General features: G+C 59.8%; 58 protein-coding genes and 3 pseudogenes (1 of these 61 cut by a window edge). 33 read left to right on the top strand and 28 right to left on the bottom strand.

Annotated elements, in window-relative coordinates:
* Positions 1-397 precede the first annotated feature (397 nt).
* The 8 genes and pseudogenes from FJ936_RS31120 (at position 398) to FJ936_RS29670 (ending at position 5,573) form a co-directional block, all read left to right on the top strand.
* A complete protein-coding gene (locus FJ936_RS31120) occupies positions 398-556 on the top strand; it encodes a hypothetical protein (RefSeq protein ID WP_246680604.1) in 159 nt (52 codons plus the stop codon).
* Between the two features lie 153 nt (positions 557-709).
* Positions 710-1,384, top strand: coding sequence for a hypothetical protein (locus tag FJ936_RS31115; protein WP_246680603.1), 675 nt, complete (start codon positions 710-712; stop codon positions 1,382-1,384).
* A gap of 212 nt (positions 1,385-1,596) precedes the next feature.
* A pseudogene (locus FJ936_RS31295) lies at positions 1,597-1,788 on the top strand (aromatic amino acid lyase); the annotation flags it as partial.
* 85 nt (positions 1,789-1,873) lie between these two features.
* Positions 1,874-2,521, top strand: coding sequence for a hypothetical protein (locus FJ936_RS29690; RefSeq protein ID WP_141907437.1), 648 nt, complete (start codon positions 1,874-1,876; stop codon positions 2,519-2,521).
* 80 nt (positions 2,522-2,601) lie between these two features.
* Complete coding sequence (locus tag FJ936_RS29685) at positions 2,602-3,222, top strand: hypothetical protein (RefSeq protein WP_141907436.1); 621 nt, start codon at positions 2,602-2,604, stop codon at positions 3,220-3,222.
* Between the two features lie 37 nt (positions 3,223-3,259).
* Positions 3,260-3,997, top strand: a complete 738-nt coding sequence (locus tag FJ936_RS29680; protein ID WP_141907435.1) for a hypothetical protein — start codon at positions 3,260-3,262, stop codon at positions 3,995-3,997.
* A 233-nt stretch (positions 3,998-4,230) separates the two neighbouring features.
* Positions 4,231-4,473: a hypothetical protein gene (locus FJ936_RS29675; protein WP_141907434.1), complete on the top strand. Its 243-nt coding sequence runs from the start codon at positions 4,231-4,233 to the stop codon at positions 4,471-4,473.
* Positions 4,474-4,538: 65 nt separating this feature from the next.
* The gene (locus FJ936_RS29670) at positions 4,539-5,573 is read left to right on the top strand and encodes a M81 family metallopeptidase (RefSeq protein WP_141907433.1); all 1,035 of its coding nucleotides are present in this window, start codon (positions 4,539-4,541) and stop codon (positions 5,571-5,573) included.
* On the opposite strand, the gene FJ936_RS29665 is transcribed toward FJ936_RS29670, so the two are convergent.
* Positions 5,566-6,006: an Lrp/AsnC family transcriptional regulator gene (locus tag FJ936_RS29665; protein WP_141907443.1), complete on the bottom strand. Its 441-nt coding sequence runs from the start codon at positions 6,004-6,006 to the stop codon at positions 5,566-5,568. The two genes, FJ936_RS29670 and FJ936_RS29665, sit on opposite strands and share 8 nt — an antisense overlap.
* A 134-nt stretch (positions 6,007-6,140) precedes the next feature.
* Here FJ936_RS29665 and rocF point away from each other — a divergent pair, with 134 nt between their 5' ends.
* Together rocF and FJ936_RS29655 are read left to right on the top strand one after the other, a co-directional pair.
* Complete coding sequence (rocF, locus tag FJ936_RS29660; protein WP_141907432.1) at positions 6,141-7,073, top strand: arginase; 933 nt, start codon at positions 6,141-6,143, stop codon at positions 7,071-7,073.
* 2 nt (positions 7,074-7,075) lie between these two features.
* On the top strand, positions 7,076-8,131 hold the full coding sequence (locus tag FJ936_RS29655; RefSeq protein WP_141907431.1) for an ornithine cyclodeaminase: 1,056 nt from the start codon (positions 7,076-7,078) through the stop codon (positions 8,129-8,131).
* A gap of 52 nt (positions 8,132-8,183) precedes the next feature.
* Here FJ936_RS29655 and FJ936_RS29650 read toward each other — a convergent pair whose 3' ends face one another.
* From FJ936_RS29650 to FJ936_RS29635, 4 genes are read right to left on the bottom strand one after another with little or no spacing between them, the layout of a single operon-like run.
* On the bottom strand, positions 8,184-9,116 hold the full coding sequence (locus tag FJ936_RS29650) for a 3-keto-5-aminohexanoate cleavage protein (protein WP_141907430.1): 933 nt from the start codon (positions 9,114-9,116) through the stop codon (positions 8,184-8,186).
* A 42-nt stretch (positions 9,117-9,158) separates the two neighbouring features.
* On the bottom strand, positions 9,159-10,007 hold the full coding sequence (locus tag FJ936_RS29645; RefSeq protein ID WP_141907429.1) for a carbohydrate ABC transporter permease: 849 nt from the start codon (positions 10,005-10,007) through the stop codon (positions 9,159-9,161).
* Positions 10,004-10,939, bottom strand: a complete 936-nt coding sequence (locus FJ936_RS29640) for a sugar ABC transporter permease (protein WP_140793787.1) — start codon at positions 10,937-10,939, stop codon at positions 10,004-10,006. Before FJ936_RS29640 ends, FJ936_RS29645 begins: the two co-directional genes overlap by 4 nt.
* A 1-nt stretch (position 10,940) precedes the next feature.
* On the bottom strand, positions 10,941-12,191 hold the full coding sequence (locus FJ936_RS29635) for an extracellular solute-binding protein (protein WP_141907428.1): 1,251 nt from the start codon (positions 12,189-12,191) through the stop codon (positions 10,941-10,943).
* A 138-nt stretch (positions 12,192-12,329) separates the two neighbouring features.
* Between FJ936_RS29635 and FJ936_RS29630 the strand changes: the two genes are divergently transcribed.
* The 4 genes from FJ936_RS29630 to FJ936_RS30680 all read left to right on the top strand — a co-directional run bounded on the left by FJ936_RS29630 (position 12,330) and on the right by FJ936_RS30680 (position 17,124).
* Entirely contained in the window at positions 12,330-13,265 is a 936-nt protein-coding gene (locus FJ936_RS29630) for a BadF/BadG/BcrA/BcrD ATPase family protein (protein WP_246680602.1), read from the top strand.
* On the top strand, positions 13,262-14,284 hold the full coding sequence (locus FJ936_RS29625) for an SIS domain-containing protein (RefSeq protein WP_141907426.1): 1,023 nt from the start codon (positions 13,262-13,264) through the stop codon (positions 14,282-14,284). Before FJ936_RS29630 ends, FJ936_RS29625 begins: the two co-directional genes overlap by 4 nt.
* Positions 14,285-14,424: 140 nt before the next feature.
* Entirely contained in the window at positions 14,425-15,630 is a 1,206-nt protein-coding gene (locus tag FJ936_RS29620) for an ROK family transcriptional regulator (protein WP_141907425.1), read from the top strand.
* 1,353 nt (positions 15,631-16,983) lie between these two features.
* The gene (locus tag FJ936_RS30680; RefSeq protein ID WP_181763206.1) at positions 16,984-17,124 is read left to right on the top strand and encodes a hypothetical protein; all 141 of its coding nucleotides are present in this window, start codon (positions 16,984-16,986) and stop codon (positions 17,122-17,124) included.
* Positions 17,125-17,129: 5 nt separating this feature from the next.
* Here FJ936_RS30680 and FJ936_RS30675 read toward each other — a convergent pair whose 3' ends face one another.
* Positions 17,130-17,336, bottom strand: a complete 207-nt coding sequence (locus tag FJ936_RS30675; protein WP_181763205.1) for a hypothetical protein — start codon at positions 17,334-17,336, stop codon at positions 17,130-17,132.
* A gap of 400 nt (positions 17,337-17,736) precedes the next feature.
* Here FJ936_RS30675 and FJ936_RS29605 point away from each other — a divergent pair, with 400 nt between their 5' ends.
* Together FJ936_RS29605 and FJ936_RS29600 are read left to right on the top strand one after the other, a co-directional pair.
* Positions 17,737-20,421, top strand: coding sequence for a PAS domain S-box protein (locus FJ936_RS29605; RefSeq protein WP_141907424.1), 2,685 nt, complete (start codon positions 17,737-17,739; stop codon positions 20,419-20,421).
* Positions 20,411-20,908 (top strand): response regulator, encoded by a 498-nt coding sequence (locus FJ936_RS29600; RefSeq protein WP_224528408.1) that lies wholly within the window; start codon positions 20,411-20,413, stop codon positions 20,906-20,908. Before FJ936_RS29605 ends, FJ936_RS29600 begins: the two co-directional genes overlap by 11 nt.
* A gap of 467 nt (positions 20,909-21,375) precedes the next feature.
* Here FJ936_RS29600 and FJ936_RS29595 read toward each other — a convergent pair whose 3' ends face one another.
* Positions 21,376-22,110: a Crp/Fnr family transcriptional regulator gene (locus FJ936_RS29595; RefSeq protein WP_140793774.1), complete on the bottom strand. Its 735-nt coding sequence runs from the start codon at positions 22,108-22,110 to the stop codon at positions 21,376-21,378.
* Positions 22,111-22,319: 209 nt separating this feature from the next.
* Here FJ936_RS29595 and FJ936_RS29590 point away from each other — a divergent pair, with 209 nt between their 5' ends.
* Together FJ936_RS29590 and FJ936_RS29585 are read left to right on the top strand one after the other, a co-directional pair.
* Positions 22,320-22,424: a putative RiPP precursor gene (locus tag FJ936_RS29590; RefSeq protein WP_140793772.1), complete on the top strand. Its 105-nt coding sequence runs from the start codon at positions 22,320-22,322 to the stop codon at positions 22,422-22,424.
* A 313-nt stretch (positions 22,425-22,737) separates the two neighbouring features.
* Positions 22,738-23,061: a metalloregulator ArsR/SmtB family transcription factor gene (locus FJ936_RS29585; protein ID WP_140793770.1), complete on the top strand. Its 324-nt coding sequence runs from the start codon at positions 22,738-22,740 to the stop codon at positions 23,059-23,061.
* Positions 23,062-25,118: 2,057 nt separating this feature from the next.
* Here the strand turns inward: FJ936_RS29585 and FJ936_RS29575 are convergent.
* The 3 genes and pseudogenes from FJ936_RS29575 to FJ936_RS29565 form a co-directional block, all read right to left on the bottom strand.
* Positions 25,119-25,838: pseudogene (locus FJ936_RS29575) on the bottom strand (NADH dehydrogenase ubiquinone Fe-S protein 4); the annotation flags it as partial.
* Between the two features lie 74 nt (positions 25,839-25,912).
* Complete coding sequence (locus tag FJ936_RS29570) at positions 25,913-26,422, bottom strand: Hsp20/alpha crystallin family protein (protein ID WP_141907422.1); 510 nt, start codon at positions 26,420-26,422, stop codon at positions 25,913-25,915.
* 87 nt (positions 26,423-26,509) lie between these two features.
* Positions 26,510-26,986, bottom strand: coding sequence for an Hsp20 family protein (locus FJ936_RS29565; protein ID WP_141907421.1), 477 nt, complete (start codon positions 26,984-26,986; stop codon positions 26,510-26,512).
* Between the two features lie 1,066 nt (positions 26,987-28,052).
* On the opposite strand from FJ936_RS29565, the gene FJ936_RS31110 reads away from it, so the two are divergent.
* Positions 28,053-28,262 (top strand): helix-turn-helix domain-containing protein, encoded by a 210-nt coding sequence (locus FJ936_RS31110; protein WP_224528394.1) that lies wholly within the window; start codon positions 28,053-28,055, stop codon positions 28,260-28,262.
* Between the two features lie 301 nt (positions 28,263-28,563).
* On the opposite strand, the gene FJ936_RS29555 is transcribed toward FJ936_RS31110, so the two are convergent.
* The 5 genes from FJ936_RS29555 to FJ936_RS29535 form a co-directional block, all read right to left on the bottom strand.
* Entirely contained in the window at positions 28,564-29,349 is a 786-nt protein-coding gene (locus FJ936_RS29555) for a hypothetical protein (protein ID WP_140792077.1), read from the bottom strand.
* Complete coding sequence (locus FJ936_RS29550; protein WP_140792079.1) at positions 29,336-29,869, bottom strand: sigma-70 family RNA polymerase sigma factor; 534 nt, start codon at positions 29,867-29,869, stop codon at positions 29,336-29,338. Before FJ936_RS29550 ends, FJ936_RS29555 begins: the two co-directional genes overlap by 14 nt.
* 938 nt (positions 29,870-30,807) lie before the next feature.
* Positions 30,808-31,296 (bottom strand): hypothetical protein, encoded by a 489-nt coding sequence (locus tag FJ936_RS29545; RefSeq protein ID WP_141907420.1) that lies wholly within the window; start codon positions 31,294-31,296, stop codon positions 30,808-30,810.
* 258 nt (positions 31,297-31,554) lie between these two features.
* Positions 31,555-32,112, bottom strand: coding sequence for an SH3 domain-containing protein (locus FJ936_RS31220; protein ID WP_140792118.1), 558 nt, complete (start codon positions 32,110-32,112; stop codon positions 31,555-31,557).
* 263 nt (positions 32,113-32,375) lie between these two features.
* Positions 32,376-32,783, bottom strand: coding sequence for a hypothetical protein (locus tag FJ936_RS29535; RefSeq protein ID WP_140792120.1), 408 nt, complete (start codon positions 32,781-32,783; stop codon positions 32,376-32,378).
* 1,051 nt (positions 32,784-33,834) lie between these two features.
* On the opposite strand from FJ936_RS29535, the gene FJ936_RS29530 reads away from it, so the two are divergent.
* Complete coding sequence (locus tag FJ936_RS29530; protein ID WP_246680607.1) at positions 33,835-34,236, top strand: BA14K family protein; 402 nt, start codon at positions 33,835-33,837, stop codon at positions 34,234-34,236.
* A gap of 34 nt (positions 34,237-34,270) precedes the next feature.
* Here FJ936_RS29530 and FJ936_RS29525 read toward each other — a convergent pair whose 3' ends face one another.
* A complete protein-coding gene (locus FJ936_RS29525; protein ID WP_140792124.1) occupies positions 34,271-34,720 on the bottom strand; it encodes a cupin domain-containing protein in 450 nt (149 codons plus the stop codon).
* A 158-nt stretch (positions 34,721-34,878) separates the two neighbouring features.
* On the opposite strand from FJ936_RS29525, the gene FJ936_RS30670 reads away from it, so the two are divergent.
* Both FJ936_RS30670 and FJ936_RS29520 read left to right on the top strand, forming a co-directional pair.
* A complete protein-coding gene (locus FJ936_RS30670; RefSeq protein ID WP_181763204.1) occupies positions 34,879-35,136 on the top strand; it encodes a hypothetical protein in 258 nt (85 codons plus the stop codon).
* Complete coding sequence (locus tag FJ936_RS29520; RefSeq protein WP_141907419.1) at positions 35,109-36,002, top strand: LuxR C-terminal-related transcriptional regulator; 894 nt, start codon at positions 35,109-35,111, stop codon at positions 36,000-36,002. The genes FJ936_RS30670 and FJ936_RS29520 overlap by 28 nt, the downstream gene beginning before the upstream one ends.
* 258 nt (positions 36,003-36,260) lie before the next feature.
* Here FJ936_RS29520 and FJ936_RS29515 read toward each other — a convergent pair whose 3' ends face one another.
* Entirely contained in the window at positions 36,261-36,722 is a 462-nt protein-coding gene (locus FJ936_RS29515; protein ID WP_140792130.1) for a cupin domain-containing protein, read from the bottom strand.
* 105 nt (positions 36,723-36,827) lie between these two features.
* Here FJ936_RS29515 and FJ936_RS29510 point away from each other — a divergent pair, with 105 nt between their 5' ends.
* A complete protein-coding gene (locus tag FJ936_RS29510; RefSeq protein WP_140792132.1) occupies positions 36,828-38,390 on the top strand; it encodes a winged helix-turn-helix domain-containing protein in 1,563 nt (520 codons plus the stop codon).
* A gap of 638 nt (positions 38,391-39,028) precedes the next feature.
* Here the strand turns inward: FJ936_RS29510 and FJ936_RS29505 are convergent.
* On the bottom strand, positions 39,029-39,775 hold the full coding sequence (locus FJ936_RS29505; RefSeq protein WP_140792134.1) for a DUF4239 domain-containing protein: 747 nt from the start codon (positions 39,773-39,775) through the stop codon (positions 39,029-39,031).
* Positions 39,776-40,153: 378 nt separating this feature from the next.
* Here FJ936_RS29505 and FJ936_RS29500 point away from each other — a divergent pair, with 378 nt between their 5' ends.
* The gene (locus FJ936_RS29500) at positions 40,154-40,711 is read left to right on the top strand and encodes a cysteine hydrolase family protein (RefSeq protein WP_141907418.1); all 558 of its coding nucleotides are present in this window, start codon (positions 40,154-40,156) and stop codon (positions 40,709-40,711) included.
* Between the two features lie 125 nt (positions 40,712-40,836).
* On the opposite strand, the gene FJ936_RS31100 is transcribed toward FJ936_RS29500, so the two are convergent.
* On the bottom strand, positions 40,837-41,130 hold the full coding sequence (locus tag FJ936_RS31100; RefSeq protein WP_246680601.1) for a BBE domain-containing protein: 294 nt from the start codon (positions 41,128-41,130) through the stop codon (positions 40,837-40,839).
* A 97-nt stretch (positions 41,131-41,227) separates the two neighbouring features.
* The gene (locus FJ936_RS29495) at positions 41,228-42,226 is read right to left on the bottom strand and encodes an FAD-dependent oxidoreductase (RefSeq protein ID WP_246680600.1); all 999 of its coding nucleotides are present in this window, start codon (positions 42,224-42,226) and stop codon (positions 41,228-41,230) included.
* A gap of 111 nt (positions 42,227-42,337) precedes the next feature.
* On the opposite strand from FJ936_RS29495, the gene FJ936_RS29490 reads away from it, so the two are divergent.
* The gene (locus FJ936_RS29490; protein ID WP_140792140.1) at positions 42,338-43,246 is read left to right on the top strand and encodes a LysR substrate-binding domain-containing protein; all 909 of its coding nucleotides are present in this window, start codon (positions 42,338-42,340) and stop codon (positions 43,244-43,246) included.
* A 402-nt stretch (positions 43,247-43,648) separates the two neighbouring features.
* Here the strand turns inward: FJ936_RS29490 and FJ936_RS31095 are convergent, their stop codons facing one another.
* A complete protein-coding gene (locus tag FJ936_RS31095) occupies positions 43,649-44,452 on the bottom strand; it encodes a hypothetical protein (RefSeq protein WP_246680599.1) in 804 nt (267 codons plus the stop codon).
* Positions 44,453-44,617: 165 nt separating this feature from the next.
* Positions 44,618-45,148 (bottom strand): winged helix-turn-helix domain-containing protein, encoded by a 531-nt coding sequence (locus FJ936_RS31090; RefSeq protein WP_246680598.1) that lies wholly within the window; start codon positions 45,146-45,148, stop codon positions 44,618-44,620.
* A 119-nt stretch (positions 45,149-45,267) separates the two neighbouring features.
* On the opposite strand from FJ936_RS31090, the gene FJ936_RS29480 reads away from it, so the two are divergent.
* Both FJ936_RS29480 and FJ936_RS31085 read left to right on the top strand, forming a co-directional pair.
* Entirely contained in the window at positions 45,268-45,525 is a 258-nt protein-coding gene (locus FJ936_RS29480) for a hypothetical protein (RefSeq protein WP_140792142.1), read from the top strand.
* 268 nt (positions 45,526-45,793) lie between these two features.
* A pseudogene (locus tag FJ936_RS31085) lies at positions 45,794-45,984 on the top strand (hypothetical protein); the annotation flags it as partial.
* Here FJ936_RS31085 and FJ936_RS30665 read toward each other — a convergent pair.
* Positions 45,931-46,074 carry a hypothetical protein gene (locus FJ936_RS30665; protein ID WP_181171421.1) on the bottom strand — a complete coding sequence of 48 codons (144 nt, stop codon included), beginning with the start codon at positions 46,072-46,074 and terminating at the stop codon, positions 45,931-45,933. The pseudogene FJ936_RS31085 and the gene FJ936_RS30665 sit on opposite strands and share 54 nt — an antisense overlap.
* A 252-nt stretch (positions 46,075-46,326) precedes the next feature.
* Here FJ936_RS30665 and FJ936_RS29470 point away from each other — a divergent pair, with 252 nt between their 5' ends.
* Positions 46,327-46,767, top strand: coding sequence for a hypothetical protein (locus FJ936_RS29470; protein ID WP_246680597.1), 441 nt, complete (start codon positions 46,327-46,329; stop codon positions 46,765-46,767).
* Between the two features lie 309 nt (positions 46,768-47,076).
* On the opposite strand, the gene FJ936_RS29465 is transcribed toward FJ936_RS29470, so the two are convergent.
* On the bottom strand, positions 47,077-47,589 hold the full coding sequence (locus tag FJ936_RS29465; protein ID WP_141907417.1) for a DUF892 family protein: 513 nt from the start codon (positions 47,587-47,589) through the stop codon (positions 47,077-47,079).
* 560 nt (positions 47,590-48,149) lie between these two features.
* On the opposite strand from FJ936_RS29465, the gene FJ936_RS29460 reads away from it, so the two are divergent.
* Positions 48,150-48,773, top strand: a complete 624-nt coding sequence (locus FJ936_RS29460; protein WP_141907416.1) for a chemotaxis protein CheB — start codon at positions 48,150-48,152, stop codon at positions 48,771-48,773.
* Positions 48,774-49,050: 277 nt separating this feature from the next.
* On the opposite strand, the gene FJ936_RS29455 is transcribed toward FJ936_RS29460, so the two are convergent.
* Positions 49,051-49,371, bottom strand: coding sequence for a DUF982 domain-containing protein (locus FJ936_RS29455; protein ID WP_181763203.1), 321 nt, complete (start codon positions 49,369-49,371; stop codon positions 49,051-49,053).
* Between the two features lie 247 nt (positions 49,372-49,618).
* Complete coding sequence (locus tag FJ936_RS29450) at positions 49,619-50,158, bottom strand: class I SAM-dependent methyltransferase (RefSeq protein ID WP_140792150.1); 540 nt, start codon at positions 50,156-50,158, stop codon at positions 49,619-49,621.
* Positions 50,159-51,161: 1,003 nt separating this feature from the next.
* Here FJ936_RS29450 and FJ936_RS31080 point away from each other — a divergent pair.
* Entirely contained in the window at positions 51,162-51,650 is a 489-nt protein-coding gene (locus FJ936_RS31080) for an FAD-dependent monooxygenase (protein ID WP_246680596.1), read from the top strand.
* A 195-nt stretch (positions 51,651-51,845) separates the two neighbouring features.
* On the top strand, positions 51,846-52,382 hold the full coding sequence (locus FJ936_RS31075) for a hypothetical protein (protein ID WP_246680595.1): 537 nt from the start codon (positions 51,846-51,848) through the stop codon (positions 52,380-52,382).
* On the opposite strand, the gene FJ936_RS31070 is transcribed toward FJ936_RS31075, so the two are convergent.
* A complete protein-coding gene (locus tag FJ936_RS31070; RefSeq protein WP_246680594.1) occupies positions 52,366-52,734 on the bottom strand; it encodes a hypothetical protein in 369 nt (122 codons plus the stop codon). The genes FJ936_RS31075 and FJ936_RS31070 overlap by 17 nt on opposite strands.
* A 309-nt stretch (positions 52,735-53,043) precedes the next feature.
* Here FJ936_RS31070 and FJ936_RS31065 point away from each other — a divergent pair, with 309 nt between their 5' ends.
* On the top strand, positions 53,044-53,619 hold the full coding sequence (locus FJ936_RS31065) for a hypothetical protein (RefSeq protein ID WP_246680609.1): 576 nt from the start codon (positions 53,044-53,046) through the stop codon (positions 53,617-53,619).
* 60 nt (positions 53,620-53,679) lie between these two features.
* Here the strand turns inward: FJ936_RS31065 and FJ936_RS30660 are convergent, their stop codons facing one another.
* Positions 53,680-53,817: a hypothetical protein gene (locus FJ936_RS30660; RefSeq protein WP_181763202.1), complete on the bottom strand. Its 138-nt coding sequence runs from the start codon at positions 53,815-53,817 to the stop codon at positions 53,680-53,682.
* A 500-nt stretch (positions 53,818-54,317) separates the two neighbouring features.
* Here FJ936_RS30660 and FJ936_RS29420 point away from each other — a divergent pair, with 500 nt between their 5' ends.
* A protein-coding gene (locus tag FJ936_RS29420) for an SDR family NAD(P)-dependent oxidoreductase (RefSeq protein WP_141907413.1) crosses the window boundary here: on the top strand, positions 54,318-54,402 show its start. It continues 761 nt past the right edge of the window; the window shows 85 of its 846 coding nt (coding positions 1-85); it begins with the start codon at positions 54,318-54,320; the stop codon falls past the right edge of the window.

The following is a 54,402-nucleotide window of genomic DNA, read 5'->3' as shown; positions in this document are numbered from 1 at the left end:
CTTTTTAGCAGCCGTAGCGCCGTTTGAGGCCAACTCACCAGGCGCTGGCGTCGCTTGCCGATTACGGGCGGCAATCGGTCTTCGGTCGGTTTTCGCGCCCACCCTCAATAGCACCAAACCTCGCTCTGCCACGCGTCAAGGTCCGGCTGCCCCCTATTGCGCGAGGAACTACGAAAGGAAGCAGATAGCTTCCAGAGCCCCCGTCGATGCTCACCGAGAGTTCTGCTTCAGTTGCAGCCGATCTGCAGCCGCTTGATGATTTGGGCGCTTCCCTGGCACGATCGAGCGCACGTTGTACCTGCTAGATTTGACCTTAGATGGCTGTGGCCGCCTGTCATATCGACACTGCGAAGCCGTGCCAAAAGCAGCCCGGCTGGACAAGTGGAGGTAAGCCGACATGTGGCAAAGAGACATTCTTGTGTTGCCTGACGATCTGATTGCGTTCGCCTGGTCCGCGCCGATGCGGGACTTGGCGGCGAAACTCGAACTGTCCGACGTCGGGCTGAAGAAGCTGCTGACGCGATGCGGAGTAGCCTCGCCGCCGCAAGGCTATTAGAACAAGATCCGTGCCGGAAAGAGGGTGCCAGCAATACCCAAGGCGCCACCGCGGCGCCCTGGTGAATTGGGCCGAGCCAGTGTCGACGCCCGCTTCAAAAGGGTGCTGTCGATTGCAGCCCCTCTTGTATTCAATGGGCCATTTGCATCCGCTATGGTTCCAGAAGACCTCGACGAACTCCGCGCACAAGAGTTGAAGGCGATTGGCAAAGTTTCTGTCCCGCAGACGTTGGACAGGCCCCACAAGGGGCTCGTTCAACTGCTCAAGCAGGAGCAGCGTCGCCACGATAAAAATACAGAACGCGAGTGGACCTTTGACGAACCCAAGTTCGACAATCCACTAGGCAAGCGGCGGCTGAGAATCTTCAATGCGGTGTTTTTGGCGCTCAGCAAGCGCGGCCATTACGGTGGTGCCTACGAGCGCGACGGAGAAATTCATGCGCGAGCAAGCATCGGAGACACCTATCTTGGATTGGATATAGGAATAGTCGGTAGCCACCGCACAGTGCGTCAGTACGGGTATCTGCGGCCGGCGCCAGACCTGCCAGCATCAACCCCACTTGCGCTGCGGATCGATCCGGGGTTCGACCGCAGGAATACGGTTTCTTGGCAGGACGACGGTGACGCCAAGCTTGAGTCAAAGATCGCCGAGATCGCGGCCGCGATCATCGTGGCGGGTGAGAAAAAGTTTCGCCTTAGCCTGCGGGAAGCCGAGGAGCGTGCGGAGCGGGAGCAGGTTGAAAAGGAGAAGCAGCGCCAGGAATGGCTAGTCCAACTCAACCAAAAGCGCCTGCAAAATCTGCGCAACAGCGGCGAACTTCTACGTTAAGCCGAAGACATTCGCGCGCTTGTTGAGCGCGTCCGTCGCGCGATCGATGATGGTTCGGCTGATATCGATGCCTCGGCACTGGAAGCATGGCAACGTTGGGCACTCGCTGAGGCAGACAGGATCGATCCCGTGCGGTCTGGTCAAATTTTAACGCATCTCAACGAGCCGTCGCTATAGTAAGTCGGCCGACGCGGCCCCGAACCGATAAGCCGCCGCATGGCTGTTTTCCAGCCAAGGTCGCGTTCGTCTCGCATGGACTGGAGCCCGTGACGTTGGGCGCCAAGGAAGGTCTGGCGCTGCTCAACGGCACCCAGTTTTCGACGGCTGCGGGCCAACATAGCTGGATGCCATCGACAGGCCTCCGCAACAGGATCGCCCGCTTCGCCATTGTCGGCGGCAGCATTTGCGCGAAGGAGACGCGTGCTTGCCATTGCACGACTTGCCGAAATCGGACTAGTAGAACCAGGATCTCCAAATAAAGGCGCGTAGATGAAAGGCTTTAAGCAATTCTTGAAGGACGCAGACGGTCTTCAAACCGAAATGAAGGAAGTGGACGTCTTCTATCACTTTGCGTCGGATGACCAAACTGCGAAGGATACGATCCTGATGCTACTAACCGAGGCAGTACCCTTTGTAGACCTTGGAAAGGGGCGATCGATAATCCATCATAAGGCGCATGTGCCAAACACCGAAGATCATCTCCATTTTGCGGTGAACGGAAATAAGGTTGCCGCCGTCAATAAGAGTGGAACGGCACACGACCGCAGCCATGGGATCAAACTTCAGAAATGGGCACTTAAAGGAGCGGCGCAGCATTATCCAGATTTCAAGATGCCAAAGGATGGGCTCATCGAAAGCCTGTTCGGTCAGCCTGAGGGTGAGCTCTTGCTCGAATCGCACCGAAGGCCAAAAGTTTTGCTCTCAAGAGCGCGGCGGGCCCTGGCCCAACTGGCGGTAGTTCAGCAACATTGGCCACTTAAGGGTGGGTCCGAGATCACGCCGCAACCGCTGCATGATTTTGTCGGTCCAGAACTATTGGACCGAGCGATCTTCAGTCTGTCCATTCCGGCTGGTGCCTGTTCCGGGGTGAAAATTCATGAAAGTGCAATTTTGCACTGTCAGCCTCTGCGGTTGTGACAACCCACCGCCACCAGTAATTGAAGGACATGATGCCAAAGCCGAGCCCATATCTTCCGTCGATAGACGAAGTTGTCCGAATGGCGCCGGAACTCAATGCGTGGGCAGAGATGGCAGCCCGAGCGTTCGGCCTCTATGAGGGGATAAATGAAGCCATAAAAATGGCTCGGGACAAGGACGGACCTGTCGCGCATTACGCCAGTGAAGTCCGGCAGCAAATGATTTTGATGGCGCTGATCAGGTCATTTCGCCTTGATGACCGGGGCTCCAAGGTGTCGCTACAGTCGGCCTATCAGTTTCTGCGGGTGCCAGATTCTTTGCAGTTGACGGCGCGTCTCTACGCCGAGAGCGAACCGAAAAGCACCTTATGTGGCGCTATGCCCATTTGTCAGAGCGGCATAACGAAATTCCTAGAAACCTATCGGAGTGTGGACTTTGCCGGTTTTCAGAAGATACAGTCCTTCCGGAACTCTGGCATTGCGCATGTGTCCTGGCCCGATGCCGAGAAGGCGAAGGTAACCTTTTCGGATGTCGAAAAACTGGTGCTAGGGTGCTGCGAAATGGCGGGCCAGTTGACATTGATAACGTCAGCTCGAAATGATTGGCCCATAGAGCATTTAGAGGAGACTAGATCGACTTCGTACAAATTTTGGCTGGCCGCCATAACGGCTCAGTCGAATGGAACGCTCGATCTAGCATGACACGCTCGAAATCTCTTGCCGCGAAGAGCAGCCCCCAATGAGAGCAGATTTACTGAACGCTCAAGCGGCTGTCGATTGGGTTGTGTCGAACGTTCCTGCGCTCGAACGAAAGTTGTTTGATTGGGGAAACAGGAACTTCGAAATAGCGGTCGAGAGGCAGTCTGCACCTGCTGAGGTCGATTTAGTGGTCGCTACGGGGAAAGAGCTTTTTCCCCTTAAATTTAATGCTGAGGTCGGCGCCTATGTTAATTCCATTCGCAGTGCGCTCGATACTCTGGCTTTCGCTATATTCGAGCGCGGTTGTTCCTGTCGCGAAAAGGATGTCTGTTTTCCGGTTGCGGAAACCGAAGCCAAATTTCAATCTGGCGACTACACAGGGGCCAAATTCGTAGAGTCCCTTCCGCAAGCTTATCGTCTCCGCATCGAGTCCATCAAACCGTTCGCTAGTGGTAACCCTACGTTGTGGGCACTTCATAAACTTGATATCAGACGGAAGCATCACCGCCTGCTTTCGGTAGTTCCTCAGCCGTCTACATTGACAGTTGGGGTTGGCAGCCCCTTTTCAGAATATCGCTCGGTAGCTATGCCGGGCTATCTTGAGATCGGAGAGCGTGTCGTGGTCGGCCATATACCGGCCGGAGGAATCGAACCACCCATTGCGTTCACTGCATTCGTCGTGATGAATGAGCAAGAATTTGTTCCACGCAAGTCCGCCGCTGCAGTGCTTCGAGAATTCGCTACTCTAGCCACGTCCGTGATCGCAATGTTCGATTAGGGCCTGCAGGTTCGTGCCATCTAGGCTGGCCCTATAGGGCGCTTACTGCCAGAAGTCGATGCCTTCCAAACTATCCAAAAATCGAATCTAGTGTCCGACTTTGTCCATCAGCAACCGCAATTCGGGCTGAGGCGCGACCCAGAAAGTTCGAAAGGCCTCCAGGAACCCCGGCCGCTTAGGCTGTGGAGGGACCGCGATTTCGTCAGGCAGCCGGTCGACACGACTTTAGTCCCTTGTCGTTGCGTAGCCGGATCGGTGATCAGTATCTGAAGCAATTTGCGACGGACGTGATTTCGAGACCCTACAGGTTTGAAAAGGGGGCATTCGATTTCGGTGCTTCCAACATGGTTATCCTGACGAAGGACCATGGCCATGCAGTCGCTGTATTGATGAACATCGACGGGACGGTAAAGACCGACACGTTCAGGAGTTCGGCGATTGAAGATCTGCTCGTCGGCGCGGACCTCGCAACGTGAATTGGCCCAGAAGGAGACTTACTCCCGAATACTACCGGAGTTTGAGCTTCTAAGAGGAAGAGCAAATGGCGCCTTGTGTTTTGACGGCCGAATTCACTCACGAAACGAACACTTTCAACGTGATCAAGGCGGACTATGAAGCTTTTCGGAGCAGCCGCATCCTGGAAGGCGATGACGCCATTTCGGCTCGCGGCGATGCCAATACCGAACTGGCCGGATTTCTGGATGTTGCGCGCAAATACCAGTGGGATCTGGTGCATGCAATCAGTGCCGATGCCGAACCTGCTGGTCCGGTAACGCGTGACGCGTTTGACCGCATCACCCATGAGATACTGGCTAAAGCGGCGGCTTTGGGCGACAAGCTTGATGGCATTTTGCTTGGCTTGCATGGCGCTATGGTGACCGATTTTTCTTCAGATGGCGAAGGTGAAGTGCTTGAGCGTTTACGTCGAGTGCTGAAGCGCCGCATACCGATCGCCGTCACGCTGGACCCGCATGCCAACGTCACGGCCACCATGTGTGAAAACGCGGACGTCCTGATTCCTTTCAAAACTTATCCACATGTCGATATTCGCGAAACCGCTCGCCATGCCGCCGAGTTGCTGCACAAGGCAATTCAGGTTCCATCAGACCCAAGACTCTTTTGGTGCGCAAGGGAGCATGAAAGGAAGATGGACCCGCGCTTTGGCGGACCACCATCGCAGGTTGAGGCTAAGCTTTTGCGTCTAAGCGACGGAAAGCTTGTAGGCACCGGGCCGCAGTTGGGCGGGCTCCTATTCAGTTTTGGTCTCACGGCCGTCATCTCAGTCGGTGGAGTGAAGGTGCTCGTCGTCACTGAGCGCTCGCAGTTGCTGGATCAGGAGCAGTTCCGAGCCTTTGGCATAGAGCCGACGGCACACGACGTAATCGTTGTGAAATCCCAACAGCATTTCCGCGCGGACTTTGAATCGATCGCTGGAGAGATCATTGTCTGCGCTTGCGGGGCCCTGTCGACGATGGACTACGCCAAACTGCCGTTCAGGAACGTGCCGCGGCCGATTTACCCGCTCGACAAATGTAGTGCGAGAACAAGGACGATCCCGAGCGCCGGTACTATGTGAGGCGTGCTCGCGTCGTGCGCGGCGTAGCTAGCAGAAGGCTGGTTTCGCTCCCGGTTATGCCGCCAATCAGGCGGATGCGGCGCAGTACCGCATCGAAATCAGTCAGCGAGGCGGTTCCAAGTTCGACAACCAAATCCCAGCGGCCGTTAGTGGTATGGATAGTCGACACTTCGGGAAACCCACCCAGTGCCCTGACGACGCGGTCGGCGGCATGACCCTTAATTTCAATGAGCATGATGCCCCGAATGCGTTGATCGACGGCGTCCGCGCGCAGCACCACCGTGTAGCCGATGATGTCGCCGGATCGTTCCAGCCGCTCCATGCGCGCCCTGACCGTGGCGCGCGAGACGCCGAGATCGACCGCAAGATCAGACACGCTGCGCCTGGCGTCATGCCGAAGCAGGGTCACAAGGCGTTCGTCGAGCGCGTCCATTGAGGTGCCATTTTGATCAATTTCGCTGCCATTGTGATAAGCCATACTTTCCGGATTGCCAATTCACCTGCTTCATATCGCCGGCTCACCGTGATCTCATCCCGGCCATTCGAAACTTGGTCGTCGGGAAAACAATGCGTTGCAAAATCGTCGGGGCGCCAGTGCAAGATGGCGCTGGCAGGATGGGATGCGAGATGGGGCCGAGCGCGCTCAGGACCGCCGGGCTGGCCGAGGTGCTGGCCGGCCTTGGCCATATCGTCGAGGACCTGAGCGCCGTCCAGCCGCTTCCGGCAAGGCGCGTCGTGCATGGCAATCTGGCGCTGAAGGCCCTGCCCGAAATATCGGCCTGGACATCTGCCATCGCCGAAGCCGCCTATGCCGCAAGCGAGGACGCCATGCCGATCTTTCTGGGTGGCGATCATTCGATCTCGGCCGGGACCATCGCGGGCCTCGCGCGCCGCGCCGCCGAAACCGGACGTCCGCTGTTCGTATTGTGGCTCGACGCGCATCCAGACTTCCACACGCTCGACACCACCGCCAGCGGCAATCTGCATGGTGTTCCGCTTGCTTACGCCAGTGGTCAGCCCGGCTTTGGGGGCTATTTTCCGGAGCTGCCGGCAGCGGTCGATCCCAAGCGTATCTGCACCATGGGCCTGCGCAGTGTCGACCCGGCTGAGCGAACGGCGCTCAATGAGGCCGGAGTAACCGTGCACGACATGCGCGCCATCGACGAGCATGGCATCGCTCCGCTGCTGCGCGCTTTCCTGGCGCGCGTGTCGGCGGAAGACGGCCTGCTGCATGTCAGCCTTGATGTCGACTTCCTCGACCCGTCGATCGCTCCGGCAGTCGGCACCACCGTTCCTGGCGGCGCGACTTTCCGCGAGGCACATCTGATAATGGAGATGCTGTCCGATAGCGGCCTCGTCTCAAGCCTGGACCTTGTCGAGCTCAATCCCTTTCTGGACGAGCGTGGCCGCACCGCGACGCTGCTGGTCGACCTGACGGCCAGCCTGATGGGCCGCCGCATCATGGACCGCCCCACCCGCAGCCATTCCGGGAGCTTTTAATCATGAACACGATGAAGCTGAACGTCGTCCCCTTCGTCAGTGTCGACCGCATGATGAAGCTGGTGATCGCCATCGGTGTCGAGCGCTTCCTGACCGAGCTCGCCAGCTATATCGAGGAAGATTTCCGTCGCTGGGAACTGTTCGACAAGACGCCTCGCATCGCCTCGCATAGCCATGACGGCGTCATCGAGCTGATGCCGACAAGCGATGGGCGCCTCTACGGCTTCAAATATGTCAACGGCCATCCGAAGAACATGCGCCAGGGCCTGCAGACGGTGACGGCCTTCGGCGTGCTCGCCGATGTCGGCAACGGCTACCCGATGCTGCTCACCGAGATGACCATCCTGACCGCGCTTCGCACCGCTGCCACGTCCGCGGTCGCCGCGAAGTATCTGGCGCCGAGCGGCGCGCGCACCATGGCCATCATCGGCAATGGGGCCCAATCTGAATTCCAGGCGATCGCCTTTAAGGCGCTGACCGGCATCGATCGGCTCAGGCTCTATGACCTCGACCGGTCCGCCTCGCTGAAATGTGCGAAGAACCTGGCCGGGATGGGCTTCGACCTCACCATCTGTGGGAGTGCACAGGAGGCGGTTGAAGGTGCCGGGACTATCACGACCGTTACCGCCGACAAGCAGAACGCCACCATTCTCACAGATAACATGGTCGGGGCCGGCGTCCACATCAATGCCGTGGGTGGCGATTGCCCCGGCAAGACTGAACTGCACAAGGACATCCTGCTGCGCTCTGACATTTTCGTCGAGTTTCCGCCACAAACCCGCATCGAGGGCGAAATCCAGCAACTGGATTCCACCCATCCCGTCACCGAACTCTGGCAAGTGATCGCTGCCAAGGCGCAAGGTCGGCGAGACGCCAAGCAGATCACGCTCTTCGATTCCGTCGGCTTTGCGATCGAGGATTTCTCGGCACTGCGATATGTTCGCGATCAACTGCAGGCGACCGGCCTCTATGAGGAGCTCGATCTGCTGGCCGACCCCGACGAGCCGCGCGACCTCTTTGGCATGCTGCTGAGGGCGGCCCTGCAGCCGGCAGCTTAATGAATCGGCCGAGCTAACGGAGATCGGTGACCGCGCTCATTGGTGTTTTACCTTAGAAAGAGACCTTGTCGCCGCCTTTGAGCTGCAGGATCCGCCGCGCCTCGTCGGGGGTGGCGATGGAGGCGCCGAGCCCCTCGATGATCTGGCGCACCTTGTTCACTTGCTCGGCGTTGGATTTTGCCAGCTGGCCCTTGCCGATCCACAGCGAGTCCTCCAGCCCAACGCGCACATTACCACCCAGCGCTATGGCCTGCGTGGCGATCGGCAACTGGCTGCGGCCGGCGCCCAGCACGGACCAATGATAGTCATTGCCGAACAGGCGGTCGGCGGTGCGCTTCATATGCGCGACGTCCTCCGGATGGCTGCCGATGCCGCCCAGTATGCCGAACACGCTCTGGACGAAGAACGGTGCCTTGACCAGGCCGCGCTCGACGAAGTGGGCAAGCGTATAGAGATGGCCGATGTCGTAACACTCGATTTCAAAACGAGTGCCGCTTTCCGCGCAGGTGCGCAGGATGTGTTCGATGTCACCAAAGGTGTTGCGGAAGATGCGGTCGCGAGAGCCTTCGAGATAAGGGCGCTCCCAATCATGCTCGAAGGTCTTGAAGCGCTCCAGCATCGGATAGAGACCAAAATTCATGGAGCCCATATTCAGCGAGGCGACTTCCGGCGCGAAGGTCGCGGCCGGCTTGACCCGCTCCTCGACGCTCATCGTCGCGGCGCCGCCGGTGGTGATGTTGATGACGCAATTGGAGCGCTGCTTGATCACCTTCAAGAAAGGCGCAAAGGCCTCGGTCGACTGGTCGGGCCGGCCGTCGGCGGGATTGCGCGCATGCAGGTGTACGATGGCTGCACCAGCCTCGGCCGCCCCGATCGCGGCGTCGGCGATCTCTTGCGCGCTCACCGGCAGATGCGGCGACATTGACGTGGTATGGATCGAGCCGGTGACCGCGCAGGTGATGATGATCTTGTTCTGGTTCGCCATTTGAAGGTATCCTGGTCCTTTGAGCGCTTCGTTCACCGCGCCTTATTTCACCGCACCTTGCGTGATGCCTGAGATGAACTGCTTCGACAGCACGACATAGAGCAAGGTGATCGGTAGGGCCGCCAGCGTCAGCCCGGTGAACAGCACGCCCCAGTCGGTGGTGAATTCGCCGACGAAGACCGTGAGGCCCTGCGGCAGCGTCTTGAGATCGTCGGACGTGATCAGCACCAGCGGAAAGAAGAAATCGTTCCAGATCGGCACCGCATTCTGGATCGCAACGATAACCAGGGCCGGGCGCGCCAGCGGCAGCATGATCGAACGCATGATGCGAAATTCGCTGGCACCGTCCATACGCGCCGACTCCTCCAGTTCGCGAGGCAAGGTCCTGAGAAAGCCGGTCATGATGAACACCGCGGAGGGAATGCCCATGGCAACATAGACCAGCACCAGGCCGGCATAGCTGTCGACCAGGCCAAGCGAATCCAACTGGATGAACAATGGAATGATGGCCAGTTTCAGCGGCACGGTCATGCCGCTCAGGAAGAACATCAGCACCAGCGCGCTCAGCCTGAACTGGTAGCGGGCGATGGCATAGGCGGCCATGGTGCTGAACAGAAGGATCAAGGCCACGGCGGCCATGGTGATGCCGAGGGAATTGGCGAGGTAGCGGACGAAATTGGTTTCGCTCCACACACGCTGGGCATTGGCCAGCGAAAAGTGCGCCGGCAGGGCAAAGGGCGACGAGAAGATCTCGGCATTGGTCTTGAAGGATGACATCACCATTACGAACAGCGGATAGATCATGATCAGGGCATTGATCGCCAGCATCAGCTGGATGGCCCCGTTCTTCAACAGCTCGCCGGGTTCCCTGGTGCCGACCGCTGCGCTCACAGTTCGATCTCGCGACGGCGCAGATAGCGAAGCGCGATTGCGGTAACGCCGGCAACGATGACGAACATCATCACCGCCAGCGCGCTGCCCTGGCCGAAATCTTGAATGCCTGTCGTCGTCGAGCCGAAGGCGGTGCGGTAGAAATAGAGGCCGAGCACATCCGTCGCGCCGCCGGGGGACCCGGTTAGGCCGGCCATGACATAGGGGATTTCGAACCAGTTGAAGCTGCCGATGAAGGTCAGGATGGTGACGATGGTGACGCTCGGCGCAATCAGCGGCCAGATGATGCGCGTCATCAGCACATAGTCGCCGGCGCCATCGAGACGGGCAGCCTCGATCACCTCCTTGCCGATGCGCTGCATGCCGGCGAGCAACACCAGCGTCGGGAAGCCGAGCCAGTGCCAGACATTGGCGAACAGGATGCTGCCCAACGCGGTGTTTTCATTGCCGAGCCACGGGATGGCACCGATGCCGACAAGCGCCAGCGTCTGGTTCACAAGACCAAACAGCGGATGCAGGAACAGTTTCCACAGGAAGCCGACGATGACGGCCGACAAGACGACAGGCAGAAAGACGATGACTTGGTGGATGCGATGGCCGGGCAGCGCCTTCAGCAATGCGTAGGCAAGCAGGAAGGCGGTGCCGTTCTCGAACACCATCAGGGCCACGAAGGCGATGATGTTGTGTTTCAGGGCGTTGTAGGTCCAGCCGCTATAAGGCTGTTCGAACAGCACCTTGCGGAAGTTTTCGAAGCCGATGAATCCGGTCGGCTGCAGGCCGTTGAACTCATAGAAGGCAAGCCGGAAGGCCGAGAGCAGCGGCCACAGCACGAACAGCACCATGACCACCAAGGCTGGTGTCAGCAGTGACGCGATCCAGAGTGACCGGCGCCACGGAAAAGCTTTTGTGGTGTGGCTCCGGCCGCTGCTCATCTCACTTGCCCTGGAAAGGCTTGTACCATTTGGCGAGGCCGTCGTTCAGGTCGGCGGCCAGTTGGTCCGGGGTGATCGAACCCGACATCATCTTGGTGATGTCGCCCTGCAGCAGCTCCGATCCCGTCGGCTTCTGGAAACGAAAGTAGACGACATTGATATGCGGCATGGCGGTCTCGTTCAACTTGGCGACGTGGGCGAGCAGCTCGTCCTTAATGACCACGCCCTTGATCGGCGAGATGTTGCCGAGCAACGCCGAGAACTTGTCACCGAACTCCTTGGTGCCCATCCAGTTGACCAGCTTGAGCGCGGCCTCCTTGTTGGCCGACTTGGCGTTAACGGCGTAACCGCCGTCAAAGAACTTGGTCACCTGCGGCACACCGCCGGCCTTGGCCATTGGCGGGGCGACGAAGTCCATGTTGATGGCGGGGTTCTGGGTCCGGTAGCTGGCGATGTCGAAGCTGCCGCCGGCCAGCATCGCCGCCTTGCCGCTGATGAACAGCTGGCCAGCGGTGTCGTAGTCGATGCCTTCAAAACCGGGAGGCATGTAGTTGCGCAATTCGAGCAGCTTGCCGAGTGCCGCGATGTAGCGTGGGTCCTTAAAGGTGGTCTTGCCCGACGTCAGATCTGTGACAAAGTCCTGGCCGAGGAACGGGTTGGTGAAGATGGCGACGAACATCTCGTTGAACCAGCTTGTTCCCATGCCGTTGGCCAGGGGATAGATACCCTTGTCCTTCAGAGCCTTGCTGACGGTTATGAATTCGGCCCATGTGGTCGGCGGGGTCAGTCCGGCCTTGGCGAAGACGTCCTTGTTGATGAACAGACCGAGCGTCTGCGAGGCGAAGGGCAGGGAATAGACCTTCTTGTCGGCGCGATAGGTGCCGGCCACCAGCGCATCGGCGGGCTGGTTGGCGAGTGAAGGAACCGTGGTCAGATCCTGCGGCTCGAAATAGCCTGCTTTCACGAACTGCTCAAGCCAGCCATAGGCGTGAGTATGAATGACGTCACCGCCCTTGCCGGCGGCCAGCGCCGTGGAGACGATGGTCGGATAATTCTCGTCCGGGAACGACTCGAACTTCACATGGATGTCCGGATTCTCCTTGGTGAAATCGGTGAAAAGCTCGTTGTAGGCGGCCTTGTCTTCCTGACGCCAGGTCCAGAACGAGATGTCGGTAGCGTGAGCCACGCTTGCCGTGAGTCCCCATGCGAAAGACGCGGCCGCGAGGGCCAGACCAATCCTTCTCCTGCTCATGTTGCAATCTCCCAATCGCGCTTGATGCGCTTTTTACGACGATCACCAAATCATAGTTGTTGCCGTCTGGGAAGATAGTTTGTAAAGTTTCCTAACTAAGTGATCGGACGCGGCAACCCGCTTTGTCCGGCATGCGCGGTGGATGTCTTGACCCAGAAAATCATTGCAGGCGTGGATATAGGCGGCACCAAGACGCGCATCATGGCATGCCTGGGCGAGCGCACGATCGCCGACGAGGTGCTGGTCACGGAGAGTTGGCGTATTCGGCAGATGGAAACCGATGCCACGAGGCTCGCCGACATCGTCGCCGGGTTGTGCGGTGGCGTGGCGCCCGTTGCGCTGGCAGTCGGCGCGCACGGCTGCGACACGGGTGAACAATGCCTGCGCTTCCAGGCGCTGCTGGCGAGCAGGACCGGCGGCGCGGTGCAGGTGGTCAATGACGCCGAACTGATGGTGCCCGCCGCCGGCCATAGCGATGGCATCGGCGTCGTCGCCGGCACAGGTTCCATCGCGGTGGCGCGCACGGCCCAAGGCAAGATGCTGGCGGCCGGCGGCTGGGGCTGGATCCTCGGCGATGAGGGCAGTGCGCCGGCTTTGGTCCGCGAAGCCGCCAAGGCGGTCCGCCACAGCCTCGACAGGGGCGAGGATGGCGACCCGCTGATTGCCGCACTGATGCACGAACTCGTTACTGACGACCAGACCAAGCTCGGCATCCTGCTCAACGAAACGCGCGGTGCCGCGGTCTGGGGGCGCTATGCCAATGCCGTGTTCGACGCGGCCATCGCAGGATCGGCTCTGGCCATCCGCGTTATCAGGGAAGGCGGGGCAGGACTTGCCGCGCTTGTCGAACTGTTGATCCAACGCGGCGCCAATCCTGCTCTGGTCGTGGCTGGCGGCGGTGTCATCTCGGAGCAGCCGATGCTGATGAAGGCATTCGTCGCGGCCATGGCCGAAGTGTCGCCGGCGAGCCAGATCGTGCTGCTGCGCGAGCCGCCGGTGCTCGGCGGCGTCGCCTTGGCCCGGCGGCTGCTCGTCGGCCAGGGCTATCCTCCCACATTGGAGCTGTTTGAATGATGAAGCGTATTGGCTATCGCCCGGCGGTGACGCGCCAGACGGAAAGTCTCGAGATCGGCAGGCGCTCAGTGGCCGCGGCACTCGATGGCCTCGATCTGCGAGCCTTTGCCGGCAAGACGATCGGGCTTGCCGGCATCGGCGCCAGCTACCAGGCGGCGCTGGCCGGCGCGCTTTATCTGCGCGCCTCAGGCATCAGGGCCTTCGCCTATACGCCGACAGAGCTCTATGGCCGCACGGATGCGGCCGCCGATGCCTTTATCGCATTGTCGGCCTCTGGGCAAAGCCGAGAAATTTTCGATGTCATGCGCGAGGCATCCGCGTCGCCACGCGTGGCAGTCTGCCGTGGCAGCCACAATCCGCTGGCTGATTTGACCGACGCTGTTCTTGCCACGGAGTCGGGCGACGACAATGGCGCCAGCTCGACCGGCTACACCGGGACCTTGCTGGCGCTTGGCATGCTGATCGACAGCCTTGCCGGCAACAGCTTCGACTGGACGCGTTTGCCCGGCGCGGTCGCGACCGTCCTCTCCGGCTCGAAACATGCTGCCGGGCAGGCGGCGCGGCTGCTGCAGGGCAGAACATCCATCGACATCGTCGGCGCCGGTGTCAGCTTCGCCAATGCCGGCGAGGCGGCGATGCTGATCCGCGAGGCTGTTCGCGTGCCGGCATCCGGATGGGATACGCTTAACTATCTGCATGGACCAATGGAATCGCAGGATACGGCGACCGGATTGATCGCCATCGGCGATGGTCGTGAGGTGAAGATCGCGCAGGATGTCGCCGGCTTCGGCTGCCCATCGGTGCTGGTCACGCGGCGCATGGACGTCGTTTCGGCCGACAGGCTGGTGGTGATTTCCATCCCAGCCCTTGGCAATACCATCGCCGATGCCATTCTGGAGATCGTCGTCATCCAGCTTGTCGTCGGCGATATGCAGGACGCCGCCGGCCTGACCGACATTGTTTTCCGTTACCGGCAGACCGATACCAAGCTGAAGCCGTGGTCGCCGACGGAAGTCTGACATCCTTGTGCGGACGTCGTGTAAATTGCCAAACCGGCCACCAATGGGGCATTGAGGATGGGATGCGACTTTGAGTCGTGGCGGCGTTTTCGCTGCACCGACCGGAGACAGGATTTCAGGGCAAAGGTCGAACGGCTGAGATGACGGCTGCGGAAATCCCCAAGCTGACCGACAGCGCCCGAGCCGTGCTGCGCGTACTCGCCGCCCATGGGCCGGTCACGCGGCCGAAGCTCGGTGCCATGCTCGACCTGTCGAAGCCGACGATGTCGGCAGCCGTGTCGGAGCTGAGCGCGCTCGGTCTCGTCGCCTCACGCGGCCTGGAACGCGGCGCCATTGGCCGCACCGCGACCATCTACGGCATCGGCTCGGGAGCGGGCTACGCGATTGGCATCGATGTCGGCGCCGCCCAGGTGCGGGCGGTTGCCTATTCGATGGACACACAGAAGCTGGCATCTGCGGAAGAACCGATTCCGGAAGCCAACGCCGGCGATGCCGACGAGGTCGGCGCCATCGTCCTGTCGGTGGCGCATGCCACGATGGCCAAGGTCGGCAAGAGTTTTCGCGCGCTGCGGGCCATCGCCGTGGCGGTGCCGCGCATTGTATCCAATGATCGTTTCGACCGCCCTGGTGGGCCGTCCGCGGTGCTTGACCTGCTGCGCCGTAGCATCGAGGTGCCGATCATCCTGGAAAACAACGTAAACTGCGCGGCTATCGGCGAAATGCATTTTGGCGCCGCGCAGGGCCACCGGACCTTCGCCTTCCTGCAGGTGGGCGTACGGATCGGGCTCGGCTTCATCACCGAAGGACGCTTGTTTCGCGGCGCTGGCGGTGCGGCCGGCGAAATTGGCCGCATGCCGTTTCCGTGGTCAGCCAGCGAAACGCCCTATCGTGAGGGGCTCGAACATTATCTCGGCTCACGGGCGCTGATCGAGCGTTGCCGTGCCGACTGGCCCTCCGGAGAGGGGGCGCCGCCGGATTCGGCCAAGGGCCTGTTCGCGCGCGCGCTTGAAGGGTCACGGCCGGCCATAGTGGCCGTCGAGCGTCATGCCGCCGATGTCGGCAGGCTGGCGGCCGGCTGCATCGGCATGCTTGATCCCGGATTGATCGTGCTTGGCGGCGGGGTCGGCCGAAACCCGCTGATGACGGAAAGTGTTGGAAGGGTGGCGGCGGAACTTGCATGGCCCACACGGATCGCCGTCAGTTCGCTTGAAGATGGCGGCACCGCGCTGGGGGCGGTGAAACTGGCCATGGACTACAGCCTCGGACTGATGCTGCGCGAAGGCCGGCATCCGGCTGTCGTGCTGCCGCCACTGTCCGAGTTGCAGACGGAAGCAAGGAACACTTGATAAGAAGGAAAGGCAGGCCCGGGGCGCGCCTGCCTTCGATGCGGGATGACGCCGTGCCCTACGCGGCCGCAGCGGCTGCGCGTCGGGGCCCACAACGGCAGAAGCTCGATGCCTCGTGCAAAAAGAAGCAGAACTATGCAATCGCGATGAAATCTGACGAGCCCTGGAGTTGTCAGGCATGCGTTTAGGTGCCTGCGTGATGCCCGCAAGGTGATGACGCGCGCGGAGTTCACAGCCTATGTGCGCGAGCACGTTGATCAGCTTGTCGGTCGAGCCTTCGCGCTCGACAGTTGGCGATCTGATGTTGAGGCGGCTGCCGTTGAGTAGACTGCCGCCGATCGGCGCGCCCGAGGCGCCGCGTCGCGCCCTCAACAACTGCCAAAGCAGAGACGCGCTGAAAACCGCACGCGAATGCGCTCCTCCCGGCTCTTGCGGCATTTTCTCGTGCAGAAAACGGGGCACCGCGCGGGTGTTACTTAATGCGGTTCCACAGTGAACCCTGCCGTCTGTTCGAATGACGCCAGTCCACAGCCACAATGCTAGTGTTGTCGAAGCTTGGGCGGTTGTCAGTTAGGCTCGGTGGCGTGGCACCTTGCACCGCGAAACCGCCTCGCCGATGCTTTGGGTAAACAGATGCCGAGGCACCGCCATGAAACGAATCTATGAAACGCCTGTTCTGACCAGGCGTGAATGCTTGTCGGCAGTTGCGGCCGCGATCCCGCCGTCGGTTTTGATACTCACTCCGCCCGGCTAAGGAACCGCCTTGTTATGAAGAGGCCAGCTGGCGGCTGGCGGCGTTTTGACGCTTGGGCCCGTTGGCGATGAGTTCCCTGAAGACTTGACACCAAAAGCGGTAGTCCACATTTCGACCGGCGAAATTCGCCTCCAGTGCGCAACAGGCCGCGGAGATAGCCGCCTCCGGTCCGCAGAGTTCGATTGCTGCTCTGACGGCGCGCCCATCTCCCACCGTGCCATGCGGCCGACAGCGCGACCACCCTCGAATCTCGCGCTGCTGGCTCCGGTCGGCGGGCAAACTCGTGACTCGCCATTCTAGCTATGGCAGCCTACAGAGCCACTGATCCATACGGAGCAGCGGCCTTAGTCAGAGGTATAGCACTGACCGCCGAACGTCCGACATCCTCATCTTGGAGGACGAACCTCTGATCGGGCTTGAAGTCGAGGCTTTTCTGGTCGAAGCGGGCTTCAACGTCGCCATGGCTGCAAGTTGCGCTGAGGCAGAGAAGGTATTGGAGGAACTCCATCCGGACGCTGTCGTACTCGACGGGCGGGCACTGCCGCCGCTGCGCTTCCGTACCTGCCTGCCCGGCGGCTGCATTGTCGACCTGAGTCTTGATGGGACCTTGGCCACCCTGCCGCGACGGCACCAGCCTCAAGGTCAAGGGGGCCGCGGACGGAGGCAAGGAGACGGTGCTTGCCCTGGCGCTGAACGGCTTTCCCAGCGCGATCGACAGGATGGTCGCGCTGTTGAAGTAGACGTTCTATTCCCCGTATCGCTGCTCCAGCGCTTCGGCAATTTGTTCGCAAAGCAACTCCCCGCTGACAATGGTGACGTGGAGACGCATGCGTGCGCCCTGGGGATCGACCATCGTGACCACCGCGCCGCGGTCGGAGTATTCGAACGTGTCCAGAACCTTGTGAATGACGAAGTCAGCTACATTGGGCTCCGCGCCGGCGTGGTCTTCCACGGCCTTCCTCCATCCCGAAATCACTGGGCATCCCTTTGGTCGGAAGTCGTCTGCCAAGGAGGTCTCCTCCGACAGCTGCCCGATGCGGTATTAGCGTCGATAAGAATATCAACCGCTCCGCAGCTAATTTGCGTCATGTTTCTGGAGCGGGCGGCCTCTCGGCAGAAGCCAAGCCGGGAAACCCAAATCTTTGACGGGCTGCTTTATGGATAGGTCTGACAAGCGCCAGGTCGCGGTGATGTGCAAGCCTGCGGCGAATGGCTCGAAATCATCGAGTTACCGGATTTGCTAGCCCAGCACCGGCTCACGCCTTCCCACCATCAACATTTAATTGTGCAGCCCGTTGGAACCTCTTGCGAGATCGGGCGTTGATGTGCGTTTAGGGGAAATTCAGCCTTTCATGGAACAACGAGCTTTGCCCTCCAGCATTTCTGGCGCGAAATCCTTGGGCCGTGGAGAAGTGGAAGGGCACGGTGCGGTCCTGCTCCCCGCCAGCGAGACGGAAGATTTCTTCGAGAATGCAGCCGTTGCTCTCCACCTGGTGGCGCATGATGGCACTATCTTGCGCGCCAATCGAGCCGAACTGAACTTGCTCGGCTACGCCTCGGAGGAATACATCGGCCGCAACATCCGGGAATTTCACGCCGATCCTACCGCAATCGACGATATTTTGAACCGTCTCTCTCGGCATGAGCACTTACAACACTATCGCGCGAGGCTGCGCGCCAGAGACGGCTCCATCCGTTGGGTGGAGATAACATCGAACGTGCGTTCGGATGACGGTCGGTTCCTCAACACGCGCTGCATCACCATCGACGTGACTGAAAAGGTCGAAGCAGAAGAGTTGTTGCGCGAACAGGAGCAGAGACTTGCCCTGACCTATCACAGCGCTGGTGTGGGAATAGTGGAAGCTGACGCTGAAGGTTGGCTGCTGCGTGTGAACGGACATTTGTGCCGCCTTTTGGGCTATCCGCAGGAGGAGCTTGTTGGTCGATCGATTTTCGATCGGACCTTCCCTTCCGACGTCGAGGCGGATCGCGCGAAATATTTCCAACAGGTTGCCGGCGAGATCGAAAGCTACACAATCGAGAAGCGGTTCGTCCGTAAGGACGGATCGCTTTTCTGGGCTGTCGTGACGTCTTCCAGCGTTTACGACGGCAACGGACGGTTTCGTTACGCAGTACGGGTGCAGCACGATATCAGCGAGCGAAAAGCGATTGAGGCGACACTCGCTCAAAGGGCCGAGGAGCAGGCTGCGCTGCATCGATTGACGGAAATGCTGCAGCACGCCCTTACCCGCGAAGACGTCTACGAGGCTGCGCTCGGCGCGATCCAGCGCGGTCTAAGATGTCAGCGCGCTTCTATTCTGCTTTTGGAAGGCGGGATCATGAAGTTTGTCGCGTGGCGCGGCTTGTCGGACGCGTATCGAAGCGCCGTGGAAGGCCATTCGCCCTGGTCCGCAGCAGACCACGACCCGCCGCCCATTTCCATCCGCGATGTGGAACAGGCAGAGCTCCCCAGCACCTTGAGACACGCAATCCGAACAGAAGGCATCGGCGCGGTTTGTTTCATTCCGATAACCGAAGGCGGGCGTCTGTTGGGCAAGTTCATGGCCTATTTCGACGAGGCGCATGATTGCTCTGCTGAAGAGATTGAAGTCGCTCGGACAATCGCGCGTCAGCTCGGGTTCGGCATTGAGCGTGTGAGGACACAGGATGCGGCCCAGCGACTGGCGGCAATCGTGGAGTCGTCCCATGACGCCATCGTGAGCAAAGATCTCAGAGGCGTCGTCTCGAGCTGGAACCGCGGTGCCGAGCGCTTATTCGGTTATACGGCCGCGGAGATGGTAGGCAAGCCCATCACCACTATCATTCCCGAGGATCGGCTGGATGAGGAGCCGCTGATATTGGGTCGCATCCGCAACGGCGAACTCGTGGATCATTTCGAAACGGTTCGCCGCCGCCAGGACGGAACGCTGGTGGATATCTCTCTTACAATATCGCCGGTGCGGGATGCGTCAGGCCGTACCGTCGGAGCTTCCAAAATCGCCCGAGACATAACTGAAAGAAAGGTAGCGGAAACGAAGATACGAGACAGCGAGCGCCACCTTCAAGACCTGCTCGCCGCCATTCCTGCCGCGATCTACACCACTGATCGCGACGGGAAGATCACCTACTTCAATGAAGCGGCGGTGCAACTCGCCGGCCGAACGCCCGTGATTGGCACCGACGAATGGTGTGTGACATGGAAGCTTTACTGGCCGGATGGGACGCCGCTTCCCCACGATCAATGTCCGATGGCTGTCTCACTGCGTGAGGGGCGGCCCATCCGGGGATATGAAGCGGTGGCCGAGCGGCCGGATGGTACCCGGGTTCCCTTCATCCCATATCCGACCCCTATGCGCGATGCGGCTGGAAACATCACCGGCGCCATAAACATGCTGGTCGATGTGAGCGAGCGTAAGCAGGCCGAAAGCCAGCAACGGATCTTGCTCGACGAGCTCAATCATCGCGTCAAGAACAACATGATGATGCTGAAGTCCCTGCTTTCGGTGGCCGCGAGGACGAGCAAGAGTTCGGAGGCTCGGATTGTTCTGGATGAGGCCAGCAAGCGCGTCGCCGCCATGGCTGCCGCTCAGCGGGTCCTCTATGACACGCCCGATGCCATCAACTTCGGTGCTGAGCCTTTCCTGGGAGCTGTTTGCGAGACGGCAAAACAGATGTTCCCTCCAGCCGTTCAATTGGTCTGCCAGGCAGATCCGATCCAACTGCCAAACGACATTGCGATGCCGCTGGCGCTCGCTATCAACGAGCTTTTGATCAATGCCGTGAAGTATGGCTTGCCCGGAAATGGGCATGGAACCATTCGCGTTTCCATCAGGCAAAACGGCCGACGCATTGGCCTGGTGGTCGAGGATGAGGGCCCGGGCTTCGAATTGGATTCTGTGCGCTCCTCTTCGTCAGGCCTGCGACTGGTCGAAGGCTTGGTGCGACAGATCGGCGGGACTTTCGAAGTCAGCCGGCACCCGTCCAGATGCACCGTGACCTTTCGTCAGATGCCCCAGGAGAATGGCCTTGCCAGCTAAAGCAGCAATACATGAGTTGAGCCACGCGGCGGACGTCAATCGATCCTTCAAGCCGCGGGTGGTGTTCTCCCGGGATGATATGAGCGGCGGACAGGCCGAAACCACTCGGAGCCAAGTGATCTTGGTCGTCGAAGACGATTATCTGATCGCGCTGGACATAGAGGCCGGACTGCTGGCCGAAGGCTTCTCGCTGGCAGGCCTCGCGACCAGCGCCGATGAGGCGATAAGCATGGCGCTCTCGACCAAGCCGGTGCTTGCCCTCATGGATATCCGCTTGCTAGGCAAGCGGGACGGCATCGAGGCCGCTCTGGAATTGTACCGCGATCTTGGCATACGATGCATCTTTACGACGGCGCATGGTGATCGCGACGTGAAGCTTCGAGCTGAAGCGGCCAGACCGCTGGGATGGGTGCAGAAGCCTTATTCGATTGCGACGCTAGTCGCAGCCATTCGAAATGCTTTTCAGGAGCTCGAGAAGGAGAGCTGAACGCGGGGGGAAGGTCATTAACAGTTGGACGCGCCGAGCGCGCCACGTCAGTGCTTGGTCCCTGCAATATCCGCCCCTCGGCAGCACGGCTGAGGTCACTGTGCCGAAACAATTCGCCTGCTGTGCGGACCTCCGGATCCTTAGAATGCTCCATTCAAAGTTTCGGAGGCGGAGGTTGGGGCTTGGTGGCAGCCTCTCCAGGCTCGCCGCTGGTTGAGGTCCGGGCCTCAACACCCCGCGTTTCTGCCGAGGGGCGCGACCGACCTTTTTTAGGGCCAAAGATGCCACGCAGGTAGACAAGCTCAGGCACGTACGGATCGACCGCGATCTCGCGTGGTCATCGACGCGGAGCGCAGAGCCGGTGAAGCGAAGACAGCTCGTTTAAGCGCCCATCGGCTGGCGCAGCGTTCCGTCCTGCATGCAAATGTCGAGCGGAAGACATGTATCGTGGGCAGGCTGGCGGCCTATCATGCAACGTCAGGGACAGAACTCTCGCGTGGCTGGGCATGTAATTTACGGAATGGGCGCTGCTCTTCCTCGCCGTAAGCACCGTTTGACACAATGACCAATCCGGCGCGATCGAGGATCTCAACCGCACCACGTTTGGCGCTGATGAGGCCTCGATATTCCAGCATTTGCATTGCCGTGGTCACGCCGGGGCGCCTGGTTCCAAGCATCATAGCCAAGAATTCATGGGTCAGTTCGATCCTATTGGAATCAACGCGGTCATGAGCCATCAGCAGCCAACGCGCCAATCGCTCTTCGATGTTCGAGCGGCTGTTTACGAGCGATGTGCGTGACGACTGAATCATGAAAGCGTGAGCATATCTCAACACGGTATCGCGGAGGCTCGAACTTTCGGCCAGTGCCGTGCGGAGCATTGTTGCTGACAGGCACGATCCGTTGCTGGCGATTTGGATAAAAGTTTGGTCTGGCGACCTGTCTTGGCCGAGCGCCAGTGCAAGACCAGTCATGCCCTCGCGTCCGATGACGCCGACTTCGCTTTGATGTCCGCCGGCCAGCGTGGCGACCACGGAAGCAACACCCGCCTCTGGAAAATAGACAAGTTTGATGGGCTCATTGGCCACCACCAACGGCGTCTTGATGCCGAGAATGACACGGTGCAATGAAGGCCGCACCAGCGCGAAGTCCGCGGGCGTTAGTGCCTTCAAGATATGATTGCGAAAAGTGGATTGCGGCATAGCTCTCTTCCCATTTTGGGCAAGAGCATGGTTCTCTCTCACGGTCGGACGCATCCGGCGAAAACGGCGGCCGATAGGCCACCGTATACCCCCTGTGCTGCGAATGCAAAAACGAGGGTCGACGCAAAACTGGTGATCTCACGACGGGCGATTGACAAATCTCGCTGCCGCAACGCATTTTGACTTCGAGGTAAGCGAGGAGCACCACCATGAAGAAAACCTATGAGAAGCCTGCTCTGACCAAGCGTGAACGTTTGTCCGCTATTACGGCCCTGACTTCTTCGTCGATTACCGTTACAGGCCCGATCGACTAACTGAAACATCTGCCTTTCACCACCCGCCCGCTGGCTCAGGCCGGCGGGCTTTTTTGCTTGCGGCGGGAACCAATTCTATCTGGCCAGGTTCACTCCCCGGCGTCCCTCGACACCCCCCGGACAGGAGCGCCGGAAAGTTGCTCGACAGCTTTCAAACAAAGCCCGCCACCGTCCCCTCAGTGGCGGGCTTTGGTGTGTTTAGCGTGGCGAGGTGGACTTGAGTACCTACGTGAGACAGCGTCTCGCTGAAATCAAAGCTGATCCTTCGCTTCGGAGGCGTTCCCGCGTCAGGCGACGGCTTAGGCTAAAACAGATGTCCCTTGCTTCGGAGCTGTTTGCAGCCTTAGGTTTCCGCAAACGGCTGCTGATCGTCATCTACCTGGTTGAGGGGGAGCGATCCGTTTCCGACCTGGTGGCACTGATTGGTGGGTCACGGACCGCCCTTTCACGGCATTTGAGCGGTATGGCCAAGCTGGGTATCGTCCAAGCCCGCAACCAAGGTAGCCAGCGCTGCTATTCCTGTGTTTCGAACGAGGCGAAGATGCTTGTGCGCGCTCTCAGCGACATCGCTGACAGGGACAAACTTCCGATGGGAAGACGGTCGGGAAAGGGATCATCTTCGTGGCGCCAGGGATAATGCAATGACCAAAGCCTGTTGGCTCCGGCCGGCGAGCTTTTTGTGCGCGGGAACTTGTCCGGTAGCGGAGGTTAAGTGGTCGATTCCTTACAGGATGCATCCACTCCATAAAGAAGCCCGTCGCGGGAGGCCACGCGGCGGCTTTCCGTTTCATAGCGGCACAGTTTCCATTGGCACCGAAATTGCAGCGTCTATCTCAGCTTGGGTCACCAACGCCCAGGCAGTCCCTTTTACTCATCCCCAGGGACGCCCGCCGCTGCCGTGAATGGGGCGGCGGGCAATTTGGGCAAAACACGTCGAAGTGCTATTGTGATCCACAGCTAGACGGAGGCGTCGCATGCGAATCCTCGTGGTTGCAATCGTGGAGCTTGTCTTTATGGCGGGCGGCTTCTGGCTGGCGGCGGACTGGGTGGTTAGCCGTCCTGCGCTTATCATCATTCCCGGCTGACCGGCGGTTGCAGGCGGCTCTCCAGAAGCGATCTGGCGCCGGCAACAATGGGAGTGAAGTCGGCCGACGCAGTGCCTGAGAGCTACCGCGTCGGCCAGGCGACCTACAGGTCCGCCGCGCGCTGACAAGACAGAATGATGGTCACGCCGTCAACTCATTGCTGGGACTTCAGTCGGACTCGCTACAGCGAACATTCGGGGTATTATCCCGCCTTCTTCTGTTTGTCAGCGAGGGGTCCCCGATGGGCAGTTTGAAGCGCATACTTCCGCCTGGATTCACCCCTCAAGAGCTTATACGAGCTGTACGTCCCGACTGTCGCCAAGGGGATGTGATCTCTATCGGGGAAACCATCCAGGAGCTTCGCGCACGCGCGCCTGGTTGCGCCGATACCGACGAGGCCCTTACGGCTGCTATCGTGAAATTCGCAACTGGTAGGGCCATGGCGGTCAGCTTCGATGGGCGAGAGCGTCCAACGTCGCATTGACACTGACCAAGAACCCCCATCCGCCGCCAATGTGTCGTTCTAATACGCATGTCCTGGCACCAGCCTTGCACGGCCATTTCATCTTGGGAGAAGATGAAAATGGCTCTATCCAATCAGCTGCTCGACAAAAACCTGACCTTTCAATGTCCGAGCTGCAAAACCCCACTGGTCAGGAAAGGCTCGTGGGTCAAGTCCGTAACGACGTTCACCTGCAAGCGATGCGGCGAAAGGGTACGGCTCTCGTACAGCGAGAAGCTTGAAATTTTCAGGTTGGGTGCCGCTGCGCGCGACACTGGAACCTGACGTCGCGTTGTCTTCTTTGTTCGTCCGTTTGAATGACCCGGGTCAATGGCCACGATGCTAATTTCAGATAAGCTGGCTACGGTTTTGCCAGTTAGGCTCGGTGGTTTTGCCCTGCGAGATCAAACCACCGAGCCGCCGCCTGGTCAGATGGGCCTTTCCATGCGGGCTGCAACATACCATGCAAAGGTCTAGAGCTAATTAGCTATAACTAATTGAATCGCGGTTGGGTAACAATCGCGGACGTGAGGGTCGGAGTATCGAGTTGAGATTATGGCCGGCGGGTCGTTGTGTCTTCGCAGGTGGTCATGGCCCAGGTGCCATTCAAAGCGGCAGAAGCACACCTCGGCCAGCCGGTCACATTGAGGCATTAGGAAGAAAACTGGCTGCGTGTCACCGAAATAAGAGGCGGGAAGCGAACCTTCGCTTATGTTCCGTCGGGTGAGGGCGGCATGAGCACTCGCCGCGTCAAACTTCTCGACAAGCGGCTGAGCAGCCAGTCCAAACGTGATCTCGGTCTCGGAGGCTATTCAGAAGCTTTTCGCCGACGCCAAGGCGATCGGGATCAGCAGTACCGAGTTCGAGGATGGCTGAAATGGGCGGTCTCCGGACGGTCCGCTATCGGAGGTCGAGGATCAAATAGCGGCCGTTGAAGGGCTCCGATTCAGCGACGGCTTTCGACCTCATTTGCGTCGGCTGAGACGCGGGAGGCGCATTGTCGTGGGAAAGCGGAAGGCGGCATAGGACGGCGTCGCCACGCCGATCAGCCATTTGCCGTCGCACTGAGAGCGAGGCTCTCTTGCCTGAACCATCCCGGTTGGCGGCAACCTCGCGTTCGAGCGCGAGCAGCGCCTGCTCGACCTCATCGAGACGCGACGGCCGACTGTTTTCAGGCATGCCCTCATTGGTCGCCTGGTCGATCAGGTACTCCGTCAAGATCCAGTTCATCAGGATCGAGCGCTTCGCCTCCAGCGGCAGCGTCAGATCGCGGACCAGGTCCATAGGCGATGTCCAGCCATCCGATCCGGAGGGATCGTTGCGATTGGCGGCACTGTCGAGGGCGCGCCCGTAGCTCTCCTGAAGGACGGCAAGTCCGAGCCGCTCAAGCACAGCATCTGAGGAAGCGCGCGTAGAACTCCCGGCCTGTGCAGGCATCTCATCGAGCCGCAGGCAACGGCCCTTGCCGACCAGCGCGGTCGGCGTCTGGACGACATAGGTCAGGCCCTGCCGCTCGGCGTAGCGGATGGCCGATTCCAATGTCGGAAAGCCAAGCTCGACCTGGGCCAGCGTGTCGTCGCCGCTCGTATAGCCCATCAGCGGCTCGATGAACGGCGCTGTGCGTCGCTCGAAAACGAGGCGCCAGCCCTTCGAGCGTGCCTTGCCGAACGTGGTCACCGCGCGCGACGGCTTGTAGATGCGCGCGACCGCATCGTCTGTGAAGAGCGAGCGCCCCATCGAAAGGGGCTTGTGCAGGTTGTCGTTCGACGGCCACCCCTGCGGGTCTGGCATTCTGGTTGATCTGTCGACCTGTCTCGTCATCTCCATTGTTCATCCCTCCCTGTCTGGCGAAGGATGCTGCCGGCGGCGGCAGCTGGCCCGCCGCCGGCGCCTGCCATGCGTTAGCTCTTGATGGCGATGCGCTTGACCTGCGACTGCGCCCTCTCGCTCTTGGGCAAGGTCACGGTCAGCACACCATTGCTGAAGCGCGCGTCGACCTTGTCGTCCTTGACCTCGTAGCCGAGTGGGATGCGCCGCTCGAAGTGGCCATAGAAACGCTCGGAGAACTGCCGGTCCTTGTCCTCCGTCTCGGAGTGTTTTTCACCCTTCAACGTCAGCACACCGTCGTCGAGCAGAACTTCGATGTCCTTCTCTTCGAGGCCAGGTATCTCGGCTGTCACCTTGATCTCCTTCTCACTGTCGGAAATCTCGACGCTCGGCCAACCGCCGCTGAAGGCGGAAGGAGTGTTGAAAGAGGGATGTTTCGAGCCGAAGCCGCGAAAGACGTCGTCGAACAGCCGGTTCACCTCGCGATGCAGGGACAGGAATGGGTCGCGCTCGCTATCGCGGAACACAGTTGGAACCTGGTTGCCGTTGCCGCGGTTCCAGGGGATCAGATCACGGACATTCATTGTTCTTCTCCTTCTGTTTGTTCGTTTGTTCCCGCCAGCGCCGGGGATTGCCCGACGCCGTGCCCAATTGGCGCTGTGGGAGCGGCTTCAGGCGGCCTGCTTATCGGCCTCGATCTGCTTCGTCTCGACCTTGGGCAGCGCCTCGCCGGCCGCAATCTCGATCTTGCGGGGCTTCATTTCCTCGGGAGTCTCGCGCTTGAGATCGATCGCCAGCAGGCCATTGACTAGGCTTGCGCCTATGACCTTCACATGGTCGGCCAACTCGAAGCGGCGCTGGAAAGGACGCTCGGTCATACCGCGATGCAGATACTGGCCGGTGTCCTCGCCAGCCTTTTGACCGGACACCATGAGCATGTTCTGCTCCTGGGTGATGGTCAGATCGTCCTGCGAAAAACCGGCCACCGCCATGGTGATGCGGTAGTCGTGCTCGCCAGTCTTGACGGTGTCATAGGGAGGCCAGTTGTCGATAGTTTCGACGCGGCTTGCAGCCTCCAGCGCGTTCAGCATTCGGTCGAAGCCGATGCTCGACCGGAATAGGGGAGAAAAGTCGAGAGTGGTTCTCATAGCCACATCCTCCTTTGAGCAATATGGATACAAGGTCTTCTGCCACCGGATGCTCTCCGGCCGGCATACCGGCCCCGATGGCGCCGGCGGTCATGATTTAGTTCACTGGATTGGCTGTTCAAGAGGCCGGCGTCTTACTATGCCTTTAACCGGAACTCGACTGGGTGCTGATGTCTTGGCGCGTCTTCACCAGCAAGACTTCAGCGACTGACATAAAGATCGGACCTGCCCCTCGGCGACGCCCGATTGAGATCAGCACTCTGCGATGAGCAGACCAGGGCTCTCCCGCTGCCGTACTCAAGCAGCAGGCCCAGCGCATCGCGTCCCACCTGCTCAAGCTATTTTTGAACGGCCTGATAACCTAGGAGCAACTTCTGGACGCCGAGAGGAACCGGGCCGGACGGCTAGAGCATCCGCTTCCGCCCCAGAACGTTGTGGCCGACAGCCAGCTGCACGTCGGCTAGGAAGTTTGCCCAGCTCCCCGGCCGGGTGCCGCCTGCCTTTTCACAGACGGAAGGGAAGCAATTGAGGAAGCGTGTGTGAAGGCTGGAGCAGGCGCTGAAGCCAGCCAGTTCACAGCCGCTGTCGTGAACGAGACAACTGAGGTTGGTGATGTCGGAGCTCAAGTTCCGCACCCCGTCGAGCGAGAGCCAGGTAGCGCCAAACTCATGGTCTGGATGGACGTCCGCCCGGCCTTCACATTGTTGGCCATTTGGAAGGCGGCGCGGTGGTGCCGCGGTGCCCGGCAAGACCGGCCGTAAGCACAGAGGCTCTCCCTGTGCTATTTGCTTACGATCAAGTCCACCAACCGAGGATCTACGATCGGGGAGCCGGTATATACCCGGACAAGTTCCTCAGCGTATTTTCGCCACTTGCTCTCCGGGATGCCTTCTTCCAAGACCGATTTTTGGAAGGTCGTCCTCAGAATATCCGCATCGAGTGCTGACAGTCCGTGTTTCGCCATGTTTCCTTCGTGCCCCCCGGCCCGGCTGCATCTCGAATGTAAGCCCGTAGGGGACCTGTTTCCCGAAGCTTCAAGCCGCGCGGTCAAGCGGCCTTCCTTTTGATGGACCGCAACCTCCAGGAGAAGGTGTCGGTCACCGAGATGGCGGCCAGATTGAATTGCTCCGGGCGCCAGCTGGAGCGTCTCTTCGGCATAGAGTTGGGCGCAAGCCCCATGGCCGCCTATCTAGCTCTGCGTGTGCACGATGCGAAATCGCTTCTCGACGCCAGCGATCTGCAGATCGGTGAAATCGCGTTCCGATGCGCCATCTAACGTGAGCGGTCCGGCATAAACCCCGCGGAACGCCGGACCGCTAAGGAAGTGCTCGCGCGTTTGCACTTCCTCGATCGAAAAGGCTTAGAGCTGCAACGCCGCAGTAACCGTATTCATTGGCGCCCAACCGATGCGCTGAATTTTGCAAGGCCTCACGTCGACCGCAAGTTTGTGTCCTGCGAAAATCAAGCCGATTCCGCTCGCAAATTCCAGTTTTCAGTCACCTACTGCCGAGCTTCCAAAGCCCTCAATTCCGTGCTCCTGAGCCATCCGTTCGTCCCTGCTACGGCCGATCAGCAGCTTAACCTCTGACCTTGGGGGCGACATTCCTGCGGCTAGCCACTTCGATTTCCTTTGCTTCCTTCTCTAGGCGATCCGGCGTGGCAGAACCCATCAGCGCATATGCCGTGCCACCTGACTGCCAGTACACGGTGGGCACTCGACCGTCAGTGGCCGGAGTTGGGGGGACGGCGTCTTCCCCGTTCATGGGAACTGCCACCAGCGTAATGCGGCCGACGCTTGGGGTATCCGCCGTCACAACCAGGCTCTGCTTCCCGTTCCAGGGTTGAACCTGAACGTCCTTCACCTGCCAAACAGTCGGAAGAGCGGGCATGCTTATGTTTACCGCTCCGATCAGCCGTTCGATCTTATCCTGCTTCGGCTCGCTGCCCTTCTCAGGGCCGGCATTGAGCTGGGCGACCCGTAAGGCGTCCCGCGCGGCGAGAATGAAAGTTTCATCCGCCTTTTGACCGCCTTGGCGAAGCGGCTCGGTCAACGAATTGGCTGACCAGCCCAAGAAGACCAGCGCCGCCGCAGCCAGCTGCAATTTGAACACGGCAAATACTTTCCTTCGTCGGAAGGCGTTCTCCAACTCCCGGGCCCTGTCCAGGCTTGCTCGAGGGGGAAACAGGCGCTGGGGCTGTAGATTGCGCAACGCTTCCATGCGCTGTGCTTGTGCGAATACCTCCGCCGCTGCTTCGGGCTCGCGGGCAAGACGCGCCTGGAGTTCAGACCTCCGGGACGGCAACAGCTCGCCGTCAAGAAACCGGTTTATCTCCTCTTCGGAAATTCGGTCACTTGGCCACATCACGGCCTCCCACTATCTTCAATTGAGCACGTGCGGCGTCGTTCGTCTTTTCCATATTGAGTTTCAGGGCAATCCGGCCGCGGCTCAGACGAGACATCACTGTTCCCACGGGAACCCCAAGCACCGCGGCAGCATCCGAATAGGTGAAGCCTAAGACGGCGACCAAATGAAGCACTTCGGCTTGGTCAGACGGTACTCCCTCTAGCGCCCGTTGAACGTTGGAGAGCTCCGCGCAGTGTTCTTGTGATGGCATCAGCAACGGGTCGCATTGTTGGGCATAAGCGGCCAAGCGACGGCGCTCAGCATCAGCTCGGACAGCGCTGGTGAAAAATGTGTTCCGCACGATCGTGATCAACCACGGCATAAGCGGGCGCGACGCGTCGTAGGTGCGCGACAACCCGAGTGCCCGAACAAGCGCCTCCTGCACCAGGTCATCCGCGTCGGTGTCATTTTTTGTGAGCACCCTGCTGTAGCGCCACAGGTCCTCCAAGTGTGGAGTGACGTCGAAGTTCACCTTCATGGCCCTATATACTGACTGGGAGCCGAAACTATTCCAACCCACTCGACTACAATTTGCTTGGCTGCCGGTCTGATCCTGCCGATGGGATCAAATCGTCGCCTGGGACTGGATCCATCAACCGTGTTTCCAGCCACTCGCTCTCTCAATGAGATAATCGCGACTGACATTCATCTGGCTCGCCAGAGTTGCCAGCCCATCTACAGTTTTTGGCGCCAGTGGCACACCTAGCGGATTCCGCAACATAAAGGCTGCGCAAGGTCCGAGCGCTGCAATCCGCTACTTCGTGGCCGGCCGTGTCATTCCTGGCGCCAGACAGTGGATGATCCTTTCGACGAGGGAGGCCCAGCAGTGAAAGGACAACCAAGGAGGGCCTGCTGGGCCTGACAGGCGAGGGGCGACTAGCTTGCCTGTCTTGGAATATACCGGACAGCACCGGAAACTATTCCAGGGCCGCCGGATTTTTGCCCGCCCATGCCGAGACGGATCACAGCTGTATCTCCTTCTCGGGGGACGAAGAGATCGGCGCGGGCGTTAAAGAGATTAACGCCCCGACACCTTCAAGCGTCGTGCTTGGCATCGGGAGTGAATGGGTGCCGCCAAGCTGGATGATCACCAGCTCAGGCCGCTCTATCTGAGGCTGCGGGCAAACCAAGGCCGATGTCTGCAAGAGGCAAGCGAGAATGACCGGAACTAACAATCGGATCGGACGGACCGGTGCGAAAACCTCTTGCTGCCAGCAAAAGCAGGACAACTGCGAGCGCGACCAACGTGATCACGATAGCAGTTTTGAAAATCTCTCTCATGCCTTCCCGTTCAAGATGGTGAGAGTGAGCCTGCTGACATGAGCGGTGGCTCCCAGTCGATGTCGAGGCCATGAAGGCCTCTCACCAACCCGGTCTTTGACGAGGTCAGCAGCACAAGCAGGGCCATTGGAATTTCTATTTGCACGCGCTACTCGCCTGCAATGCGGCGCTCAATCCCATCAGGGAATATGCGTACTGGGTTTGGGTGCCCCTCCAAGACGTGGCGAAAAGCTTCATGTTGCTCCCGGCCCGCATGGCACTGACCATTGACCGATCCTCATTGGCGTTCTGAAGCCAGGCATTGTTGTCCTGCGTGAACATCGAGAAGCGCTGGTCTGCGATCACCACATGGATGTCTGACCCTGGCTTGAGCCGATACCCCATGATTGCGTCGGGCTGTTCCTCGACCGGTGTGCGCGAGACCGTTGTGAAATTTTCGCCATGATCGATACCGGCCGGCAGTTTGGAAACGGGGACACTCAAGACATAGCACCTTGTCTTGTCAGCGCGATAAGAATAGACGCCCCAAGCGCCGTGCTGCGAGAGGAGTCTTGGGGCAGCCTGCACCCAAGTGATGGAAACTAATAAACATGCGACGCCCGCTCCAACTGATTTGATGCCCATTATTCCTTCAGCTTAGCAGCGCCATAGAGTCCCCGAAGGGTTTTCGCCTGGCAAAATCGGCTTTCGGCTCCACTTGGTGATTGGAGGCTCGTGACCCCGTCAGCTTGCCATCACCACGATTCACGAAATGGTGAGTGGAAGGCTCCGGCCCGGAACAGACAGCACGTTGTCCACAAGATAGGGGGTCGCTCAACAATCCGTCCTCTGGAATGCTTGCCTGTGATCGTCTGCAAAGCCACTCGACCCGCGTGGGCCACTTCAAAGCACCTCGCCGGGATAGACGCCCCACATACTCGTCTGCCTGATGAAGCCGGATTTGGGCCCTAGTCCAACAGCACACCATTGTCCGTCGCATCGGGTCAGTTCTACCCGCACGCAAGGCTGCAGCCAGGCAACAACCGAACTTCCAGTGGACGGTTTGTCGCGCAGGGCAACGTTGTCCTTGGCCCAGGGCGCGACAACGCCCGCCCTGCGGCCTGACAGAAGCGCTCCATAAATCCATCCGCTGGTTCCGTCCCAGTCTCTGACCCGTCGCCAATTGTCATACTGTTGATAGACTTCCAGCGGCATTCCCGGGCGCATAAGGACCCATTCAACTTGGTACCCCATGCCAGGTCCGACACAAAGGTTGGCTGATGAGGCTCTAAGCGTGGCAAAGCGAGGCAGAACAAGAAGATTAGCCTTGGGGTGGAGTCCAGTCGCCGTTGCGGATCCTGCGAGCGATGCAGCTATCAGAATGAACCGGGCAAGAGAGATAGACCAGTGATGCCCGGCTTTGCTGAGGACCTTCGGGCCGAGATTCGCCGTCGCTTTCATGCAATCTGCCACGGAATGTGGAAAGGCAATCTCGCATAGCCACAAACGAGAGCGTTGATTGCCGGACGCCGTCCTATGCTCTTGTAGAAGCCCGACTGAGCTTTGAGGCGAGGTGGATTCCAATGCCGCGAGAAGATGCACAATTCGTCGTTCAGGTAGCGTCTGGCTCGGGCCACCGCACTTCAAGTCACCACGGGTCTCAGGTCAGGGCTTACGGGTTGCGACATACGCCTGTTGAGGTTCTCGCCAGCAGACGTATGGCATCAGCCCTTCGTCTGATCCTCAGACACAGTGCTCGTCGGAATCGCGTCCAACGCGACCAGTTTTTCCGCGCACAGATCGGCGGCGCCCGGTGCATCCTTTTTTATTCCGGCGAATTTGACCCACCCACCGTCAGTAATGAAACCATCCCTCTGGTAGGAAGACGTTTCCTTCAGCTTGGCCAGATTTTGGCTCGCGTCGGATGCCGTGATAAACTTTTGGACACACAGATTGGCGGCCAGTTCTGCCCTGGCTTTTATGGCGGAGGTCTTGGCGATTTCCGCCGCCGTTCCTGCCAAGGTCCAGCCGCCGGCAGTGAATCCGATGATCATGGTGAGGACCACGGCGCCTACCAGTGACCAGAACCAGAGCGTCTTGGAAGGCCGATATTCTTCGAAGGGTTGCGACATTTCCTGGTTCTCCGTTTTGTTTGTTCTCTGTGGACTGGGCCAACCCCGGGTCCTCATAAGCTTACTGCTGGCTGTCCAGCAGGTGGAGGGGTGGGGCATTTCACCGGCAGAGCTTCCGATTTGTCTGATGCACAATATACTTAGCAATCGCGGAATTTATTCCACGCCGGGCACATGTTTCCGAAGGCAAGCGCTACAGCCCTTGCCCTCAAGACGCGGATGGGCCTAGTGATCTGATAATAAGAACCTTTGCAAATCCCCGGCCTGGCGCGTCTGGCGGTCAGCAGGGAGATACCGATTCGCTCGAACTCCCAACTATCCGTGGCCGGCCGCAGTGGATTGACGAGACCCTGACTTGCGCTTCGGCGCGCAATGTTCAAGCTGCCCGAACAAACTGCTTCAGCTCCCTTCAAAACGCGAGCAAGGAAAGTGCCCGCCGCGGCACATTCCCGAACAGCCTTTCAGGATGGAATAGTTTCCCGGCATGCTCAGTAGATGGGGTGCGAGTAAGTTTCGATGTGCCTCGAGGCCATCGGCGGCCGCAAGGAGTGGTAGCGCGGGCTAAGTCTTGGGTAGCCAGCGCTTTGCGCTTAGGGAGGAGCGCCTTCCTATCAGCCCAGCGGCTGTTCCCTGGCCGCTGGGCCGGTCCGCATTTGTGAACAGATCGGCAGTCTTGACCATGGATACATTGCTTGAAAGCAGAAGATATTACCCGTCTATTTGCCCAGTCTGCGCGGGAACGGCACTCGAAGCCGATCTCCTGACGCAGCTGTGCGAATTTCAGTGCGGCTTTTGCGGGGCCTACGAAATCACTGGCGCCGCGCGCTCCGTAATGAAAGGCATCTCCCAGGAGTACAGGGAGTTGTGGCTGTCTCAGGCCCGAGACCGGGCTGTGGGTTCGCGGCACATCCCTCTCCTGGCTTGTATCAACGAAGAACCGGAGACGGCAGGCCGTCGTTGACACAGGGGAATGCTGCCGAGAAGTCCAACGCGCGAGCTCACGGCGGTTGCAATCCATCAACCAATGGAGACTTCAATGAAAAGATATTCGATGATGCGTAGCATGCTAGCAATTGTAGTTGCCTTGGGAACCGTCGTTCCGGCCAGTGCTGTGCCGGCGTTTGTTCCAAAGGTCCAGTCCGCTTCCTCGGACGTGGTCCCTGTTCGGTACGATCGAAATCGCCTGATGTTTAGAAGAAATCACGGGTACTGGCGTGGTCATCGGGGCTACAGACATCACCGTCCCGGATATCGGCGACATAACGGCTGGTGGTTTCCTCCGGCAGCATTTGCGTTGGGCGCCATTATTGGAGGCGCCATGAGTCAGCCGCACGTGGTCGGCAATCGACACATCCGCTGGTGCTATGATCACTATCGCTCATACAGGGCATCCGACAATACATTCCAGCCATATCACGGTCCGCGCCGGCAATGCCGATCGCCCTACGACTAAGCCGTCCATAGGCTTCGCCAGTTGCCCAGTTTGGCTATGGCTCAGCGATCGTAAAGGGTGGCCCGGTAATCTCCATATCGAACTGGGCCGCAATCTCCTTGATAGCCGCTAGGTCGCGGGGAATCTCCAGTCCCTGCACGGCAACCGCCGGGAAAAAACTTTCGAGACCACCCGGGGACAGAATGGCGATCCATCGCGCAGGCTCGATGACGACGAACGTGTGTTCAACGCCAGCGGGGATGTAGAATATTTCTCCGTCGGTACGTTCGGAAATTTCCCCCGAGCACCAGAAGCGCAGCCGCCCTTGGAGAATGACGAAGAGTTCGCCGGACTGGAGATGGCGGTGGCGCGGCGGTCCGTCCCCCGGGCCAGCAGCGGATGCAAATGCCCCGAGCTTGCCGCCGGTCTCGCGTATCGTCAGAAGCGTTTCGTAATGCGTACCGTTCCAATCGGTTCGAGTACCAGGTGCTGCCCACGTTTGCATCGTCGCCACATGCGGTTGGAGTGAAGCTTGACGGCGTCACGAAAGCTACATTCAGACCCTAGGCCGTCGCCTCGTATGAACATATGAGATGCGGCGAGGAGTGCTTGTCAGCAAAGCCGCCTTCCGGCAAACTGTAAACCCCTTCAGGCGAGGGAGCGGTGAATCCGGCACGCATGCACGACTTCGACGGCATGGTTGGGCAGATCTACGATGCGGCGGTCGAACCTGGCCGCTGGCGGCAAGTTCTCGAGACGCTGTCGGATTTCCTCGAGGGCGCCGCCACCAAGCTGACGTTTCAGAACGCAAGGACGTTGCACAGTGAGGCGAACTCGGTTCGCATGCCGCCGGAGGCGGACCTCAGCTTGCGCAGTACTACTACAAGACCAATGTGTTCCTGCCGCGCATCGCCAGGCTGAGCGCCGGCACGCTGATCCCGATTTGGGACCTCCTGCCGCGCGAGGTGTACCAGCGCTCGGAATTCTATAACGACTTCTGCCGGCCCGGCGACATGTGCCACTCGATCGGAGTGGTGTTGGCCAACGAGCCGGACGTGCGCGTCGTGTTCACCTGCGGACGGGCCGACGCGACAGGAGAGTTCGGCCCCGAGCACCTTGATCGGCTGCGCCGTATCGGGCCGCATCTGGTCCGGGCGGCGGGCGTGGGACTGCGGCTCTCGCGTGCTGAGATCGTCAGGAGTGCCAATGTCGAGGCGCTCCACCGCATCGCCCAGGGCGTGCTGATCGTGGCGGCGAACTGCGAGATCCTGTTCGCCAACCGGGCCGCCGAAGCGTTACTCACCCAGGCTGACGGGATCAGGATCGAGAAATCGTCGCTGCACGCGACCAGCCCTGCGCATGCCGTGCAGCTTCGCCGGTTGATTGCCACGGCCGCAGACCGGTCGGAGGCAGCGGGCGGCGATATAGCGCTCACGCGCCCGGCGCCGCGCCGGCCCCTGAGCGTGCTGGTGGCGCCGCTCAAGATCGAATTGACGTGGTTCGTGCCCGGCCGCCCAGCCGCGATCGTGTTCGTGGCCGATCCGGACAGCGCGCCGCGCACCCTGCAGGGCCAGTTGCGCGATCTCTACCGGCTAACCCCGGCCGAGGCGGCCGTGGCCACTGCGGTCGCCCGTGGTGAAGGGCTGCAGGCCGTTGCAGACGAAGTCGGCATCAGCCTGACCACGGTGCGCACCCACCTGCAGCACGTCTTCGAAAAGACTGAGACGCGGCGACAGGCAGAACTGGTGCGCCTCATCGCCGCCAGTGGGTTCTACGAGCGACACTAGCTGCACCGAAGCGAGGCTTGGCCCAAGCTGGTAGCAGAGCCTTCTGCAACTCGACGATTAGCACTAACGCCGATCCAAGGTTCTGATCCTCACTGTCCCTCTGCAGACCGGCCGGTCTGCTTTCGGGCTCCAATCAGCCGAAGCGTATCCTCACCATGGAGAGAGGGGCCGACCCTATCAGAAGGACTCGTTTGGGGTAGTTTCCCGCCGCACGCTCTGGCCGCGGGTTATGTCTGGACGGCTTTTCGCCAAGCGTGCTTACGCGCGCGTTGTCAAAGTTGAGAGCTGATTGGTGTCGTAGCGGTTTCGCAATTCGGCAAGCGCTTTTGGATTTGGCGCACCCTGTGCCGTCAGTTTGGCGAGTTCCTCGAAATAATGCTCATGTCCGGGCGGCGAGACGGTCATCAGGACACGAGCCGGACTTTCACTGATATTGGTGATGTTGTGCGGCACCCCCGGCGGGATGAACAGATAAGTTCCGGGCATTGCGCGAATCGTCCTATCGCCGACATGCCACTCACACTCGCCCTCAAGCAGGTAAAAAGTCTCTTCCTGCACTCGGTGAACGTGCAGCCCAGTGGCGAAACCCGCCGGAATCGTCCAATCGAACATGCTCGTGTGTTTGGAATTTTCGGCGGTGACGAGGAAAACCATAGGGTGCCCACGTAGCATGACGCCCTTCTTCTCATCAGGCATGCGAACAACGGTTTCGGCGCTCATTTGATCCTCCACCTAAGTGCTTACCATTGCAAGCACCTGTCCAAGATCTGCGGTTCGCGCCGGAAAGTGGTGAATTTCTTACCAAATATCTGCTAAAATCGTCGAATGACAGTGGGGAGCGACTTCTACCAGTTTGGCCCGTTCCGCCTCGATGCGCAGGTGGGCCTTCTATACCACGGGACCGAGCCGACGATGCTTGGGCAGCGTGCCGTGGCGTTGCTGTGCCGGCTGCTTGATCACGCCGGCGTACCGGTGTCCAAGGATGCGCTGGTCGAGGCCGCCTGGGGCGGATTGGCGGTCGCCGATAACAATCTAACGGTGCAAATCGCATCCCTGCGCCGGGTGCTGGCGGAGACAGGAGATGCCAAGCCCTGGATCGAAACGCTTCCGCGCCGCGGCTATAGGTATGTCGGACCGGCCGTTGCCACAAATGCTCCTGACGCTTCAGCGGCCGCCCGGGCCATATCCGCACCGATATTACCTGACAAACCGTCCATCGCCGTTCTGCCATTCTCGAACCTGAGCCACGATCCGGAGCAGGAGTACTTCTCCGATGGGATGGTCGACGACATCATTACTGGTCTCGCGCGCATCAACTGGCTTTTCGTCATAGCGCGGAATTCCACCTTTACTTACAAGGGACGCGCCGTGGATGTGAAGCAGGTGGGCGGCGAGCTTGGCGTGCGCTATGTACTCGAAGGCAGCGTGCGGAAGGCCAGCGATAGGGTGCGCGTGATCGGCCAGATGATTGACGCTTCGACCGGCATGCACGTTTGGGCAGAGCGCTACGACCGAAGTTCCCGCGATGTTTTTGCGCTCCAAGACGAGATCGCGCTGTCCATAGTGGGCGCGATTGCGCCGAGCTTGCGGAAAGCGGAAATCGAACGTGTCAGGCGGAAGCGCCCTGATAGTCTCGACGCCTATGATCTCGTTCTGCAAGCCCAGCCCGACGTCGATTCAGGTATGCCGGAGCAGGTAGCCAGAGCTTTGATGCTTCTTGAGCGCGCGGTTGCGCTCGAACCCACCTATGCGCTTGCACATGGCAATGCTGCGATGTGCCACCACTGCTTGTTCCTTCGCGCCGGCCTGCAGGAGGCCAACCGTGCTGCTTCGATCCGCCACGCCCGATCGGCCATTGTCCATGGACAGGACGATGCACTTGCCCTTACGTGGGCCGGCTTTTCGATAGGCATGGATGCGCACGATCGCGCCGCTGCGTTCACGGCATTGGAAGCTGCCCTCGGCATCAGCCCGTCATCGGCGCTGACCTACATACTTGGCAGCGTCGTTCTCGGATGGGCAGGCGAAGCCGAACGCGCCTTAGAATGGAGTGAGCAGGGTATGCGGCTCAGCCCCTTCGATTCCTGGGCCTGGGCCGCATTCGATGCGCAAGCAATGAGTCACCTGCTGCGCGGCCATTACGAAGAAGCTTGTCACGCAGCCTATAAATCGGTTCAAGCCAATTCGGCACATAGCATCACTTATGTGCAATTGGCCGCTGCGCTAGCCAAACTTGGCCGGCTGGACGAAGCGAGGGCCGCCGCCGCGCGTGTCCGTGAACTGCATCCAATGTTTCGCTACAGTCGACAGTTCGCCGCGGTTAACTGTGCCCCGGCGCTCGCGGACTGCCTTGGTCACGCGCTAAATATTGCCGGCCTGCCGGAATAGCGTGCATGGATTCTGCACGTCTTCATATTCACCGACTCGCGCCATCATTCATCATCTTGGAGGGCTGCGGCTCAGGCGGCGATGTCGGGCCCGGACAAATCGGTCTGCTTCTGAAAATTTATCCCCAGGAACTGGAAGGTCTATGCTCGTCCCCACTCAAGTCCGACAATTAACCCCGGAACGAACGGTAAGTTTCGGGCAGTGACAGCATAGCGCCAAACGGCGAGGAAGAGGCGACTGAGAACGGTAGCCTACCGCGGAGCGTTCCACATAGACGCACCGTCCGGACACGGCGCCGAAGCGGACTTCCGCTGCAATGCCAGCATTGCGCCTAAATCGGGACAACGAGCAGAGCACGGCGCATCAGAGGAGCGCATTTGGCCGCGTCGCGGCAACCGCAATGGGAACCAGCGGCTCCTGGAAATTTTGCGTCAGCTGGACTTCGAGCATAAAGCGCCGGCGCAGAGCGAAGTTGGCCAACGCCGCCTCAAGCTGTCGGATGTTTCGCTAACCAGACGAACCGCTGGCGCGCCTGAACGCGGCAACGGGAGGCTGGTTTACTGAACTTTGGCCGACTAATAAGCCGAGCCTTGATCAGAAACCGGCCGCATCGCTGTTTACGATCGATGGAGAATTTCCTAACCGGTCCGAGCCAGCATCGCCTGCAAAGCGCTCCGCATGCTCCCGCTGGATATGCTGAAAAATCCCCCGTAGGGCTGACTAAGGTCTGCGATAACGAACATAACGCTGCTGAGTGAGATCGCGCTTAGAAGCATAAGGGTCAATGTCAGTTTCGTTCGTGGAGCGATGAGACCGTGGCAGGCGAAAATGATCATCAGCCAGACGATCAGAATTCCGTAGAAGGGCTGCAGCAATTCACTGCGCGCGGCTTCGATCACGCTGAGACGGGCCGTAGAGACTTTATCATATCGGGCACGGCACATCGCTGCGATAGCCGTGTGTTGCGGATCGGCTGGCATGAGTTCGTTCACCTGGAGACCGATCTTGTTCATCAGCTCTTCAAGTTCCGGTGTGGCGCCCACAACAGGCATACGCGACGGATCAGGGTAGGAAACACCGGTAGGCTGAGCCTCGTTCGGCCAAGTGCTCGCAATAACGGCAGCGATGTAACCTGCTAGGTCGACGCGAATGCGGGCGGCGTCAGTTCCGTAGTCATGTAGGCACGCATCCATGAGGTCAAGCTGCAGGGCATATTGCTGCCGGTCGAGGGCCGAATTGTCGTAGGCCTGCTTCACCGACGCGGTGAGAAGACCGAGAACAACCGCCGCAAAGGTCGCAAGCAAACCTACGGTTAACTGCATCAGCAGCGTGGCTTCCGGAGTCTGGTGCTGCGCGGGAAGCCAACCCCGGATAAGGATGCCCAAGCCTGCTCCAACGCATAGCAGCAGAAAGACCACTATTGCTGAAAACACCTCTATCACATTGCGCCTCCATCGACTGTCCAATCCGCCCGCGATCACCGTACCTTCGTCTTTGTCGCGCGTAACCTCTCATCCTGCCACAGGACCCAAGGTGATATAGCCGGTCCCGCCCGCTGCCGTTCCACTCCGGTACGTGAGGGTAAAGTCGTCGAGCGTATGCCGGCCGGCGCCATGCTGAACCGTTGCGGGCATCGGCCATTCTCGAAGACGCGTTTCGAAAATTCGATGTCGGTCTCATGCCGCCGTGGGCGGGCCATCCTTTTAGTTGGCTTTACCTCGGTGGAGTACTCTCTTCTCACATGGCTTTCGGGAGAATGTTTAATGACTACAGCACTCATGATCATCGATGTGCAACACGGGATCCTCGCGAATCTGGTCGATGGCGGTCGGCAGGTCGTTATCCACCGCGAACTCGAAGCCGTTGCGGCCCGGCTTGGCCGCTTGAAACTCGCTGCGGAGGCGGCTGGCGTACCGGTCGTCGTCGTTCAGCACGACGGGGACGCAGGGCACCGCCTCGAAGTTGGGTCGCCGGGCTGGCAGCTGCGCGAGGAGGTGTCCGCGATCCAGGACACCATCCTCATTCGCAAGCGGAGCTGCGATGCCTTCCACAACACCGATTTAGCCTACCGGCTTCGAGAGCTCGAGGTTGACCGCCTGGTTATCGGTGGCTGCATGACTCAATTCTGTGTTGACACGACCACGCGCCGCGCCGTCTCGGAGGGATTTGATGTGACGCTCGTCCGAGATGGGCACACTACGGCGGATTTCGGTTCCCTCTTGGCCGAGCAGATCGTCGATCACCATAATCGGGTGCTTTCGGGGTTCGACGCAGGTCTGAAGAAAGTAGGCCTTCTGCATGCAGATGAGATACGCTTTTGACGATTTGGCGCTGATGTGTGGCGCCGACGCTCTGGAATTGAAACTCCATTGCGGTGCGGGCGGCAAACAGGACAGCAAGGATCACCCAGCGACTGCGCGCGGCTTCCCCAACAAATATTCGGAATTTATGCAGGCCTAATATTCTGGTTCAACCGGAAGAAGTTGGTCGGGTCGTACTGCTTCTTGATGGCGGCGAGACGCGCATAATTTCCGCCGTACGCTTCGCGTACGCGCTCGTCACCCTCATCACCAAGATTGTTGGCATAGACACCGCCGGTAGAGAATGGCCTGACGGCATTCCACAAATCGCGCGCCCAACGCATATTTGCCTCGTCATCGGCCGGATCGTCCCAGATGGCGACGGGAAAACAGTCAAGCGCCGCATCGCGATTGCCGTAGGGTGAGTGCGATGCACGCACGCGAGCGATCGCGCCGCCGACCTGCTGGAAAACCAGCAGGGAGTAGCGATTGGGAGCTCTTGCGTAAGTGTGCAGCAGCGCGTCAATCGCACCATCACTAATCTCCCGCAGGAACTGCGCTTTCCAGTAATAGCGTCGTCCGCGTGGAAAGAGGCTGTCGCCGGCCGATTGAATCTGAAGATAAGGAAACGGCTTGAAGTCGGCTTTCGATGGGAGATCCGAACTTCATCAGCGGTGCGATGACGGGTTCGCCCGCTTCGGGTGATCCGATATAGCAAGCCGAGATGCTGAACGCGAAGTCGCCCGAGGGCAGCGTGACAAGTGCTGCGTCGACGCTCGCCTCGTCCGGAGCGTCACGGGAGAATTCGTGGTAAAACCGCATGGCCTCCCGCGCTTGATCGTAGGCGTACAGCACCGACCCCACCAGAAGAGCCGGGCCAAGCGCGTGTAGCCGGTATTCGAACGCCGTAACTATGCCGAAATTGCCGCCGCCGCCACGCAAGGCCCAGAACAGCTCGGGATGCTCGCCGGCGCTGGTTTGCAACAGTCGTCCGTCGGCCGTGACGATCTCAGCCGCGATCAAATTGTCGCAGCTCAGACCGTGCTTTCGTCCGAGCTTGCCGAAGCCTCCGCCAAGCGTGAGACCGGCAATACCGGTGTCGCTGTTGACACCCATGGTCGTCGCAAGACCGAAGGCTTGTGTGGCTGCGTCGAACTCGCCGAGGTTCACACCGGCTTCGGCTCTGGCGATGCGGCGCTCAGGATCGACGACAATCTTCTTCATGCGGGAAAGATCGATCACCATCCCATAGTCGCAGACGGACAACCCGGCGACGTTATGGCCGCCGCTGCGAATTGCGACGAGAAAGCCATGTGACCTGGCAAATGCCACGGCATGCACGACATCTTCAGGAGTAGCGCAATAGACGATTGCCGCAGGGCGTTTGTCGATGGCTCCGTTCCAAACCGCGCGCGCTTGGTCGTAGCCGGGGTCTCCCGGCAAGATCACATCGCCCAGTAGGCCCTTCCGTAGCTGTTCCATCGCCGTACTCGAAAGATGGGATGGTTCCAACGGCACATCGGTCTGTCGTGGCATCTCCGTTCCGCCGCCCTCGTTCCAAGAGGATTAGGGTCGCACAGGGTCCACCCTTCTGCAAAAGCGAAATTCTTAGCTGCTAGATGAGGGGAATTCATCTAGACTGACGGCATGACAAACGGCCCGCCTCTACGCGCTTTACACGCCTTCGAGGCGGCCGCTCGGCACGGCAGCTTCAAGGCGGCAGCGGTGGAACTCGGCGTGGTGCCGACAGCGATCAGCCACCAAGTCCGCCTGTTGGAAGAGATATGCGGTCGCAAGCTGTTCCAGCGCCGACCGCGCCCGCTCGTGCTGACGAGCGCGGGAGCGCGACTGTTTCCTATCCTCCGCAACGGCTTTGATCTGCTCGCCGGCTCCCTTGCCGCAGTCGCCGAGACGGATCCTCAAGCACCATTGCGGGTGACAAGCCCGAATGCTTTCGCGAGCCGATGGCTGGTTCCTAGGCTCGAGAAGTGGCGAGAGGCCAACCCGGCGGCAGTGCCGCTGGAGATCATCGGGACGGACACAGTTCTCGACCTGCGCGCCGGCGCCGCGGATGTGGCGATCCGCTACACACGAAGCCCGCCTTTGGGCCTCGCGGCGCAAGAGATCTGCCGCGATTCCTTCTTTCCCGTTTGCAGCCCCCGTTTGCTGGCAGGCGATAAGCGGGAAATTAAGCGTGCCGCCGATCTCCTGCGTTATCCGTTGATCCATTTTGACTGGATGAACCGGGATCCGGAGGCCCCCACCTGGCGCCGATGGCTAGCGACGGCCCGTTCAATAGACCCGGAGCTAACTGCCGACAAAGCCTGGGATTTGAGTTTCCGCGAGGAACTGCATGCGATAGATGCGGTTGTGGCCGGGCAAGGAATAGCGATCTGTAGTGACGTCGTGGTCGGTCGTGAACTGGACAACGGCACGCTCGTCAAAGCGCATCCATTGTCCTTGCCGGGCTACAGTTTCTATGTCGTATGGATGCAGCACAGTCCGCGATCCGCCGTGATAGAGTCGTTTCTGGCGTGGATGAGAACCGTCGCATGATACTGGCGGACCGGGTGGGCAGCGCGACTTTGTGATCTGACCCGGGCGAGCAGCACCCATTGCCTGAGGGGGCCCCGGGCAGAGCGGGGAGCCTATGCCTCAATCGCCGACATAAGGCGCGGGAAGCGAACCTTGCCTACGTTTGCCTGAGGAGGCTGGCACTCGCGGGGCGGTCCGCTTCGCGCCCTCATCTCGGACGTTCGGCAAACTTTACCTCGCTCGAAAGCGACGGTCTGCCCAACGCAACATGAGTGCGTTGCTCGACGATGGGCCTGATCCAGCAATGACCCCGCATGTCGGGTTCCAACATGGAGGTTCTCATGTCGATGATCATTGCCGAAGTCCTTCTTACTGCTCACATGCATCCAAATGCAGCTATGAGTTTCTCGGACCGATTGAATCCTAGAAAAAGCCGGCCTTTCTGAAACCGGAGAGGAAGAGCTCGAAGGATGACGGGTCTGCGAAGGGAAGGTGGGCAAGGTAGCCAAGCGAGAGGTCCGGTTGCCGGCTCAGTGTGGCCTCGACTGCGACATGCGCGTTTTCCATCTCGCCCAGATGTGCGTAGGCCGCCGCAAGAAAGGCATGGATGAAGAACTGGTCGCCGGCCTTCCGATAAGCGTCGATGGCCTCGGCATATCGGCCGAGCCGGAAGAGCGCGCTGCCCTTCACCTCCCAGAACCAGACCGGGGGCAATGGGTCGAGCAGTATGGCCCTTTCGAGGACCGCCAAGGACTGCTGCGGCTGGCCGCCGTAGTTGAGCCAGCTTGCATAGTCTCCGGCAATGTTGACGTCGTGCGGATTGAGCGTCCGGGCCTGCTGGAAATACAGTCCGGCATCCCCATGCTGGCGCATATGTACAAGCACGAGACCCATGCTCTGGTTGCAGATGCCGTCATTCCGGTCGAGCAGGAGCGCCGTGCGCGCAGACTGCAAGGCACTTTGCAGCGTACCAGGATCGCGGTCGTACCAGAAGCGCGCAACCAGGCACTGCGCCAGATAGGCATGAGCTTGAGCAAAAGCCGGATCGAGTTCGGCGCTCCGGGCGAACATGGATTTGCCCTTGTCCATTTCATACTGATGGTAGTGCGCGCGACCCTGCAAGTAGTAGTCGTAGGCGGCCCAATCGGCCGGCGGCGTTCGCCGCGAGCGGGTAGTCGCATCTGCCTCGGCGGCGCCTTGGACAGTTGAAGCCACGAGGGCCGCCACCTCCTCCTGAACCGAAAAGATGTCCTCGAGCGCTCGGTCGTAGCGTTGAGCCCACAAATGGAAGTCGCTGGCGCCGTCGATCAGTTGCGCCGTGATCCGGATGCGGTCCCCGAGCCGTCGCGCGCTGCCCTCGACGAGGTAGCGCGCGCCGAGTTGCCGGTGGACTTATGCGGGGTCCGGCGCTGGCCCACGAAACTGAAAAGATGAATTGCGCGCGATCACCAAGAGCGACCGGTATCGAGCAAGTTCAGTGATGATATCTTCGGTGATGCCGTCGCTCAGATATTGTTGGTCCTGATCGCCGCTCAAATTGGCGAAGGGCAGCACCGCAATGGCGGGTTTGCCGGATGGCGCGATCGGTCGCTGCACTGAACCTTCCACGCGCTCGACAGGCGCGGTGAAGCGGTAGCCGACGCGAGGCACGGTGGCGATCCAATCGCCACCTTGGCCGGTAGGGCCGAGCGCCTTCCTCAGCGTCGCAATCTGGACGGTGAGATTGCTTTCCTCGACCGCCAGGCCCGGCCAGGCAGCTTCCATCAGCTCGGCCTTGGTCAGGATGTCGCCGGGCCGGGCCGCAAGTGCGGCGAGCAGCGTGATGCCGCGATGCCCGATGGAGATCGGTATGTCCTGCCGCAGGAGCGTCCCCTTCTCAGGGTCGAGCACGAACGGACCAAAGGTAAGGTGAACCCGTTGCATCGCGCCATATTAGACGTTTCGGAATTTTTCGGAACAGTTTCGGCCGCGCTTTAGTACGCAACTCCGCTCATCCGCTACAGTAACGTCATCGTTAGCAGCACCAAGAAAGGATGAGCCAAATGAGCACGCAGCTTTTTCTTACCTCAAGATTATGCCAGTCTTTCTGGAGCGAACAGCCGACGTGGACGACTGGACCGGCATCGGTCTGGGCGAGACTCATCGCCCTGCGCGGCCTGGTCGCGGTCTGGCGCGAGCGCATGTACTATCGCGAGGAGCTGAAGCGACTGGCCGAAGATGGGCCTCAGCGGATCGACGACGTCGGTCTTACCCTGGCTGCCGTCGAGGCGGATCTTCAAAAGCCGTTCTGGCAGGCGTGATTTGGATCCATAGCTGTGAACTATTATCTGCCTGACTAGCAAAGTACTTGCGGACTTCAAACTCGGGGTGCCGCACTCGAAAGTGGTTTGGAGAATCCGCGATGGGGGTGATGGCGGCCATTTCGCTTGCATCGGCTAACGTCTGCTCCGCTATTATCGTCACATTGAAGGGCCCAGTCCGCACGCGACCCGCCGCAGTTAGCTCCATCTAGTTACCCTCCCGGCCAATCAAGGCCGAGGAGAAATGAGATGGGTCACTCTCACTATCATGCTGCAGCTTCTGACCGCCGCCTGGAAGGCGGGAAAGACCGTCGGAAGAAACGCCCTTTGACACTGAAGCAGATATGGTCAATCCGCTTCTTCTTGGATCGAGAAGGGAGGGTTCGCGATTGCGCTCTTTTTGATCTAGCCGTCGACAGCAGGCTTCGTGGCTGTGATCTGGTTAAGATCAAGACGGGAGACTTCGAGCCCGATAAGCGCGGCGATGAGACCACATTCGACGGGCGCACCAGAACCGCCGCGGATGAACTTATCAATGTGCTTCTGCATGTTTCATTTCTAGTTTCTCCTCATGGCATAGGCACCGACATTTGCCGCTCCGTTAGGTTCGTCTACCTCTTACACTGCAGCGCTTTTCAGCAGCCGGATCTTTCGTCGATCGTAAGAAATTTAATGATCGCTTTGAGACTTCGGAAGCCTTCTTCTGAATTAAGCCTTCCTGCTCCGCACCCGAGACGCTCGGCGGCTCTTTGCTATTGACACAGTCAACTTGCGGCTGGTGCAAAGCAACAGGAGAGTGTCATGAATTCTTTCGTGAAAACCTTCGCCAACATTCTTGCAAGCAGCGCAGTCATGCTTTCATTGTCGCTTCCGGCAACGGCTGCTGGTGGCATCGGCGTCGGTGCTGGTTCCTCGGTCGGCGGCGGCGGCATCAATGCCGGAGCTGGTGCATCGATCGGCGGCATCGGCGCTGGGGATGGCACGTCGATTGGCGGCGCTGGTGGCGTAAACGCGGGTGCTGGAGCCAAAGCCGGTGGCTCCAGCGGCGTCGGCTTAGTGCCAATGTTGGTGGGACGGGCGGCATCAACGCCGGGCGTGGCGCCAATGTCGGCGGGACAGGCGGTGTCGGCGCGGGCGTGGCCATTGGAAACGAAACGGATCCCAGCAATCCGTCGAACCCGAGCACCCTCTCGAGCGCCAACATTCGGGGTGCAGTGGCTCAGATGTCAGGCTCGCAGGTAACGCGCATGAAGCGGTGCACCGACGTCCTCAGCGATGAGGGGACTTATGACCGGGACCTGCGCCAGCTCTGCCTGGTGATAGCACGCCGCCGAGGCTGAAGGGGAACCAGCCGTGAGGTTTTGGCCGCACTCTCCTGGCCTCCGGCCGGTCGGAAAGCCCGCCGTCCAGGCGAGCTTTCTGTTGCCGTTTCACTGCGGCACATTTGGACGGGCACCGAAAATTGCGTTCTTATCCTCAATGTATGGAAGCCATCCGCCGGCACGGCGACCGTCAGAAGCCTTGCGGATGACAGAGACCGTTGTCTCGTTCCTAAGCCGCCTCGGCAGCGACGTTCACCGCTGACTCGGCGAGCTGCGTGAGGGTTTCGTCGGTGTCCTTTTCCTCGCCAAGGGTAAGCTCAAGAAGCTTAACCGCTTCGGCCATGCCGAGCTCGCTAGCCCAGGTGCGCATCGTACCATAGCGGGAGATCTCATAGTGTTCGACTGCCTGAGCCGCCGCAAGGAGACCAGCATCGAGAGCCGGAGAGCCCTTGTACTCGTCCATGATCTCGGCGCCTTCCTCCGTTATACCCATGATGGCGGCGCAGGTCTTGCCCTGGGGTTTCTTGCCGAGAGCGCCGAATATTTTTTCCAGTCGCGCTACGTGCTCCTGGGTCTGGCCGCGGTGCTTTTCGAAGGCTGCCTTAAGGTCAGGGCTTTGTGCCGCCTTGGCCATCTTGGGAAGTGTTGCCAGGATCTTCTTCTCGGCGAAATAAATGTCCTTCAAAGTGTCGATGAAGAGTTCGTTCAGGCCTTTCGTCGAGGCCTTTTTGGCGGTTGCCATGACTGTCTCCCTTTTTTCACTGCCTCACAAAACGGGGCGGACGAGAAACAAAATTGCGGCAATCCAGTTCCATCGGGATTAGACTAGCGTGCCGAACGGCTTTTGCCGGCTGCGCGCGCAGATCCGGGCATCAACGGCAAGGAGCCGAGTTGAATGCGCCTGGCGTTAGCCGGCGCCCGTTCGCGGGAGGGCATCTGGAGAGCCTTTGGGTGCGAAGCGCCATCACCAGCCAGGTGAACCCCGAGCGCGTAGATACCAACGCGAGCCATGCAGCCGATAGCGAACACAATCGCCGATCGGCCGGTTCACAACAGACCCCGGCCAGTCAAGTACAGACCGTCTCACACCGCAATATGATGCCGCGTGCACCATGTAGTCTGTCCGACGCCCGATGGACCGCGCCTTCTGCCGGGTACGGCCCCCTCCGTACCCATTTAGGATGACCGGAGGTCCGGCTCGGTGGTGCTCATTGAGGGACCGCTGGGGGAGAAATATTGTGCTATCGCGAATGCTTTGAGGTTATCCTCGCGAAGTTGGTGCGAACCTGTTAGCCCTAGTCGATGCATATCGCGCACGCTCAGCACGAACATGGCCCTTTCTTCGTCGCTATCGGCGCATCTGGATCGGATGGCCTCAGCGACATCAAAGCCCTCCTTAGCAACCTGCCCAATGACCTGCAGGCCATCGTCCTCGTAGTCTTGCATCGGCCCAGCGATAAAGTGAGTCACCTGAGAGAGGTTTTGAGTAAGAGGTCACTAATGCCGGTTATGGTCGCCGATGAAGATGACGTCTTCCACGTCGGACGCTGCTACATCGGCCAGCCAGACGCGCACCTGTCATTAGCCGCTAGAAGCAATGTGAAACTTGTTGAGGGCGCTGGACACATACATCGCGGGCAGACCGTCAACATCCTCTTCAATTCTGTGGCCGTTCACGCCAAGACGTGCGCAATCGGCATCGTGTTATCGGGCTCGCTGAGTGATGGCTCACGTGGACTTGCCGCAATAGCCCACGCCGGCGGTGCAACGATGGTCCTTACCGAGGCCGGCGAGATCAAAGCCGGGATGCCGATGAACGCGGCAATGTATGATGGGCCGCTCGACTTCACCGGTTCTGCCGATCAGATCGCCGGTGAGGTCATCCGAAGAGTGCGGCGAGCTCAGCCCCAGCCACTAATTGTTTAGATCCAAGACGAGGGGCAATTGAACCTGATATTTCGGCTGGTTCGACGGTCGGCAGCTCGCGTGCTGCTGGTCAGGGTCCCCGAGACCCGGCCGGGCTCGCTTTCCCGCCAGTGAGGGGGCCGACTGGCGATCGGCCAAGGCGGCCGGCGCGTATGCTGGGTTTGGACCAGCGCAGCGCACTCCGAGGTCCTTCGCGCTGCTGGCCAAGGGCAAACTTGGTCGGCCCGCGCTTTTTTTGAGGGGCGCGGGCTTCCAGGTCGCAGGACGCGCTTGTTGGTTAAATCGAGCGCGGCATGCGATCCTGGGCATAGATGGAGCGTGCCAGCACGTCTAGGCGCTTCAGGGCCTCACTCGGTTGATCTGAAACAATCATGTCCTGATCTCTTGCGGCTTTGACAAAGGCTGCGAAAGCGATGGATTGCCGGCAGGTTCCTGCCTGAGCCTCCTCCAGCAAACGCAGTGCCTGTCGAAAGGAATGCAAGTGCTTGTTCTTCCATGCGGCCGCATCCATTGCCGCTCGGGCTTCGACCACTGACTGGATGGCCGTCGCCGCTTGGAGGTTCGTAAACCTAATCTTCACAGGCAGGAAAGCACTCAAGTCAGACCCTCCTCCTCGACGGTGATAAGGCCTTCCAAACTTTTCAGGCTGAAATTGGTTGCAGTAGCCGCTCCTTTTGTGCAGAACGGGTCTTGCTCGTCGCGATTTGGTGATCGCAGCGGCGCGGCTTTTTTACTTGCGCCAGGTGCCGGTGGTGCGTGCTTCGGGGCGGGTGAGCGACTTCCTACGCGCCTGCATTCAACCCTTTTGCCTAGGCGATTTCCCACCGGCTCCTTGGCGCGTTCAATCAGCTTCGTATGGCTGTCGCGACGATCCTTGCCGTTTCCGAGGTCGGTCTGCGAATCTCGAATTCCTTGAACCCGGCATTTCGTAGCGCAGCAATTACGTCATCTGGGTCGCGCGGAGTAAAGATATCCGCCGGCATGTTCAGCCGGTCCATATGGACCTTCGGGAGGAAGCCCAACACGATGCGCCCGCCTGGCACCAAAACGCGCGCAAGCTCCGCTGATCCAGCTTCAAGGCTTTGCCAAAAGTATACCGTATGAACGCTTAGTGTCTTGTCGAATGTCGAATCCCGCAACGGCAGTTTTTCTACTGTACCGACGTGGAACTCGGCTCGTCCGGCGCTCACAGCATCGGCAAACCGGCGACGGGCGGTTTTTACCACGTCTTGAGAGCGATCAACACCGCAGACCAATGTTGCGCCACGGAGAAGTCGAGGCAGTGCTGTGCCGCCCCCGAACCCGACCTCTAAAACTCGATCTTCTGGCACCAACTGAAGTTGATCGAGAGCGTAGCTGTTCAGCCTTGCGTTGCCGCGATTCATTCCTGCGCGGACAAGCCAGCCGCCGATCCCCGACGGCCAAGAGAGCTGCTTAGCGATGAACCTTGGCGCCAATAGATTCTACCCCCGGTGACGATCATAGAACGGTTCGCCGGGGACGAGCAACCGTCGACGAGCTTCGGGAGGACTTCGGTGCCGTGCTAGTGGTTACGTGTGAGCCTGTTCTCAGTCGTATCAACGAACTGATTTAGAGGGCGCAGCAATGGCAGCTTCGATGCAGAACATTGGAAACTTACCGCCAGCCTCCAGGCATTCTCGAAGGCTTGAGGAATTGCGAGATTCTGCCGCTGAAATCCGGAAGCGACATGTCGACGTTAAAATTTCGGGACTTGAGGCTGCGAAAGAGCTCGACAATCTGGGTAAACATACTCGAGCTTCCTAGAACGGTTGCTCGATATCTAGCAACCGACCCTGCCACCGCTCACACTCCAGAACCTGCCCGCTACCAAGACCTCTCCGGTGGCGGGCCCTTTTTTGAGCCCCACAGAATTAGAACCGGTGTTGCCGTTGGCTTCTTGTGGGCTGCGGAACATCTGGCTGCGACCATGGTTCGGGAGCTGGCCGCACCACTCCCGCGGCCTTCCCAAGTGGCTTGCCCGCTGGCTTCGGTCAGCGGGCTCTTTCATGCCCGGAACATTGTCCCGTAGGGGAGGTTAACCATACGGTGGTCGATTCCCTCTGGGATGTAGCCACTCCATAAGGAGGCCCGTCGCAGGAGCGCGCGCGGCGGGCTTTCCTCATGCTGTTTCACTACGGCACGGATCCACGGCACCGAATTTGCATCCCATGCTCCGCCAAGGCCACCAACGCCCGAGCAGTCGCTTTTACTCATCTCCAGGGACGCCCGCCGCTGCCGTGAATGGGGCGGCGGGCAAATGAGGGCGGTCCGTTAACAGAAACATTAGTCACCGCTGATATCCCAATCAGGCAGTTGAGGTGACGAGCGGTCGGAAAGACACCCGGGGACATCACCCGACGAGGCACGATGAATAGGCAGAACTACTCTGAACCGTTTGCCGAACACGCCGGGGCGACATCAGTCGATGTGGCCATTGTCGGCGCCGGACTGGCCGGCACCACCCTGGCAACGGTGTTAGGCAAAGCCGGGCGCAAGGTCGCGCTCATTGATCCGCACCCCGTACACCACGACGAGTTCCGGGCAGAGAAGACCCGCTTGGAGCAGATGCAGTTGTTCGACGAGCTAGGGCTCGGCCCTGTCATAAAAACCCTGGTCACCCCGACAAACGAAATCCAGGTCTTCCGCTTCGGACAGCTCTTTGAGCGTAAGGAGAACGCCGAGTTCGGATTCTCCTACGGTCCGCTGGTGAACGGCCTGCGCGAGGCCCTGCCGCCACAGGTGCTTCTGATGGTCGGGAAGGTTGCGGAGGTCTCTACCGCGCCGGACTGGCAGCGCCTTGTGCTCACGGACGGCACCACTATCGCTGCCCGGTTGCTGGTGGTCGCTACCGGTTAGAGCGAGGCGATACGGCGCGCCATCGGTGTGGAGCGCGTTGAGCTATCGAAGGCGCATTCACTGGCGATCGGGTTCGACCTTGCGGTCTCGCCCCAGCAATTCGGCCCTCGCTCGCTGACCTTCTATCCTCGGAGAGTTAGAGACCGCATTCCCTTTTTGACCGTGTTCCGAATAGGCAACCGGATGCGGGCAAACATGTTTGTCTACAGAACTGTTGCTGATCCGTGGACCCAAGCATTCCGCGCGAGTCCGCAACAAATGCTTCTCCAGTTGATGCCCGAGATTGCTGCTCATTGCGGCAACTTCGCTATCGCTAGCCCGGTCGAGCTGAGGCAGGTCAGCCTGACGGCCACGAGCGGACACCGGCGCAATGGTGTCGTCTTCATCGGCGACGCGTTCTCCACGACATGCCCGGCGCAAGGAGACGGCATCCATCGGGTGCTTACTGACGTCGATCGCCTGTGTTCGACGTACATTCCGCCTTGGTTCGCCACACCGGGGATGGGATCAGAAAAGATTTCTGCTTTTTACGATGACCCGATCAAGATTGCCGCGGACGAAAAGGCGATGCGTTCAAGCCTCTATGCCAAGGCGATCGCCACCGAGACGGCATTGGAATGGCGCATCCGCCGGCTGCGCAACAACACCGCTCGCAAACTGATGATCATCGGGCGCAAAACGCACCGTTTGGGACAGCGGCGGCCAGCGGCCGGTATTAGCGAGGTGACCTAAACCAGTCGGCAAGCCCCCTCGCGACCGCGCCGGCGGAGCGAGGCGTTCTGGCTTCTGGCTGGCGGCACTCGTGGTTAGCCGTTCTGCGCTTATCCTTTGCAGGCCGCTGCCACGACACATCAGGGGCATAGAATAGTTTCACCGGCTGATCCACGTCCGAGATTTTGCCGTTCGTGAGGTGCGTCTCGATCTTGCTGAGCGCCTTCCGAATGACATCGACCGCCTGCTGGTTGATGGCGAAATCGAAATTACCTTTCGCCGTCTCGAAAATCAGGACGCCGATCTTGGTTTCGTCGTCCCCCAGCATGCCCATGCCGATGCCTGTGGGCATATACGGTGACTCATCTGCCATGGGTTTCCTCCTTCAGAGATAGCGTTCGCCGTCGCCTCGGTGTTCGAAACAGAACCAATGCGGGTCCTGGCGAGGCCGAGCAAAGCCAAAGCCTCCGTGCTTCGCGCAGCCGGTGTGCTCGCACATATGCCCTAGCACTCTGGCGCGCTCGCGCGGCGCCGGCGTTATGCCGTCGGGAGGCCTGATTGGTTCGTCGCTCATCTGCTGAAACAGTCCATAAGGCCGCTTGACGGGCAAGGAATTTGTTCCTCTTCTGTTCTCGTGGCGCATGATCCGATCGAAAAGCTGGGGACGGCGACCCGGCACAACATGCTTGTGAACGGCGTTGATCCTCCGAAGCTGAAATTCGATTGCAACCGGTGCAAGCCCTCGGTCGAGATTACGCTCCTCGAGGTCCATCCCGACCACCTTCCCAAGAGGCTGATGATCCACAAGCCGATGAAGGTGGACGGCAAGATCACCCTGGTACACCGAAAGCTTTCGGGGATGAGCGAGCGCCTGAGGGTCCGTCTCGCGTATCATCGCGGCTGGCAGGTCGTCGACGGCAGCACCATCGTGGACACCTTTGCGACTAAGGAAGACGCGTTCTGCTGCCTGGTCGACCGCGGCGGTCGCGTACTTCTGGCGTGGCGGCGAACAATCCTAGGCGGTCAATCAAAGCCGTGTGATTTCTCAGCGGAATTCCAGACTGACAACGCCGGCCGTATTATGAAGGAATTCCAAGGGCCGTCGGCTGGCCGATGGTTCTGGTTTAGTGGCTCCTCGAGCGGGAGCGTTGAGACCAAGAATGAAGCCGTGTTCTGTGTTGAGCGCCTACACCCGCAAGGTCGCCGGGGCGGATTTGCCGCGCTAGATCCAGCCCATCGCCCAGGCACCCCACCATGACGGCGCCGGCGCGTTGGTCGACAACACGGCCGTCAAGGCCCTCGCCGCCGCGATCGAGGGCTACACCTTGGAAGCATCGCCCATCGTGTTGAAGCCGAGAAACAGCGACAGGTCGGCTACCGCATCATCGAGGTCGCCAACCGCGCAGCCGATGAGATTGCCGAGCTGCGCCGCGAGATCGGCGACTTGGCCAAGCAAGTGGCTCGGGGGAAGTGACGCCGCGCCCGTGTTCCGGTGAGACCTATCCCGACTGAGATGGTGCGGACGCGGCACCTCGCCTGAGCTTGACCCGACCGAGTAATGCCCCCATCACCCGCTCGAACCGCACCGCGCCCTCGTGGTGGCTACCATACTCTTGACGCTCGGAATATGTTCGCATGGTAAAATGCCGGTGAACGATGACCGCAACCGCCAGACGGCCGTCCGTTTATCTATGCTGGTTGATCCCAGCGCACTCCTGCACCTGCCCGCTACCAAGACCTCTCCGGTGGCGGGCCCTTTTTGGGCCCCCACCAGAACCATCAGAATATGAGCCGGTGTTCGCCGTAGGCTTATCGAGGATGCGTTGGGCCTCCTCACGGGTGAGGCCGCACTTCGATCTCGTCGCAATCGGTAGCTGTTAACAGGCTTTAGAACGTCTGTAATATTCTGCACTGCAAGACAGGGCAGAGCGATGATCCTATTTGGAGAACGGTGAGATGCGTTTTGAAGACAAGGTCGTAATCGTCACTGGGGGCAATTCCGGAATCGGACGTGGAATAGCGCGGTACTTCGCCAACGAAG

The sequence above is a fragment of the Mesorhizobium sp. B2-4-13 genome, assembly GCF_006658535.1.
GTDB lineage: Bacteria > Pseudomonadota > Alphaproteobacteria > Rhizobiales > Rhizobiaceae > Mesorhizobium > Mesorhizobium australicum.
Note: the sequence above shows the minus strand (reverse complement) of the source record. Positions and strands in the feature narration are given on the sequence as shown.

What these genes read in the sequence shown, in the direction of transcription:
- FJ936_RS31120 (WP_246680604.1), top strand. Translation starts at nt 398, where the DNA reads ATGTGGCAAAGAGACATTCTTGTGTTGCCTGACGATCTGATTGCGTTC.
- FJ936_RS31115 (WP_246680603.1), top strand. Translation starts at nt 710, where the DNA reads ATGGTTCCAGAAGACCTCGACGAACTCCGCGCACAAGAGTTGAAGGCG.
- FJ936_RS29690 (WP_141907437.1), top strand. Translation starts at nt 1,874, where the DNA reads ATGAAAGGCTTTAAGCAATTCTTGAAGGACGCAGACGGTCTTCAAACC.
- FJ936_RS29685 (WP_141907436.1), top strand. Translation starts at nt 2,602, where the DNA reads ATGGCGCCGGAACTCAATGCGTGGGCAGAGATGGCAGCCCGAGCGTTC.
- FJ936_RS29680 (WP_141907435.1), top strand. Translation starts at nt 3,260, where the DNA reads ATGAGAGCAGATTTACTGAACGCTCAAGCGGCTGTCGATTGGGTTGTG.
- FJ936_RS29670 (WP_141907433.1), top strand. Translation starts at nt 4,539, where the DNA reads ATGGCGCCTTGTGTTTTGACGGCCGAATTCACTCACGAAACGAACACT.
- FJ936_RS29665 (WP_141907443.1), bottom strand. Translation starts at nt 6,006, where the DNA reads ATGGACGCGCTCGACGAACGCCTTGTGACCCTGCTTCGGCATGACGCC.
- rocF (WP_141907432.1), top strand. Translation starts at nt 6,141, where the DNA reads ATGCGTTGCAAAATCGTCGGGGCGCCAGTGCAAGATGGCGCTGGCAGG.
- FJ936_RS29655 (WP_141907431.1), top strand. Translation starts at nt 7,076, where the DNA reads ATGAACACGATGAAGCTGAACGTCGTCCCCTTCGTCAGTGTCGACCGC.
- FJ936_RS29650 (WP_141907430.1), bottom strand. Translation starts at nt 9,116, where the DNA reads ATGGCGAACCAGAACAAGATCATCATCACCTGCGCGGTCACCGGCTCG.
- FJ936_RS29640 (WP_140793787.1), bottom strand. Translation starts at nt 10,939, where the DNA reads ATGAGCAGCGGCCGGAGCCACACCACAAAAGCTTTTCCGTGGCGCCGG.
- FJ936_RS29635 (WP_141907428.1), bottom strand. Translation starts at nt 12,191, where the DNA reads ATGAGCAGGAGAAGGATTGGTCTGGCCCTCGCGGCCGCGTCTTTCGCA.
- FJ936_RS29625 (WP_141907426.1), top strand. Translation starts at nt 13,262, where the DNA reads ATGATGAAGCGTATTGGCTATCGCCCGGCGGTGACGCGCCAGACGGAA.
- FJ936_RS29620 (WP_141907425.1), top strand. Translation starts at nt 14,425, where the DNA reads ATGACGGCTGCGGAAATCCCCAAGCTGACCGACAGCGCCCGAGCCGTG.
- FJ936_RS30680 (WP_181763206.1), top strand. Translation starts at nt 16,984, where the DNA reads ATGGGACCTTGGCCACCCTGCCGCGACGGCACCAGCCTCAAGGTCAAG.
- FJ936_RS29605 (WP_141907424.1), top strand. Translation starts at nt 17,737, where the DNA reads ATGGAACAACGAGCTTTGCCCTCCAGCATTTCTGGCGCGAAATCCTTG.
- FJ936_RS29595 (WP_140793774.1), bottom strand. Translation starts at nt 22,110, where the DNA reads ATGCCGCAATCCACTTTTCGCAATCATATCTTGAAGGCACTAACGCCC.
- FJ936_RS29590 (WP_140793772.1), top strand. Translation starts at nt 22,320, where the DNA reads ATGAAGAAAACCTATGAGAAGCCTGCTCTGACCAAGCGTGAACGTTTG.
- FJ936_RS29585 (WP_140793770.1), top strand. Translation starts at nt 22,738, where the DNA reads ATGTCCCTTGCTTCGGAGCTGTTTGCAGCCTTAGGTTTCCGCAAACGG.
- FJ936_RS29570 (WP_141907422.1), bottom strand. Translation starts at nt 26,422, where the DNA reads ATGAATGTCCGTGATCTGATCCCCTGGAACCGCGGCAACGGCAACCAG.
- FJ936_RS29565 (WP_141907421.1), bottom strand. Translation starts at nt 26,986, where the DNA reads ATGAGAACCACTCTCGACTTTTCTCCCCTATTCCGGTCGAGCATCGGC.
- FJ936_RS31110 (WP_224528394.1), top strand. Translation starts at nt 28,053, where the DNA reads ATGGACCGCAACCTCCAGGAGAAGGTGTCGGTCACCGAGATGGCGGCC.
- FJ936_RS29555 (WP_140792077.1), bottom strand. Translation starts at nt 29,349, where the DNA reads ATGTGGCCAAGTGACCGAATTTCCGAAGAGGAGATAAACCGGTTTCTT.
- FJ936_RS29550 (WP_140792079.1), bottom strand. Translation starts at nt 29,869, where the DNA reads ATGAAGGTGAACTTCGACGTCACTCCACACTTGGAGGACCTGTGGCGC.
- FJ936_RS29545 (WP_141907420.1), bottom strand. Translation starts at nt 31,296, where the DNA reads ATGGGCATCAAATCAGTTGGAGCGGGCGTCGCATGTTTATTAGTTTCC.
- FJ936_RS31220 (WP_140792118.1), bottom strand. Translation starts at nt 32,112, where the DNA reads ATGAAAGCGACGGCGAATCTCGGCCCGAAGGTCCTCAGCAAAGCCGGG.
- FJ936_RS29535 (WP_140792120.1), bottom strand. Translation starts at nt 32,783, where the DNA reads ATGTCGCAACCCTTCGAAGAATATCGGCCTTCCAAGACGCTCTGGTTC.
- FJ936_RS29530 (WP_246680607.1), top strand. Translation starts at nt 33,835, where the DNA reads ATGATGCGTAGCATGCTAGCAATTGTAGTTGCCTTGGGAACCGTCGTT.
- FJ936_RS29525 (WP_140792124.1), bottom strand. Translation starts at nt 34,720, where the DNA reads ATGCAAACGTGGGCAGCACCTGGTACTCGAACCGATTGGAACGGTACG.
- FJ936_RS29515 (WP_140792130.1), bottom strand. Translation starts at nt 36,722, where the DNA reads ATGAGCGCCGAAACCGTTGTTCGCATGCCTGATGAGAAGAAGGGCGTC.
- FJ936_RS29510 (WP_140792132.1), top strand. Translation starts at nt 36,828, where the DNA reads ATGACAGTGGGGAGCGACTTCTACCAGTTTGGCCCGTTCCGCCTCGAT.
- FJ936_RS29500 (WP_141907418.1), top strand. Translation starts at nt 40,154, where the DNA reads ATGACTACAGCACTCATGATCATCGATGTGCAACACGGGATCCTCGCG.
- FJ936_RS29495 (WP_246680600.1), bottom strand. Translation starts at nt 42,226, where the DNA reads ATGCCACGACAGACCGATGTGCCGTTGGAACCATCCCATCTTTCGAGT.
- FJ936_RS29490 (WP_140792140.1), top strand. Translation starts at nt 42,338, where the DNA reads ATGACAAACGGCCCGCCTCTACGCGCTTTACACGCCTTCGAGGCGGCC.
- FJ936_RS31090 (WP_246680598.1), bottom strand. Translation starts at nt 45,148, where the DNA reads ATGCAACGGGTTCACCTTACCTTTGGTCCGTTCGTGCTCGACCCTGAG.
- FJ936_RS29480 (WP_140792142.1), top strand. Translation starts at nt 45,268, where the DNA reads ATGAGCACGCAGCTTTTTCTTACCTCAAGATTATGCCAGTCTTTCTGG.
- FJ936_RS30665 (WP_181171421.1), bottom strand. Translation starts at nt 46,074, where the DNA reads ATGCAGAAGCACATTGATAAGTTCATCCGCGGCGGTTCTGGTGCGCCC.
- FJ936_RS29470 (WP_246680597.1), top strand. Translation starts at nt 46,327, where the DNA reads ATGAATTCTTTCGTGAAAACCTTCGCCAACATTCTTGCAAGCAGCGCA.
- FJ936_RS29465 (WP_141907417.1), bottom strand. Translation starts at nt 47,589, where the DNA reads ATGGCAACCGCCAAAAAGGCCTCGACGAAAGGCCTGAACGAACTCTTC.
- FJ936_RS29460 (WP_141907416.1), top strand. Translation starts at nt 48,150, where the DNA reads ATGCATATCGCGCACGCTCAGCACGAACATGGCCCTTTCTTCGTCGCT.
- FJ936_RS29450 (WP_140792150.1), bottom strand. Translation starts at nt 50,158, where the DNA reads ATGAATCGCGGCAACGCAAGGCTGAACAGCTACGCTCTCGATCAACTT.
- FJ936_RS31080 (WP_246680596.1), top strand. Translation starts at nt 51,162, where the DNA reads ATGAATAGGCAGAACTACTCTGAACCGTTTGCCGAACACGCCGGGGCG.
- FJ936_RS31075 (WP_246680595.1), top strand. Translation starts at nt 51,846, where the DNA reads ATGTTTGTCTACAGAACTGTTGCTGATCCGTGGACCCAAGCATTCCGC.
- FJ936_RS31070 (WP_246680594.1), bottom strand. Translation starts at nt 52,734, where the DNA reads ATGGCAGATGAGTCACCGTATATGCCCACAGGCATCGGCATGGGCATG.
- FJ936_RS31065 (WP_246680609.1), top strand. Translation starts at nt 53,044, where the DNA reads ATGCTTGTGAACGGCGTTGATCCTCCGAAGCTGAAATTCGATTGCAAC.